Source organism: Mucilaginibacter inviolabilis (genome assembly GCF_011089895.1).
Classification (GTDB): domain Bacteria; phylum Bacteroidota; class Bacteroidia; order Sphingobacteriales; family Sphingobacteriaceae; genus Mucilaginibacter; species Mucilaginibacter inviolabilis.
In genome coordinates, this window is the sequence record NZ_JAANAT010000001.1 from 3,343,645 (window position 1) to 3,401,315 (window position 57,671).

Consider the following 57,671-nt stretch of genomic DNA (forward strand, 5'->3'; position numbering starts at 1 on the left):
ACTATATTTCCGGCTACTACCGTTTGCCCTTCTAAAATTTGATATGGATTTGAATAAATTTTATTACAGCCTATGCTGGTGGCTAAAAGCCGATATGCACCGGGGGCGATATTGCCAAACTCAAACTTACCGGCCGCATCTACCAGCCCCGACCGTACCACCGAGGAGTCGGCAGCTTTTAACAAAACGATGGTGGCAGCCTCGGCCGCCTCATTGTTTTCCATCAGAACTTTGCCCTGTATTGCCGAAAGTTTTGTTTGCGCGAAAGAAAAAAAACACACCCCGACTAAAAATGTCGAGAATAAGCCCCCAAATAAAACCTTCATTAATAAGTAGTGTAGAAATTTTCTATATTCCGGATTTGATATTGTACCGCAATATAGTAACAATATATTAAACCTTATAAATCACATATTGATAATTTTACGATACCTAAATAATAAATGTTGCCAATATTTTAATTTTTATAATTTAGTGACATCCGGCAAACATTATCTTTTTTTTAAACGAACATCTACAACCAATAAGTTAAAAACAATCAATTTTTATTTAATTTCGGCCCAACAGACCACCATACTGTTTTGATTACCATAAACATGAAGAAAGTAAGCTTTTTTATCCTGATTATTTGTTGTTTTACAACCAGCATTATAGCAGCGGCACAACCGGCGCCGGCTAATTATGCGGTTGCCTTAAGCAAGTTTAAACGGCTGTACAATGCCGGTCAGCCAGATAGCATATTTAGTATGTTTAGCTCCGAAATGAAGACAGCCTTGCCTGCCGACCAGTTCAAGAGCACCACACTCCAGTTAAAAACACAATTGGGCAATCTTACCGATGCCGATTTTATTAAATATGAAGCGCCATTGGCTTACTATAAAGCTACTTTTCAAAAAGGCACCTTTTTGTTGAACCTATCCGTAAACTCACAAACGCAGTTTACCGGTTTACTTTTAAAACCGTACCAAGCCCCTGCTGCTGAAACCGCTAAGACTGAACCAGTTTCAACTTTGCCTACCGACCCATCTGTTACAGAATCGCCGGTAACTTTAAAAACTTTTTCGGGATCTATTTCGGGCACATTGGCCATGCCTAAAAATGCTGCCGACAAAATACCGGTTGTTCTTATTATAGCCGGCTCGGGCCCAACAGACCGCGACGGTAATAGCCCTAAACTGGGCTTAACCAGCAATGCTTATAAAATGATAGCCAACGAATTGGGTAAAAACGGTTTTGCCTCCCTGCGTTATGACAAACGCCTGGTTGGCCAAAGCGTAAGTTCTACCAAAGAGAACGAGCTACGTTTTGAAGACTACGTTGATGACGCTGTAGGACTGATCAATATGCTGAATGACGATCAGCGTTTTTCAAAGATCATTATCCTGGGCCACAGCGAAGGATCATTGGTGGGCATGATGGCAGCTAACGGTCAGCCTGTTAAGGCTTTTATATCCGCTGCCGGAGCCGGAGACTCGGCCGATAAGATCATGACCGAGCAAATTAAGTCAAAAGGCGCCCTGATATCTGATGGTTTTAACCGCATGCTGGATAGCTTGAAGAAAGGCAAAACCACTGATAATATCGACCCTTCCCTTTACCCCTATGCACGGCCAAGCATTCAGAAATACCTGATGTCGTGGTTCAGGTATAACCCCATCCGTGAGATCAAAAAGATAAAAATACCTATCCTCATTGTTCAGGGTACAACCGACCTGCAGGTAACCGTGGCCGATGCCGAAAAACTAAAGAAAGCTAAATCAGACGCAGTGCTTGATATCATCCCGGGTATGAACCATATCCTGAAAGATGCCCCGGCCGATAAGGACAAAAACATAGCCACTTACAACGAACCCGAATTACCGCTAAAACCTGAATTTGTAAAAGCCCTGATCAGCTTTTTAAATAAGCAGAAATAAAACCCGTACAAAAAACTTTTTAAACCTTAATTTTTAACATTTTTCTGCTCAAAAACGGGCAAAAAATGCTCGAAAATTGACTCAAAACCATCGATTTTAACACTTTTTAACAAATTTTAAGATAGTTTTGAGTGGTTTTGAAAACTTTAAAAAGTATTAAATAATTGACATTCAAATAACTACATATAAAACAGTCGATTTTTGACCTGTTTTGTCCTTAACCAAACAGCCCGGTTCTCTGATCAAAGAGAACCGGGCTGTCGATTTATATAAATATACGAAAATTGAATCAGAAGCGGAAATGTTAAATCATAACGAACACTGAATCCTGAACTCCCAACATCGAAGTTTCTCCTTTGGGGCAGCCTCAGGGTCCCTTTCAGGAGACCCTGAGGGGACGAAAAATCTACCGGCTAAACCCCTTCCTCCCCTTCCCCAAGGAAGGAATCGCACATCCTCTGCTCCACCTTTAAAAGTTTTTCCTTCATTATTCGATATTCAACATTCTATGTTCGATATTAAAATCCTCCCTTTAGGGGGTTAGGGGGCTCACCACGCGCCCAGCAGTCTCCTGATCACAATGATCTCGGCAATATGGTAAGCCTCATGATCGGCGGCCTGTAAAACTTCGCGCAGAATGGTTTGTCCATCGCCGTGAGGTATTTTGCTGTACAGATCGCCCTTTTTAATCAGATCTATAAATTCCTCCCGGTCATGCTCTATCTGTTTTACCGATTTGTTCCAGGCTTCATCACTTTTGGGTGCCGTTTCTTTGGGCCAGTAATCATCCGGCCAGTTTGGCGACTCGTGACTGCCATCCTTGCTAAATTCCAGCATATCCCATTGGGCAATCCGGATGTGCTCTACCAGCTGCCAGATGCTGTAAGGCAGCTTATCGGGTTTGGCTCCTCTTAAATCGGCAGGTAAATCTTTCAGCGCACGTTTCAGGTCGGCGTGGGCATTGCCGCCATTCAGCAAGTGCAGCAGTTCATCTATTAGTATCTGGTGTTCTGTCATTATAATTAGTTTTTTTGGAGAGTAAGGATTTTTGGAACAAAGAGTAAGGATTTTTCTTTGCTTTCTTCAGCCTTTGTTCTTTGTTCCCAAAATCTTTACGCTCTCAATGTCTTTATTCTTTGTTCCCAAAATCCTTGCTCCTAAATAAAGTAACAAATTAATCTACGGTTTGATTTATATGCTTTAAATGTTTTAAGTTTATCGTGCATTATTAAAATCATTTTATCCCGTGATTATCAAAAATATATTCGTAAGGCTGGCCCTGGCCATTATTATTTTCCTTGTTGCCTTTACCGGCTGTAAAAAAGACATGGGCGGTGGCGGCAGCGGCGCACTGTTAGGTAAAGACGATGCGGCTTTTGCCACTTATGAAAACTCCTTCCTGGAGCATTTATGGAAGCTTGATCCTAATTGGGCTACTTCGGTAGGATATCATAAATACGATAGCTTATTGTACATACCCAGCGAGCAAACCCGGAGCAAAATGCTGGAATTTGTCAAATTCCAGATCGATTCTTTAAGTCGTTTTGAGGTGAATACGCTGAACGAGGGCAACCGTATTGATTATAAAATAATGCAAAATCAATTGGATTATACCCAATGGCAAATTGAACGCCTAAAATCATACGAGTGGGATCCGTCGTCCTATAACGTTATCAGCACTTTTGCCTATATGCTCAATGAGCATTATGCTCCATTGGCCAAACGCCTGCACAACTTTTATCAGCGCCTGGCCAGTGTGCCTGCTTATTACAAAGAAGCCGAAAAACAGGTTAAAAACCCGGTTACCGAACTTACCGCATTGGCCATTGATCAAAACCTGGGCGGATTGAGTGTAATTGAAAAAGACTTTGCCGACTCGCTCAAAAAAACCGATATCCCCAAGGCCGAAAGGAAACAGATGACCGATCGTGCGGCGCTTGCGGTACAGGCTATCAAAGGATATACCGATTGGTTAAAGGCATTGAAAAATGATCATCCACGCAGCTTCCGTCTGGGGAAAGATCTGTATGAAGATAAATTCAAGTACGAAAACGTATCGGCCAGCAACGGACAGCAAACCTTTAACGCCGCTATGCAGCGTAAAAAATACCTGCACAGCCAGATGGCTAAAATAAGCCGCGAGCTATGGCCCAAATATTTCGGCAGCAAAGCTATGCCGGGCGATACGCTCTTATTGATCAGGGCGATGATCGATACGCTGTCATCCAAGCACGTAAAACCTGATGAATTTCAGTCGGCCATTGTACAGCTGATCCCCAAGTTAAAAGATTTTGTAAAAACCAAGGACCTGCTTACGCTTGATCCAACCAAGCCGCTCATTATCCGTAAAGAACCGGGTTATATGGCGGGTGTGGCCGGCGCTTCTATGAGTGGCCCGGGCCCGTATGATAAAAATGGTAACTCTTATTTCAACGTAGGCAGCCTGGCCGGCTGGAGTCCGGAGAAAGCCGAAAGCTATTTGCGCGAGTATAATCAGTACATTATTCAGATACTTTGCATCCATGAAGCCGTTCCGGGGCATTATGTGCAGGGTGTTTATGCCAATAAAGCGCCCAGCATTATCAAATCGGTATTGGGTAATGGTGCCATGAATGAGGGTTGGGCCGTATACACCGAAGAAATGATGCTGGATAATGGCTATGGCAACAACGAGCCCGAAATGCGGTTGATGTGGTACAAATGGAACCTGCGCTCGGTTTGTAATACCATACTGGATTACAGCGTGCACAATAACGACATGACCAAAGAACAGGCTATTAAACTACTCACCGCCGAAGCCTTTCAGCAACAGGCCGAAGCCGAAGGCAAATGGAAAAGGGTAAGTGTAAGCAGTGTACAGCTAACCAGCTACTACACCGGCTACAAAGAGATCATGGATCTGCGCGAGGCCTACAAGATAAAAATGGGCGATAAATATAAACTGAAAGATTTTAATGAGAAATTCCTGAGCTACGGCAGCGCTCCGGTTAAGTTTATCAAAGAGGCCATGCTGGCCAAACCGGCTGCAAGTAAGAATTGAGGAAGGAGTCTTTTACCCCCACACATCAACTCCATGTCATTGCGAGCGTAGCGTGGCAATCTCTTCGCGTTCTCATCCATAAGAATAGCTACGAGATTGCTTCGTCGTTCCTCCTCGCAATGACATATCCGCTAAGAAATGGGAAATAATAGCCATAATATTTATGAATCAACTATTGACAAAAAAAGAGATAGCCCATGAATAATAAAAACTCATGGACTATGAACCATAAGCCATCACCCATGAACTATCAAATTCTTTTATGCTATACTAGGCGTAATGATTTTCGTAATGATGTATAATCTGGTGCTCCAGCTGGGCTAATACGTTATCTTCCAACTTTCCCTGGCAGCAAACTACATTGTGCTTGCTATCGTCCAGATCAACTTCTGCAATAACTTTACCCTGATCAACCACGCGGAATCGTCCTGCTTCATTCGGTAAAACGGCTACAATGCGTTCATCATCCTTAAAATTGATCAACACATGAAACTGGTGCTGTGGTATAAATGCTATTTGCTGTAACATAAAAACCCCCTTTCCGTTGTTAAAATATACTAATGAAATATAAAGAGCATTGATTACTATAAAGTTAACGAAATTACTTTTAAATAATTGTTATGTTTTACTGCATTTTTTGATGAAGATTTTTATAATAACTTTAGCACGCAATAAATACACTATGAAATATCTTTTTAGTCTGCTTCTCATACTCGGCATTAGTCTGTCGGTACAAGCTCAAAAAATAAAATTGGCCTTACACCTGGTTAAGGGCAATACGTACAATATGGTTACCAATACCACATCGGCCATTAAACAAACCGTTAGCGGGGTAGATAACCATATCGAGATCTCCATTAATGGCACAACCTCTTTCAAAGTATTGAATGCCGACGACTCATTATATTACATGGAGGTAAACTATAAAAGCCTGGCCTTAAAAATGCAGCTCCCCAACGGCCCCGTGAGCTATGATTCGCAAAAGAATGACCCTAACGATTTTATGTCGGGTATATTGGCCGGACTGGTGAACAAACCTTTTACAGCTACATTTACCAAAAGCGGCAGGGTAAAATCGGTAGAGAATGTAGAGAATATGATCTCGTCGGTACTGGACAGCTTCCCGCAGGTACAAGGCCCGCAGAAAGAGCAGATCAAAGCCCAGTTCCTGCAATCGTTCGGCGCCAAAGCCATCAAGGGAAGTATTGAACTGGCTACAGCTGTTTTCCCCGAAACACCGGTATCCAAAAATGATAAATGGACCATTAATACCAGTCTGGAAAGCGCCATGTCGGCCAAAGTGAGCACTGTTTACCAATTAGTCGACGTAACTCCCAGCAGCTATGTAATCCATGGCGAAGGAAAACTGGCTACCAATGCTGCCGATGATTTTAAACGAGTGGGTGATATGCCCATGAAATACAACATGACCGGTACTATGACTGCCGACATTAAGTTTGACAAGGTTACCGGTTGGATCAGCGAATCTAAAACCAAACAGGTGATCAGCGGTACGGTGAATATAAAAGATAATCCTAAAGTACCCGGTGGTGTCAGCTTCCCGATGAGTGTAGTGAATGAATCGGTAACTACGGATAAATAAAAAGTTTCTTTTTTTATAAAACGGGTGTCATGCTGAGCCTGTCGAAGCATGGTGGGCAGGGCCTCTACGCGCGATCCTTCGACAAGCTCAGGATGACAGGCCTTTTTTTGCTTTAGACAATTCGGGCAGCAAATCCCAATGTCCGTTAATTATCGCATCTTTCTTCTCCCTTCGCCATCCTTTTACTTGTTTTTCAAAAGCTATTGCTTGATTAACATCATTAAATACTTCATTAAAAACAAGCTGAACCGGTCGGCGTTTGTAAGTATAGCATCGGGGATTCTCACCCGATTGATGTTCAATTAATCGTCGTTCGATATCATTAGTTATTCCCGTGTAATAAGAACCATCACTACAGCGCAGTATATAAACATGATAATAATTCATCTCCTTCAAATATGTCATTAACTCAAATAAAGAAGTCCAAATAATCAAAAAATGGCTGTCATGCTGAGCCCGTCGAAGCATGGTGGGCAAGGCCTCTACGCACGATCCTTCGACAAGCTCAGGATGACAAGCCTTTCATCCTTTCAGGATTACCTTACTTAATTACCCACACGCCCTCCAAATACAGCTTATACCGCGTTGGCTGAAACTCGCCGTAGGCAAAAACAACAATTGTTTTATCTCTCTGGCAGAAGTATAGTTTCAGGTTATCGCTTCCATGGTATTGATGCAAAAAGCCACTATCGCGGGTAAAATTTCCGGTTTTGACGATGGATGCAAAATCATCATCGCCTATAAGCCCCTGCAGATCCTCAAAATCATGATTGATAAAATCATCAAATGCAATAGCACCTCCAAGGTTTGTTTTGGTATCCGGTTGGAAAGAGCGGGATATCACATCCTGTTCGTCCCCGTCAAAGATCAGTGATCCTATCTTCTCCTGTTTTGTGATCATGGCTTTTATTATTTAGTTTTTTTTCTCTACAATATAACCTTCTTTTTTAAGGTCGTTTATGATATAGGGTGTTTCATACTGGATACCTAAACCCGGTTTACCAAACCAGGGAATAATGGTACCCTGCCTTACATTGGGTATTGGTTTCAGTATGGTATAAACACGGTAAGGTGAATTTAGTGTTTTATCGGGTAAAGCACGCTGCGGAAAAGGCACACCTGTTTTGGATACAAAAGTGCCACGATCCTGAAACACACTGTCGGCATCAAAATAACCTCCGTAACGGTCAATGTCTATACCTGCTGGTAAAGTCACTATTTTCAGGTCGACCGCCCCGCGGTTTGGCGGCCAGCCACCGTTAAGGTTGTTGGCGGTAAAAAATTGTTCCAGTTGGGCCCATTTTTCCTCTTTCCAAAGTCTCCAGGCCGTGTCGGCCAGGGGTTTCTTGGTACTATCGGCAAAGTCCGATACCGATTTTACAAAATCAGCATAACTAACACCTCTTACCAGGCTGTTTTTTTCGTGACCCTTTGAATGATGCGGGTGGTGTTTTTGGGATACCTGTGCCTGTGCCAGGAAAGGCATCAGTAATACTGCGAGTAGCAGTAGTCTAATTTGTTTCATTTTTGTTTTGGTTTAAGTTGAATAATAATTAAATGCGCTATCTATATTGCGCAAAACGAAACTAAATATTTATTATTAAGCAACAATTGAACTTTTTATTCATTTTGTATTCTCAAAAGCCAGCGTTTATAGGAGTGCAAATCAAATTTTCGTCGCGCGGTGCCAACTCACCCCGTCTGCGCTTTGCTGGACGACCCTCTCTTCAGCTTCGCTGGAAAGAGGGTGGGGAAAATACGTTTGTCATGCTGAACGCAGTGAAGCATCTATTATTGAACTTTTCAATTGTAGAATAGATCCTTCGTTCCTCAGGATGACAAAAATTAAAAAGAAAAAAAACTCCCTCTTTCCGCCGCAGGCGAAGAGAGGGATGTCGAGCGCAGCGATGACAGGGTGAGTCGACTGCTTGCTAATTTGAATTGCACTATGGAGTTGATACTTTGTAAACTATGGAATAAAGTAATTTCTTAACTTCGCATCTATGTCACCAGCGGAAGCCAAAAACCAGATCAAGGCCTTAACAACCGAGTTAAAACAGCACAATTACAACTACTATGTGCTGGCCATGCCAACTATTGCCGATTTTGATTTTGATAAAAAATTAGAACAGCTGAACAAGCTGGAAAAAGAGTTCCCGGAATTTGCTGATCCGGATTCGCCGACGCAAAAAGTTGGCGGCGATATTACCAAGGAGTTTGTGACCTACCGCCACCGCTGGCCTATGCTATCGTTAGGTAATACCTATAACGAGCAGGAATTGCTTGATTTTGATCAGCGTATCCGCAAGGCTATCGGCGATAACTTTGAGTATGTATGCGAACTGAAGTTTGATGGCCTCTCTATGAGTTTAACTTATGAGGATGGTAAACTCCTGCGCGCCGTAACCCGCGGCGACGGCGTTCAGGGCGATGAAGTGACTGCCAACATACGCACCATTAACACCATACCCAAACGCCTGCACGAAGGCGGCGATTATCCCAGCTACTTTGACATACGCGGCGAGGTTTTTATGCACCGCAAGGCCTTTGAGCGCCTCAATAACGAACGTTTGGAGAACGGAGAGGTTGCATATGCCAACCCACGCAACTTTGCCTCAGGCACGGTTAAAATGCAGGATTCGGCTGAAGTAGCCAAACGTCCGCTGGATTGTTTTCTATATTTCCTATATACCGAAAAGCCCATATTTAAAACCCATTGGGAAAGCCTGCAGGCCGTTAAAAGCTGGGGCTTTCATACCAACGAGCATAGCCGTCTTTGTAATAATATTGACGAGGTATTTGAATTTATAACCAAATGGGATAAGGATAGGTTTGGTTTGAGTTACGATACCGACGGCATCGTAATCAAAGTAAATAACTATTCGCAGCAGCAGGAATTAGGCTTTACGGCTAAATCACCGCGCTGGGCCATAGCCTATAAATTTAAAGCAGAGCGCGTAGAAACCGAATTGCTGAGCGTAAGCTACCAGGTTGGCCGTACAGGCGCCGTTACCCCGGTAGCCAATTTAAAACCGGTACTGTTGGCCGGCACTACGGTTAAACGGGCCACGTTGCACAATGCCAACGAGATCATCCGTTTGGACCTGCATGAAGGCGATACCGTTTTTGTAGAAAAAGGCGGCGAGATCATCCCGAAGATCATCAGTGTAAACCCGGAGAAAAGGGCGCAGAACGCCGTACCTGTGGTATACCGCACCACCTGCCCTGCCTGCAATACCCCATTGGAACGCAAGGAAGGCGAAGCTGCTTTTTATTGCCCCAATGATGAAGGCTGCCCACCGCAAATTGTGGGTAAAATGCAGCATTTCATCGGCCGTAAAGCGATGGATATTGACGGCCTGGGCGATGAGACTATCGAAACCTTGTACGGGCGCGGGTTCATCAGCCACATCAGCGATATTTATAAGCTACATGAGCATGCCGATGAGTTAAAACAGATGGACCGCTTTGGCGATAAATCCATCACCAACATGCTGGATGGTATCGAGAAATCCAAGCAAATGCCTTTTGAAAAAGTGCTGTTTGGCCTGGGTATCCGCTATATTGGCGAAACCGTTGCCAAAAAACTGGCTATCCACTTTAAATCCATCGATGGACTGATGGCCGCCACCCCGGAAGAGCTGGTTACTGCCGATGAAATTGGCGAGCGTATAGCCCAAAGTCTGGTTGATTATTTCGCCGATGAAAAACACCGCGAGGAAATTGAAAAATTAAAGGCGCTCGGTCTGCAGTTTGTAGTCGAGATAAAAGAAGTAAAACTAGCCAGCGAAAAACTGGCAGGGCAAAGTTTTATTATATCTGGTGTGTTCGAAAAGTACTCGCGCGACGAGTTGAAAGATCTGATAGAGCAAAACGGTGGTAAAATACTGAGCAGCATATCGGCCAAACTCACTTATTTGGTTGCCGGCGATAACATGGGTCCCGCCAAGCTGGAGAAAGCTCAAAAACTAAATATCCCTATTATTAGTGATGAGGAGTTATTGGCGATGATTGGATAGATTTGAGATGTAAGATATGAGATTTGAGATTGCCGGTTAAGATCACCGGCATTTTCTGTTTTTAGTCAATTTCACATTATTTAACAAACCAGTGTTGTAACATTTAGTAAATAAATTTCATCTTAGTACAAACTACCTTACTACATGAAATTTACGTTACTATCTGTCTTGTTCTTTATATCGGGTATTTCTGCATTTGCCCAGCAACTTAACATCAGCGGCAAAATAACCGACGAGCAAAACAAGCCTATTCCTTTTGCATCTATTTACGTTAAAAACACATCCAAAGGAACCTCGGCCAATAGCGAGGGAGTTTATCAGCTGCAATTGAGCGCCGGTAATTATGAGCTGCAATACAAAGCGGTTGGTTATGGACAGCAAAGCCGGCAAGTAAACCTTACCGGCAACCAGGTAATCAACATCTCGCTCCAAACCGAAACCTATCAGCTTAAAACAGTAGCCATCCATGCAGGCGGTGAAGATCCTGCATATACTATTATCCGCAAAGCGATTAAAAAGCGTAAAACTTACCTCAACGAGGTAAAAGCCTACACCTGCGATATTTACATCAAAGGCCTGCAAAAGCTGCTGGCGGCGCCCAAAAAGTTTTTGGGTTTTAACGTGCAAAAAGCCGCTACAGAGGCCGGTCTCGACTCTAACCGCACGGGCATTGTTTATCTGTCAGAATCTGAATCAAAATATAGCTTTATACGGCCCGACAAAGTACATGAGGTACAGGTGTCCTCCAAAGTATCGGGTCAAAACCGGGCTTTCAGTTTTAACCGGGCATCAGATATGGCGGTTAATTTTTATGAAAACTTTGAAACCTGGGATGGCCTCAGCAATCGTCCGCTGGTATCGCCCATTGCCGATAACGCTTTATTCTATTATAACTATAAATGGATGGGCATCTCCGTGGAGAATGGCGAAACCATCAACAAGATACAGGTAACACCCAAGCGCGCACACGACCCTTGTTTTGAGGGTTATATTTATATTCTGGAGGATAGCTGGCGGTTATCGGCACTTCAACTGTTCATCACCAAAAAGGCCAATATCAATTTGGTTGATACCCTTAAAGTAAACCAGCAGTTTTACCCGGTGAACAATACTGCCTGGATGCCGGCCAGCAGTAAGTTTGAATTTACTGGTGGTTTGCTGGGCTTTAAAGTGGGTGGTTATTATATTTCGATATATAAAAATTATGATCTGAACCCCAGCTTTGAAAAAACCAATTTTGCCGAGGTTTTACGTATTGATAAAGGCACCCATAAAGATTCGACTTATTGGAACCTAGAACGCCCTATTCCACTAACCGATGAAGAAAAAACCGACTACATCAACAAGGATAAACTGGCCCGCAAGCGCGAATCGAAACCATACCTCGACTCGTTGGACAAGGCCAATAATGAGGTAAAGCCATTGGGAATATTACTCACCGGTGTTGATGTCCGCAACCGTTATAAAAAGGAAAATTTCCATTATGATGGCTTGCTGGGTTCGGCACTTTACAATACGGTAGAAGGTTTCGCCATCAACTATGGAGTGTCATACAGCAAGGTGATCGATACACTTAATCATCGTTCGCTTGCAATAGATGCCCATGTGCGTTATGGTTTTTCCAATCATTTGCTGAATGGTACAGCGGGAGCAGCTATACCTGTAGGGAAGCGGTTCACTCTGGGCATCCGTGGCGGATCCGACATTACCGACCTCAACAACCAGCAGCCGGTATCTACATTGGTTAACTCCCTGTATAGTTTGTTTGAGCGGCAAAACTACCAGAAACTATATCAAAAGCAATTTGTATCGGCCTCCTTATCTGGTCGCGTGGTGGGTGGATGGCTGGCAGGTGCAACCGTAGAGTGGGCCAACCGTAAATCACTGAGTAACACTTCTACCTATAGCTTTTTTAGTCCGCAGAACCACCAGTTCACCTCCAACAATCCTTTAAACCCGGCACAGGATAGTCCTTTGTTTCCTGAAAATCAATCATTCAAAATAGCTTTACGTACCAGTTACAATTTTAGCGACCAGTACGAAACCTACCCATCAGGCCGTAGGTACCTGCCATCAAAATATCCTACCATCGGTATAAATTATACCAAGGGCATAAAAGATATACTCGGGTCTGATGTAGATTACGACCTGCTGAGTGCCGACATATCCAAATCAGATATCGATATGGGTTTTTACGGCAAAACCTCCTTTTTTATAGGTGCGGGCAAATTTCTGAATGCCAATAAATTATATTTCCCGGATTATAAACATTTTGACGGTAACCAGTTATTAGCTTACACCCCAGGCATCAACCGCTTCTTGCTGTTAGATTATTACAACTTCAGTACCCCCGATAAATATGCCGAAGGTCACCTGGAACACAATTTTATGGGCTTTATCACCAACAAGATTCCCCTCATCCGCAAATTAAAACTACAGGAAATTGTGGATGTAAACTACCTATACACCCCCACCCTTAAAAATTACACCGAGCTGGGTTTTGGTTTGCAGTATTTAAATATCAGACTGATGTACGGTAAGTCATTCAACAGCGGCAGCAACACTAATTCGGCTATCAGGCTGGGAGTGAGTTTTTAGTATCAAGTAGCTAGTATCAAGTATCAAGACCTTATTTTAGCATTGCTAACAAAAGTACCGCTTATAGATTTGTACCCAAATCTTGATACTTGATACTAGCTACTTGATACCAAAAATTTGCTAAATCTTGATACTTGATACTAGCTACTTGATACTATCTCACTATATTAGCATCCTTTAATTTTACTCATGAATATATTTTACGGAACAGGGGTAGCCATGGTGACCCCTTTTCAGGCGGATGGTCAAGTTGACTACGAGGGTTTAAGAAACCTGATTGAACATTTGATTGATGGCGGGGTGCAATACCTGGTATCATTAGGTACAACCGGCGAAAGCGCCACATTGAATGCCGACGAGCGAAAGCAGGTTTGGGCATTTACCGCGGAGGTTGTCAAGAAGCGCGTAAATTTAGTTGCCGGCATAGGTGGCAACAATACACATGAGGTAGTTGAGCAAATCAAAGCATTTGATGTTACCGGTTATGATGCCATATTATCATCAAGTCCGCATTATAACAAACCTACCCAGGAGGGTATATATCAGCACTATAAAGCTATAGCACTGGCAGCACCACTTCCGGTAATTTTATATAACGTACCCAGCCGTACCGGCAGCACTGTAGCTGCAGAAACAACCGTGCGCCTGGCTCGCGATTTTAAAAACATCATTGGTATTAAAGAGGCTTCGGGAAATTTCGACCTGTTTAACCAACTGATGCGCGATAAGCCGGAAGAGTTTTTAGTCATATCTGGCGACGATCCGGTTACCCTACCTATGATGGCCATGGGCGCTGTAGGTGTGATATCGGTTATTGGCAATGCTGTACCCAAACCATTGTCGGCCATGATCAGCCTGTTGCTTAATAACGATTACAAAGCGGCGCAAAAGATAAACGCCAGCCTGGTTGAGTTTACCCGCTTAATGTTTGTGGAAGGCAATCCTGCCGGGGCAAAAAACGCGCTGAAACATTTAGGCGTTTGCGATGAACACCTGCGACTACCGCTGGTACCCGTAAGCAGCAAAATAGCCGATGCCATTAAACAGGAAACCAGCAAACTGTCATAAAACAAAATACGCTGAACAAAAAAGCCCGGTTATAGGATAACCGGGCTTTTTATTGGAATAAGAAAAATCCTACTAAGCTTCTTTATTTTTAGCTTCCTGAACTTCCAGACGGATAGCCTGAGCCAGGTTTTTAAGATCTTGCATACCTTTACGAACACGTGTTCCGGCAGCGCTGTTTCCTTTGTTGTAGAATTTGTCGGCGTCGGCCTCCAATGAAGCTACAAGCTCTTTTACTTCAGTGAATTTTTTCATTTAATTACTCCTTTTAAAATTATTGAGGTTTATTGTTTTAACTAAAGCTAATCTATAATGTTTTTTTTTAATTAAAAATTTTTGAAGCAAAAAAATACTGCCTTAAAAGTGGTTTTTTTCCACATTTTCAAGGCTTAATAAATATTTAAGCAGCTATATATTATATTAAAAACAAACATTAATAAAATATATTCTATAATATTTTATTAATAAAACATATTAAATACAAAATAACTTTAAATAATAATATTTTATATGATTTTAGTTAACAAAACACATATTTTAATACCATTCATATATTAAAAATTGTATTAAATGATTTTCTGCAATATATCCGGATAATGCTGGTGTGTTTTGATGATCAATTCGCCAAATAAGGTATTGGCCCAGGCAAACCATTTACGGGTAAAATCATCGGCATTATCCTTATTAAACGACTCATGCATAAAGCCCGTACCGGCATGCGTGGTTTTTAACAATCGCAAACACTCCGTGATCTCGTCTTTATGTGTAGACGTTAAACCACGCATAATAATGGCCATAGGCCATATATAACCTATACCCACGTGCGGACCTCCAATACCTTCGGCTACCTTGCCTTTAAAAAAGTATGGATTGTTTTCGCTCAGCACAAACTTACGGGTGTTTTGATATAGCAGATCAGTAACCGGCAACGAATCCAGGTAAGGCAGCGCCAATAAACTGGGCACGTTAGAATCGTCCATGAACAATTGATTGCCATAGCCATCCGCCTCAAAAGCCAATATTTTGCCATATTCCGGATGCTGGGCTACTGCATATTTTTTAAGAGCAGCGTCAACTTCGGCGGCAAGAGCACGGCAAGCGGCAGATGTTCCGCTATCATTACCAATGGTAGCGTACATTTCGGCCATTTGATTTAAACTGGTAACCGCAAAATAGTTTGATGGTATCAGGAATGGATAAATGGTAGCATCATCTGAGGGGCGGAAGATAGAGCAAATCAAACCGACAGGTTTAATAGGATTACCATAACCTCTGTTAGGTGCAGTGTCACTGGCTACTTCGGTTTTCCGTTGAAAATGATAAGGGCCTTTATCCTCTTTACGCTGCTGCTCCTTAAAGGTTTTCAGGATGATCTTACCAGCTTTTTGCCAGCTTTCATCAAAAAAGCTGCTGTCGCCGCTGATTTTCCAGTAGTTATAAGCCAATCGTACAGGATAGCAAAGGGAATCGATCTCCCATTTGCGTTCATGTAACTCTGGTTTCATATCAGTACGATCGGTATCCCATTCACTGCCGGTTGGGCCCTGATTAAAGGCATTGGCATAAGGGTCTATCTGTACGCACTTAGCCTGGCGGCTCAATACCCCCAATATCAGTTTTTGTAGGGCAGCGTCAGTCTTGATCAGAGGCAAATACGGCCAAACCTGTGCCGATGAGTCGCGCATCCACATGGCGTTTATATCACCGGTAATTACAAATGTATCTGGCTTACCATTGGCTTCTGAATAATTTACGGTAGTATCCAGGGTATTGGGATAGCAGTTTTCAAACAGCCAGGCCAGTTCCGGATCTTTAATATCTTTTTTCACCTTTTGAATGATGGCTTCGACCGCCTTACTGGTAAATTTACGATCGGCCAGTTTAGGGCGTTTACTTTCAAAAGCAGGCAAAGTACTGGCAAATAACGACGGTGTAACACCCAGGGTAATACCCGCGGCGGCTACGCCGTTCAGTTTGATAAAATGTCTTCTGGTGAGCATAAAGATTTTTTAATGGTAGCCGTAAAAATATAAAAGCCTTTGGTTATCCGAAAGACATTCGGATTTTATTTTAAAAGGTTTTAGCATCAATGGGAGGGCTGTCATCCTGAGCCTGTCGAAGGATCGCGCGTAGAGGCCTTCCCACCATGCTTCGACAGGCTCAGCATGACACCCGCCCTTTGTTACTTGAGAATAAAAGATTTTTTTTTCCGTTGCCTGTGTCCTCGCAGGCAACTTATTACTACCAAACATAAAGGCAAATCGCCTGTGTCCCCACAGGCGACGGGAAAGAGCGGCTCTCTTCCCTTTGTCATCCTGAACGCAGTGAAGGATCTGTTGTAAAAGATGCAAGGCGTATAATAGATGCTTCACTACGTTCAGCATGACAAAATTTTGTTATCAAACAACAAAGGCGCCTATCGGCGCCTTTGTTGTTTGAGGGTTAGAGAGATTACACTCCCAGATCTTTCATAATCGTATCAATTTTCGCTTCCAGCTGATGATCAGTTTCGTGGTAAGCGGCTTTGCTGGCCAGTTTACCGTTTACGCTGCAATAAAATTTAATCTTAGGTTCGGTACCTGAAGGACGGGCAGAAATGATGCTTCCATCTTCGGTGATAAACTGCAGCACATCTGATTTGGGCAATTCCAGCGCTTTAGTAGTATTACTGTTCAAATCGGTTTCCACACCTTTTTCATAATCTTTTAGGGTGATCACCTTTGAGCCGCCTAATGTAGCCGGTGGATTGTTTCTGAACTTATCCATCATCGCCACAATCTCTTCGGCACCGGTTTTACCTTTTTTGGTAATGGAGATCAACTTTTCTTTATAGAAACCATATTGTATATAAGTATCAATAAGGGCCTCAAACAGACTGGTGCCTTTATCCTTATAATAGGCGGTCATTTCGGCAATAAAGGCGCTGGATACGACGGCATCCTTATCACGTACCAACTCTCCTATCAGGTAACCGTAGCTTTCTTCGCCACCACCAATAAAAGTTTGCTTGCCTTGTAATTTGGTCATCAGCTCGCCAATATATTTAAAGCCGGTAAGCGTATTATAATAGGTAACGTTTTTGGCTTTAGCTATCGCTTCGATGAGGTTGGAAGTTACAATCGTTTTAACGATATACTCCTTGCCGGTAAGTTTTCCCTTATCCTGCCATGCGGTTAACAGGTAATTAATGAGTAAACTGCCGGTTTGGTTGCCATTCAACAGTATAAATTCGTTCTGATCATTTTTCACGGCGATACCTACACGGTCGGCATCCGGATCGGTTGCCAGTACCAGGTCGGCATCGGTTTCCTGTGCCTTTTTCAGAGCCAGGGTTAAGGCTTCTTTTTCTTCGGGGTTTGGATATACTACCGTTGGGAAGTTACCATCGGGTGTGGTTTGTTCGTCAACCAGTATCACATTCTCAAATCCAAAAAGCTCAAGGGCTTTAGGCGTTAAGGTGATACCTGTGCCATGAATTGGCGAGTATACAATTTTAAGATCCTTTTGTCTTTTGATAGCTTCTGGCGATACCGAAAGCTTTACAATTTCCGATAAGTACAGATCATCGATATCCTTACCTATGGTTTCTATATTTTCTTCAACGCGGTTAAATTTAACCTCATCAATACTTTTTATGGCCGCTACTTCGTCCATTACCGCCTTATCATGCGGTGATACTAGCTGCCCGCCGTCGTCGCCATAAGCTTTATAACCATTATATTCTTTGGGATTATGCGATGCGGTAAGCATTACCCCGCTTTTGCAACCCAGGTGACGTACCGCGAAGGATAGCTCTGGTGTTGGGCGCAGCGCTTCAAAATAATACACATGGATACCGTTTGCCGAAAAAACTTCGGCTGTGGTAGAAGCCAGGAGATCAGCATTATTACGACTATCGTGAGCGATAGCTACTTTAATTTTTTCTCCGGGATATGTCTTCTTCAGATAGTTGGCCAAACCCTGGGTAGCAGTACCAATGGTGTACTTGTTAACACGGTTTGAGCCAGGCCCCATAATACCGCGAAGACCACCCGTTCCGAATTCCAAATCCTTATAAAACGAATCTGTTAATTCTGTATATGCCTTATCATCCAGTAATTTTTGTATCTGTTGTTTAACATCAGCATCGTAGCTGCCTTGAAGCCATGTATTTACCTTTTGTAGTACGGAGGGGTCTAATTCTTGCATGTGTACCTATATTAATGGATAATTTGTTAAAATCAGTTTGATAACAAATATGGTAATAAAATGTGTGCGTGCAATTGAACAATAAAATATTTTGTGGTGGTTACACTTATACGTCATTGCGAGGTACGAAGCAATCTCTACACAAGCAGGTTAACCATAAAAGGCCGCTCTGTAAAGTATAGAGATTGCTTCGTACCTCGCAATGACGCGTTTTTTAGACAAAAAGAAAAGCCCCGGCAAACCGGGGCTTTTCTTTTTGTCTTATTGAGCTACATCGGCATAACTCGTACCAATACGTATCTTTTTAACGATATGGGTGGCCTGTGAGGAATCACCGCCATATACGCCCCATTTCGGATCGCAGTAATCGCTGTCAAAAGTGCGGCAATAGTAGCGCTGACTATTATTGGTAAATGTTTGTTTCACCCCGTTATACCACAGTTCAATATAGCCGTCGGTAGCGCTATCTGATAATTTGATACGTAAAACAAAGGATTGCCAGGTGCTCAAGGCAAGCGGAATTGACCAGGGCACACTGGCCACATGATTAATATCAAAATACTGTAGCTCCAGATTGCCGTTATTGGTGCGCAGCATTAATGGGTGATTAGCTGTAGTACTGGTAGGATATGATTTCCACTGGAATACGGCATCCGTTTTTAACGTAGCAGGCATATACAGTTTGTCTGTCCACCCGATGTAAAACTCAGAGCCAATTTGCGCCTGGTAATTTTTGGCACCATGCCCCTCAGTTCGGTGACTGCCTGCCGGTTTGGTAAACTGCCAGCAAAGAGTGCCGGTTTCGTCGGTAACGGTGGTCATCGCACCCGAGCCTTCAATGTTCACATCCTTCCACACATTACTTGAGCCAAGGGAGGCATCACCATTAAATAATAGCGACATAGTGCTCAATTTCCCATTAATTTGTGCAGCATCGCCTCCATTACTTACTGGATTGGTCTTTACATCTTTGGTACATTGCGATAGCAATAGCACGCAACCTGCCCCCAAGGCAGTTGCCATTAGTTGAATTTTTCTCATTCTTCTTTAGTTTATAGATGGTTTATAATATATTTACGCAACCGGTTGTGTAAATATATAAAATTAATTCACAAAAGAATTTTTATTGTAATTTATTGTGTGTCAGAAAGATTATTTATCGAGAGAATAAATGATAAATTAGATGCTTTTCCAGGAACAAACGTACAATGCAAGCATGAGCATAGAGGATCGTTATAAATTAAATAAAGAAATTACCTTAATTGATATAGCCAATGAATTAAATGTTTCAAAAAGCACCGTATCACGTGCCCTGCAGAATCATCATTCGATTGGTGCCGCCACCAAGAAAGCAGTACGGGAACTGGCCGAAAAATATAATTACCAACCCAACACTATTGCCTCCAGCTTATTTAAAAAATCAACTAAAACTATAGGCGTGATTGTGCCTATCCTATCCCATTACTTTTTTTCGACAGTAATAGCGGGGATAGAAGAAGTGGCTTATAAAGCAGGCTATAAGGTAATCATTTGTCAGTCGCAGGAATTATATGAACGAGAGGTAATCGTATCCAAAACGTTATTATCGGCCAAGGTGGATGGGTTGATCGTATCTGTTTCAAAAGAAACTGTTGATATGGATCATTTCCAGTCGTTTTTGAATAAAAACATCCCTTTAGTTTTTTTTGACAGGTTACCTGACGGCATCCAAAGCAACAGTGTATCTGTAGATGATTATGAAGGTGCTTTTAAAATAGTAGAACATCTGATTGAGCAAGGATGCAAGAATATCGCCCACTTTACCGGACCTTTAAACATTATGCTGGCGCAAAACAGACTACAGGGATATAAGGATGCCTTGCAAAAACATCATATCCCAGTGAACGAGGAGTTGATTTACGAATGCGGTTTTGAAAGGGCCCAGGGAATAAGCACTACAGAAAAACTGCTGAATGATCAGGTTTCTGTCGATGCCATATTCGCGGTTTGCGATCCGGTAGCCATTGGCGTGATGCTTACCTTAAAACAAAAGGGCATTAAGATACCACATGACATTGCGGTTGTTGGCTTTAATGACGATCCAACGGCTACCGTTATCGATCCTCCCTTAACAACGGTTGCTCAGCCGGCGTTTGAGATTGGCGTAGCAGCAGTTAATATTTTTTTAAAACAAGTTATTGAGCCAGGTGGAAAATATACCAAAGAGGTATTAAAAACGAATTTGACTATCAGGCAATCCAGCGTTTTGAAAAAAGCAAATCAATAACTCGATCTCCACAGAGTCCAATTTCAGCCCAATATAGTTTCTCTGTACAGCAAAGAGATTGCTTCGTTCCTCGCAATGACACACTTTATAGTAACACAAAAGGCCACAATTTCCTGTGGCCTTTTGTGCTTTATGTTTCAAGAAAGAACCTAAGCTATCTCCAGCTTATTTTCTTTATAGTAACCAGATCTTAGTTTTTCGGCCATTTCGCTGTAGGCATCAAGGGTACGTTGAACATCCTCTAATGAATGCGCAGCGGTTGGTATAATGCGTAATACGATCAAGCCTTTAGGAATAACCGGATAGATCACAATAGAGCAGAAGATACCATAGTTTTCGCGCAGATCGCGGGTAAGGCTGGTAGCTTCAAACAGATCGCCCTTTAAAAATACGGGAGTTACCATAGTATTGCTGGAGCCCAGGTCAAAACCACGCTCTTTTAAACCTTTTTGTAAGGTAGAGGCAATCAGCCATAGCTTTTCACGTAGTTCAGGCTGAGATTTCAGCATTTCAAAACGTTTCTTCAAACCCATTACCATAGGCATAGGCAACGCTTTGGCAAATGTTTGCGAACGCATATTATAACGCAGAAAATGGATGATCTGCTCATCGGCAGCTACAAAAGCGCCTATACCAGCCATTGATTTAGCGAATGTGGCGAAGTAAACATCAACGCCATCAACACAATCCTGCGCTTCGTGTGTTCCGGCTCCTGTGCTGCCCATGGTACCAAAACCATGCGCGTCATCAACCAATATGCGGAAATCGTATTTCTTTTTAAGTTCTATTATTTCTTTCAGCTTGCCCTGCACTCCAGACATGCCAAAAACCCCCTCGGTGATCAATAAGATACCACCGCCGGTTTGTTCGGCTAAACGGGTAGCACGTTCCAATTGCTTTTCGCAGCTTTCTACATCGTTATGCTGATAAACAAAACGCTTGCCCATATGCAGACGCACACCATCAATGATACAGGCATGTGACTCGGCGTCATAAACAATAACGTCGTTCCGGTCAACCAGCGCATCTATAATAGATACCATACCCTGGTAACCATAGTTCAATAAAAAAGCAGCTTGTTTACCTACAAATGAGGCCAGGTTGTTTTCCAGTTCTTCATGATGAATGGAGTTACCAGACATCATGCGAGCTCCCATTGGGTAAGCCATACCATAATCGGCAGCGGCTTTCGCATCAGCTTCCCGTACTTCGGGGTGATTGGCCAAGCCCAGATAATTGTTCAGGCTCCAGATCAAATGTTCTTTGCCGTTGAATTGCATATGCGGGCCAATCTCTCCTTCCAGTTTAGGGAATGAAAAATAACCGTGCGACCATTTTTGGTGCTGACCGATAGGGCCGCCAGAGTTTTTTGTTATTTTGTCAAATAGATCCAAAATAGTATGCTTTTGAAGATAGTATTTTAAAACACAAATATAGCCGTTTATCCTGCTTGCAGCAATAGCTATAACTTTTTAGAATAGGTTATAACTAAGTAGCAAGTATCAAGTAGTTAGTATCAAGCCTTTGCCTCAAAAATGTTACATCTATTTTTAAAAACCAAAAGCCATTATAAGGGAGTTGTTTCTTATAATGGCTTTTCAATTATCTTGCTACTTGATACTAACTACTTGATACTAATCAGCGTTATCATGCAGGAAAGAGTTGTTTTTGCGGATCTCGGTATTGCCTTCGTTATCCGGCATCAGGCTGAACCTGGAGATCTGGCTTTCGTCAGACTGCGGGGTTTCCTGAAGCGCTATTTCCTTACGTTTGTAGGCAGGTACATTTTCCAGTTCCTGTATATTACCACTGCGTAGTTTCATGCTCAGATCTTTCAACCTCATGATGCGCTCGCGCGATTTTTTCAGCTGCTCCTCGATAGATTCATTTGTTTTATGATCATCGGCACCAACAACTGGTTCGGGTTCCGGAGTCGGAGCTGGTGGTTCAGGTCTCCTTTCTTCCCTTACCGGTGTGTATGACTCTGGTTCACTCATTTTAAAAGTGAAGCCTGCGGTATCTGGTTCATGATCATCCTCTGCTTCTTCCTCATCCAGGTTATAACGCATTACCACCTCTTCTTTTTCTTCAGAACGGCCGGCAGCAAACATATCAAACAAACCGGTTTGTTTTGGCTCATCCTTTGGCTTAATATAAGGCTCGGCAGTAGCAGTGGCTTTAACCGGGTTGATAAACTCATTTACCGGTTTTACCAAAGGTTTTACCTCAGGCTCCAGCATAGAGATGATCTTTTTATTGCTGTTCTCTTTTTCGCGTTCATCCTTGGTTTGGAAACCGGTAGCGATAATGGTAACCGATAATTGGTCGCCCAGGTTATCGTCCACGCAATTACCCCAGATCAGGTCAGCAGCCAAGCCAGCTTCTTCCTGGATGTAATCAGTAATAATGCTTACCTCATCCATGGTTACTTCATGTATACCAGAGCTGATGTTAAGCAATATATAACGTGCACCTTCAATTTCATTATCTTTTAACAATGGTGATGCCAGTGCGCCTTCAACCGCTTTTAAAGCACGGTTCTCGCCTTCGGCAGAGCAGCTGCCCATGATAGATACACCGCTATCTTTCATTACGGTGCGCACATCCTTAAAGTCAACGTTGATATAACCCGGTAAGGTTATGATCTCGGCGATACCTTTAGCGGCAGTTGTTAATATATTATCGGCCTGCGCAAAAGCAGAGCTCATGGTTAAGTTGCCGAATATCTGGCGTAGCCTGTCGTTTGATATCACCAGGAACGAATCGACATATTTTTTCAATTCTTCCAAACCGGCATCAGCCTGCATTTTACGGCGTTTACCTTCAAATGAAAACGGCGTAGTGATGATACCTACCGTTAATATATCCATTTCACGGGCCGCTTTGGCAATGATAGGGCTTGCGCCTGTACCTGTACCACCGCCCATACCTGCTGTAATAAACAACATTTTGGTATTTACTCCCAGCATCTGCTTAATATCGTCGATATTCTCAATAGCTGAGTTTTTGCCCACCTCGGGTATTGAACCGGCACCCATTCCTTCAGTAAGACTAGCGCCCAACTGTACCTTGTTAGGTATAGGACTTAACTCCAGCGCCTGGGCATCAGTGTTGCAAATTATAAAGTCAACACCGGTAATTCCCTGCCTGTACATATGGTTCACCGCGTTACCGCCGCCACCGCCAACACCAATTACTTTGATGATTGACGATTTTTCTTTTAACATCTCAAACTGCATAATCTTCGTTTTCAGCTATATGTGATTCAACCAATATTTAGATTTTACCATCGTAATAATAATACTTTTTCCACAAAGGTTTTCCACAATTGTCTATAATGTGGAAAAGTTGCTTTATGTGTAAAACTTTGTTCTTAGTATCGAGTAGCTAGTATCAAGTATCAAGATTTTAAAACCGTAAAAAGTAAAATTGTCGTGATACTTGATACTAGCTACTTGATACCAATGTGCTACTTGATACTAAAAATTACTTCAAAAAATCCTCGTCGTTTATATCATCTTTTATAAACGTGATACTTTTTTTCAATAGCCTGTCAAACAAGCCACCTTCTTTTTTGGGCTCGTATTTTGGCTTTTCTGTTCTTGTATCTGCTACAGGCGCCGCGGTCATGTACTCTGTTTTCTGGATACCTTTTATCAGCAAGCCAATGCCTGTGGCAAAAGTCGGGCTCTGCAGCTCCTCATAAATATTTTTCGGCAGCACTTCGTTTTTGGCCAGGTGCTCGGTAGGGTAACCTACACGGCAATCTAACCCAGTAACAAACTCCACCAACTGACGCAGGTGTTTTAACTGTGCACCGCCACCGGTTATTACAATACCGGCTATCAGTTTTTTCTCGTAACCTGATGATTTGATTTCGTAGTATACATGTTCTACAATTTCTTCCATGCGGGCCTGTATCACGTAGGCCAGGTTTTTTACCGAGATCTCTTTTGGCTCGCGGCCGCGTAAACCGGGTACACAAACAATTTCGTTCTCTTTATTTTCATCAGCCAGGGCCGATCCAAACCTTACTTTTAACTGCTCGGCGATGTTACGCATTACCGAACAACCCTCGCGGATATCCTCAGTTACGCTGTTACCACCAAATGGGATAACCGCCGTATGACGGATGATACCTTCGTGGAATATAGCCACATCGGTAGTACCACCACCAATATCTACCAGTACCACACCCGCTTCTTTTTCCTCTTCGCTCAGTACCGATTCTGAAGAAGCCAATGGCTCCAGGATCAGGTCCTGGCTATCCAGGGTAGCCTTGTTAACACATTTTACGATATTTTTGATAGCCGTAACCTGACCGGATATGATGTGGAAGTTAGCTTCCAGACGTACACCAGCCATACCAATCGGGTCTTTGATACCCGGCTCGTTATCTACCGTAAATTCTTGCGGCAACACATGGATGATCTCCTCGCCCGGAGGCATCACCAGGTTGTACATATCTTCGATCAGTTTATCAATATCCTTACGACCAATTTCTGATTGCAGGTCACGACGGGTTATCAAGCCACGGTGCTGCAGGCTTTTGATATGCTGGCCCGCTATACCTACAAACACAACTTTAATATCTACATTGGATTGCGCCCCGGCTACATCAACCGCCAGCGAGATCCCTTGTACTGTTTTATCAATATTTGATACCATACCACGGGTAACACCCGCAGATTCGGCCTTGCCAATTCCTAATACCTCAATCTTCCCGTTCTTGCTCCTGCGCCCAACAATGGCGCATATTTTAGTCGTTCCGATATCCAATCCTACTACAATTGGCGAACTTTTGTCTTGAGTTGAGCTTTTGTCCATAATCCTAATTTATTTGAGATGTATCCTTTTCCATTTTTGCAGAATCGGGCTTCAGGTTTTTGGCCTTACTTGCCTTAATCGAATCTGCCTTCATATTTTCATTTTTAATACCAACCACCTGGCCGGAGTATTTGATGTTGATAATACTGTATTTATCCCAGCCTACTTTGGGCAATACCTGTTTATAAAACGCCATCAGGTTATCAAATTTTACCTGGAGCGAATCAGCATTACCAATCAGTATTCTTTGGCTCCCCACACGTGGGATCAGTTCAATTTCATGGTCTTTATTCACGTACAGCTGTGCTATCTGCGCATCCCATAAAGAGTCCTTGCGGATAAAATCGGCAGTCAGGAACAAGTCCTTGGCCAATTTGGTATGCAATGAATCCACATGATTGGTAAACAGCTCGTCAATAAAACCATTCGCTACCAATACCCTTGCGGTAAAGTTTGGCGACAGAGGAATCTTTAAACCATGCTGATCAACATAAAAATCCATATCATAATGGTTCATGATACGAAGTATGGGCTGACGCTGACTTACTTCTACCCGTAAAACACCATCCATTTCTGTATAAACCTTGGCAAATTCAATAAATGGATTAGCTCTCAGTTTATTTTCCAGGTCCTGTATATTAATCCCCTCCAGTTTGCGCCCTATCAGCGTATGACTGCTGGTTTGCAAAATCTGGTCGACCTCCTGCTTATCAATAAAATACTGACTGCCGGGTATGTTTACTTTTACAGCGGTGCAAATAACACCTGCCTTTTTTATTTCAATAAAACTCATGAGCGCGATGAGGCCCCCCAGGCAAACCACCCAGGCAGATATAATCAACACACGCTTCCAAATGAGTTTCTTATTCATTACTCAATATTTCTTTTAAAGAGTGAACCAATGTATCAATATCACCTGCACCCACTGTAAGCAGTAGTTCGGGCTTTTCATGAGCTACCGCATCCAGTGCTTCCTGTTTGCTCAGTTTCCGCTTATTTTGCAGCACCATTCTGTTCAACAACATTTCTGAGTTAACGCCCTCTATAGGCAATTCACGTGCCGGATAAATATCCAGCATAATCAACTCGTCAACCATATCCAGCACTTCGGCAAAGCCTTCGGCAAAATCACGTGTGCGGGTATATAAATGGGGCTGAAAAATGGTAGTCAGCTTTTTATTAGGGTACAGCTTTTTTACTGAGGATATGCATGCCCTTAATTCCTCAGGGTGATGCGCATAATCATCAATATAAATATGTTGTTGTGTTTTTACAATATACTCAAACCGGCGTTTAACACCCTTGAATGAACCTAGTGCGCTTTTTATAGCATCGGTATTGATATCCAATCGCAAAACAGCTTCAATTGCTGCAACCGCGTTCTCTACATTGTGCGTGCCGGCTATACCCATTCTGATGTTAGAAATAGTAACATCGGCATTGACAAAATCGAAATAAAAATCACCGTTTTCAATGCGTACGTTGGCGGCATGCGCATCCGCGGCAGCATCATTAAGCGCGTAAGTATAACCGGTGTCTAAAGGCAAGCCTTTTTTATGAACTAGCGTACCGCCACTTTTTATTTGTGAAGCGAACAACTGGAACGACTCGGTTAAATGAGCGTGATCGCCATAAATATCCAGGTGATCGGCATCCATCGAAGTAATGATGGCCACATCCGGGAACAAGGTAAGGAACGAACGATCGTATTCATCGGCCTCTACCACCATCACATTGCTTTTACCATACAGTACATTGCTTTGATAATTGGACGATATACCTCCTAAAAATGCAGAACAGTCATTACCCGAATCTTTCAGAATATGTGCCACCATGGTTGAGGTGGTTGTTTTACCATGCGTACCCGCAACTGCTATAGTAAAGGAACTCTTACTGATCAAACCCAAAACCTGCGACCGCTTAAACAGCTCAAAGCCCTTATTTTTAAAATAGTTTAAGATAACCGAATCCTTGGGAACAGCAGGTGTATAAATAACCAGGGTATCATCGCAGAGCTGCTGAAAACTTAATGGAATCCAATCGGCGCGGTCATCAAAAATGATCTGTATACCTTCGTTGTGCAAATCGTTGGTCAGATCTGTCGAGGTTTTATCATAACCGCAAACAACACAACCTAAATGATGGAAATAACGAGCCAGGCCGCTCATCCCGATGCCGCCTATACCTATGAGGTAAACTCTTTTAATGTTATGCAGGTCCATTGTTTTAATTTTAAAAAAGGCCCTCCTCTTTTGGGGAGAAGGAGGACCATAATTTTAATTGTTGTTGTTTATTGTTATTTTTAATAGCTCACGGGCAATAACCTCATCAGCATCAGGCATAGCCATCTTGCCTATATTAGTACCCAATTTCTTTTGTAAATTCCTATCGTTTAATAATTCAATTGCTTTATCAACCAGTTTTTCTTCGGCATCCCTGTCAGCCAGAAAAATAGCTGCGTCTTCTTCAACCAGTGCCAGTGCGTTTTTAGTCTGATGGTCTTCGGCCACATTTGGCGAAGGCACCAGGATCACTGGTTTTTTAACCATACATAACTCTGCAATAGTACCCGCCCCTGCGCGTGATATAATAATATCGGCAGCGGCATAAGCCAGATCCATACGGGTTAAAAACTCCCTGATTTTCACATCCGGGTGATGATCTTCACCTAATTTTTCAATGATCTGTTTATAATAATACTTGCCGGTTTGCCATATCACCTGTACATCGGCAGCAATCAATTTATCTAAACCGGCAGCTGTACTATTATTTAGTGTACGTGCACCAAGGCTTCCCCCGGTTATTAATACTGTTTTTTTAAATGCCGAAAGCTTAAATAGCTCCAGCGCCTGCATATGCTTACCAGCCACATTCACCGAATCGCGGCGAATAGGGTTACCCGTTTTAATAATTTTTTCGGCAGGGAAAAACTTATCCATTCCATCAAAAGCCACGCATATTTTTTTTGCGTTTTTTCCCAGCCACTTATTGGTGATACCCGCATAGGAATTTTGTTCCTGTATGAGGTAAGGTATATTCTTGAGCGAGGCTGCGTACAACAAGGGACCCGAGGCATAGCCCCCAACTCCAACCGCTGCATCCGGTTTAAAATCTTTAATAATCTTAAGCGCCCGGCGCACGCTGTTCATCAGCTTAATAGGAAACATCACGTTTTTCCAAACTGATTTGCGCTGTATGCCCTGAATATCCAAACCAATGATCCTATAGCCGGCAGCCGGAACTTTCTCCATCTCCATGCGCCCGTTAGCGCCAACAAACAATATCTCGATAGCCGGATCAATATTTTTTAAAGCATTGGCAATAGCAATAGCCGGGAAGATATGTCCTCCTGTTCCGCCACCACTTATTATTATTCTCTTTGCCATTTTTTTATAAACTCTAAAAACTAAATTCTAAACTCTAACCTATCAAAATCAATAATTCACTAATTAACCTCAGGCCGTCCTGATCTCCCCTACCACTACTTTTTTGGGTTCTTCAATATCGCGGCTTACCGATAATATGATACCAAACGCCACGCTGGTAAATAATATCGATGTACCACCCATGCTCACAAATGGTAGCGGTACACCTGTTACCGGACCTAAACCAACTGCCACGGCCATATTGGCAAATGCCTGTATGGTTAAGCTGAAACTTAAACCACAAGCCAGCAATGCCCCAAACGCTTTGGGAGCCTTCGTCACTATTTTTATACATCGGTATAGTAAAAACAGGTAAATGCCAATTAAGGCAAACCCGCCTACAAGTCCATACTCCTCAATAATAATGGCGTATATTTCGTCGGAGTAGGACTCTGGCAGATAATTTCTTTCGGTACTGTTACCCGGACCTTTGCCAAATATGCCGCCGCTGGCGATGGCTATCTTGGCATGGTCTGACTGGAACGACTTATCGGGTTTAGCCTGTTCGGGATGCAAAAACGTGCTTACACGCGTAGCATACATGTGCCTGCGTGGACCTAAGAACAAAACCCCCATTAATAATATAAATCCAGCCCCGCAAACCACTGCTATTTGCTTGATACTGATACGACCGATGATCAGCAGCAAAATACTTACCCCAAACAACATCAGCGCAGTCGACAAGTTGGCCAATGCGATGAGTATAAATACCAGACAAACAGAACCCATAATAGGCAAAAAGGATTCTTTAACATCCTTAATATTTTCCTGCTTGCGCGATAGCGTACGTGCCAGATAGGTGATCAAAGCCAACTTAGCCAAATCGGATGTCTGGAAACTTAAACCGATTACCGGAATATTGATCCAGCGGCTGGCGTTATTGATATGGCTGCCAAATACCAATGTGTATAACAACAATGGTATGGTCACGATCATCATGATCTTGGAGATACCCGCATAATACCGATAATCGAGCTTGTGGGATATATACATCAGCGCAATACCGCCCACCACCATAGCCAGGTGTTTCATCAGAATCGACTCGACCCCAACGCCACGCTTATAAGCCAGCGTACCGGTTGAACTGTATACCGCCAACAGGGATATAACAGAAAGTAATATGACTATAAGCCATATCCAGCGGTCGCCTTTTGTATTACTGAGTATCCTGTGCATAAGCCCCCTCTAAATCTCCCCCTAAAGGGTGAGACTTTTTATTTAATATTCATTAATTCAATTTTTCTATCATCTAAACCTCTCATTCCCCCTTTAGGGGGTTAGGGGGCTTACAACTCCCTCACCGCGGCTTTAAACTGATTACCGCGATCTTCATAATTTTTAAACAGATCAAAACTGGCGCAGGCTGGTGATAGCAATACCGTATCGCCTTTTTCGGCCAGGTGAAACGCCACTTGCGCGGCTTCTTGGGCAGAGCCTGTATTCACGATCACTTCCACATCATCTTCAAATGCATCATGGATGCGTTTATTATCCTTGCCTAAACACACAATGGCTTTTACCTTTTGCTTTACCAGTTGTTTGAGCATACTATAGTCGTTCCCCTTGTCAACACCACCCAGGATCAATACCACATCAGTAGTCATGCTTTCGAGCGCGTACCAGGTTGAGTTTACGTTGGTAGCTTTGGAGTCATTAATAAAACTAATGCCCGATATTTTGCCAACCGACTCCAGCCTGTGCTCGATGTTTTTAAAGTTGCCCATGCTCTCTCTCATCGTTTCGTTGCGCAGCTCCAACACCTTTGATACAATACCTGATGCCATGGAGTTGTAAATGTTGTGTTTGCCCTGCAGGGCTAATTCTTTAATTGACATTTGAAAATGTTCTTGTTGTGTGTTGATGACAATATTGTCGTTTTCGAGATATGCTCCCGGTTTAATCTTAGTTTCAATTGAAAAGGGTAACTGCTGTGCTTCAAACGTACGCCCGGTCATCCCTTTAATGGTTTCCGGATCATCGGCGCAATAAATAAAATAATCGGCGGCCGTTTGATTCTGTGTAATGCGGAATTTTGATGCCGCGTAGTTTTCCAGCTTGTAATCGTACCTGTCTAAATGATCAGGCGTAATATTGAGCAAAACAGCAATGTCCACCTTAAACCGGTACATATCATCCAGCATAAAGCTGCTTAGCTCCAACACGTAATATTCAAATTTTTCGGTAGCTACCTGGTAAGCAAAGCTTTTACCAATGTTACCGGCCAAACCCACATTTAATCCCGCGTTTTTAAGGATGTGGCAGGTTAAGCTGGTTGTAGTGGTTTTTCCGTTTGAGCCCGTGATGCCGACGATCTTTGCATCGCAATACCTGCCCGCAAACTCTATTTCCGAAACAACAGGGATTCCTTTTTCACGCAGCTTTTTAACAATAGGAGCTTTCTCCGGTATACCAGGACTTTTGATCACTTCAACCGCATTTAATATTTCTGCCTCAGTGTGTCGATTTTCCTCAAAGCGGATATTCCAATCCTGTAATTGCTTTTTGTAGTTATCAGCAATAGCTCCAAAATCCGACACAAAAACATCATAACCCTGCTGTTGGGCAAGATAAGCCGCACCAACACCGCTTTCGCCGGCACCAAGAATGGTCAGCCTTTGAGTGATGCGTGGTGAGTTTTGAGTTATGTTTTCTGACTGATTCATTATTCTATTGCACTATATTATTTGTCTTATATCTTGATTCTTATCTCTTGGTTCTTTTATCTCAGCTTCAATGTTATGATCGTTATAATGGCTAGTATGATACCGATGATCCAGAAACGAGTTACGATCTTGGCTTCATGGAACCCTTTTTTCTGGTAATGATGGTGCAGCGGCGCCATTAAAAATATACGACGGCCTTCGCCCGACCGTTTCTTGGTGTATTTGAACCAGCCTACCTGCATAATCACTGATATATTTTCAATCAGGAATACACCGCATAATACCGGTAACAATAACTCCTTCCGTATCACAATAGCAAAAACAGCTATGATACCGCCAATGGCCAAGCTACCTGTATCGCCCATGAATACCTGGGCCGGATACGAGTTGTACCATAAAAAGCCTACACAAGCACCAACAAAAGCTCCGGCAAATATTACCAGCTCGCCAGAGTTGGGTAAAAACATAATGTTCAGGTAATCGGCCATCGCTATGTTACCAGATACGTAAGCCAGTATAGCCAGCGTAATACCAATAATAGCCGATGTGCCAGTAGCTAGCCCGTCGATACCATCGGTAATATTGGCTCCGTTTGATATAAAGGTGATAATCAGTATGACAAAAAACAGGAACACAACCAGGCCGTACTGTTCATAACCAGTCCCCAGGAACTTTAATACTTTGGCATAGTCAAACTCATTGTTCTTATAAAAAGGCATGGTAGTTTTTGTCGACCGTACATCCTGGGTATAAACCGGTACATCTCTTTTCATGTGAAACTCAACCGGAGCATCAACCTTTACAGGTAACTTCACTTCCTGCCTGATTACGATATCGGTATTGAAGTACATTGTCCAGCCGATGATGAGTGAAAGCCCCACCTGACCGATGATCTTAAATCTGCCCGCCAGTCCTTCTTTATTTTTCCTGAAAACTTTGATATAATCGTCCAGAAAACCAATCGCTCCCAACCACACCGTGGTGATCAGCATAAGGATAATGTACACATTTCCCAATTTGGCGAACAGCAATGTAGGAATCAGGATACCTAGTAAAATGATGATACCACCCATAGTAGGCGTACCTGATTTTTGCATTTGTCCTTCCAGGCCCAAGTTCCGCACTGTTTCGCCCACTTGTTTAAAACGTAAATAATCAATAAGCCTACGACCATATACAGTGGTAATAAGCAATGATGTTATTACAGCCATTGCCGTACGGAAAGTGATATACTGAAATACCCCTGCTCCCGGAATACTGTAGTTTTTACTTAGATATGTAAATAAATAATATAACATCCCTTTTTCAATGTGCAGATGTGCAGATTTCAAATGTGCAAATGATTGATGTGCAGATTTTAGATGTGCAGACTTGCGGTTTTATGTTTTGATTACTTTTACTCGTTTATTTATATAAATTGATTTATGTTTTGTCTGAACCGGTTTGTGGGATTAAATGATTTTTATCAATTCCTTAATTCTGCAAATTCTGGTTCAGATAGCTAATTCATTTCCTTAAATTGTTCTTCCAACTCCTCCATATCATCAAAATGATTTTTCACTCCGTTTATTTCCTGGTATTTCTCGTGCCCTTTGCCTGCTACCAGTATAATATCACCTGGATTGGCCAGCATACACGCTGCTTTAATTGCCTCACGACGATCAACGATACTTACCGTATGCCTTTTGAAAGCCGGATCAACTCCTTCCTCCATATCTTTGATGATCTGACCCGGATCTTCCGATCGCGGATTATCAGCAGTTAATATTACTTTATCACTCCACTCACTTGCTACACGTGCCATGACAGGGCGTTTAGTCTTATCTCTGTCGCCACCGCAACCAATTACCGTGATCACTTTTTCGTTACCCTTACGGATATCATGAATGGTACTCAGTACGTTTTGCACGGCATCCGGCGTGTGGGCGTAATCAACTATACCAATCACCTTATTGGGTGCTACAATATATTCAAAGCGACCTTCAGCACCGGTTAGTTTACTCAAACTGGTGAGTACTTTTGACTTATCCTGATCAAGCAACATAGCAGTGGAATAAACCGCCAGCAGGTTGTAAGCGTTAAAAGTACCTACCATTTTAAACCAAACCTCCTCGTTATCAATATGCAGCAATAAGCCCTCAAATTGATTTTCCAGGATACGGGCCTTATAATCGGCCATTGATTTTAGTCCGTAGGTTTTTTTATGAGCCTGAGTGTTCTGCAACATCACATTACCATTTTTATCATCGCTATTGGTCAATGCGAAAGCAGCTTTTGGCAGGCCATCAAAAAATGCTTTTTTAGCTTTCAGATAACTATCAAAAGTTTTATGATAATCTAAATGATCATGTGTAAGGTTTGTAAATATTCCACCGGCAAACACCAGGTTAGCAATACGGTGCTGAGCTATAGCATGCGAGCTAACCTCCATAAAGCAGTAATCACATCCATGTTCTACCATCTCTGCCAATAAGCTATTCAACTCTATAGGATCAGGGGTGGTATGGGTTGACGGGATCACTGTGCCATTCACCTGGTTTTCGACAGTTGATAATAAGCCGCATTTATAACCCAGATCACGAAACAGTTGATATAACAAAGTGGCTACTGTGGTTTTACCATTGGTACCGGTAACACCCACCAGCTTCAGCTGCTCAGATGGCCTACCATAAAAATTGGCTGCAACAATGCTCAATGCTTTACCAGAATCGGCCACCATCAAAAAGTCTACCTCGGCTACTGTACGCGCCGGCAGATCTTCACAAATAACAGCTATGGCCCCGCTTTTAATGGCCTGATCAATATAATCATGACCATCAACCAGCGTGCCTTTTACGGCAACAAACAATGAACCAGGCTGAACTTTGCGTGAATCAAAAGTTACAGACGTAATTTCAACATCAGCGCTTCCCTGTAATTCAGTAAAAGCCAGTCCATCTAATATATCACTTAAATACATCATTGTAATTCAATTGTTATTCGTGATCCTTTTGGTATGAGGCTGCCGCCGGTAACCGATTGTGTGGTTACCACGCCGCTGCCGCGTACCGTTACTTTATAACCTGCGTTACCCAACACATACAGGGCATCACTAAGGCCCATCCCGGTTACAGCCGGTACAGTGCCGTTCTTATATCTTACTTCTTCAAAGGGGATACCGTTGCTGGTATCAACGCCGCCTGCGCTGGCATTTGCCGAAGCGTACAGCGGTTTTACACCCAACTTGGTGTAAACCTTTTTTAATGCTTTTAAATTACCCTGCTTTACTTTTGGCATGCTGGTATTGCCCACCAAATGTGTAGCCGGGCTTTGGTTTATCTCCATATCATTGGCATAAACCCTATCGGCTATTTCTCTGAACACCGGGCCTGCAACCAGGGCCGCCAGGTAATTACCTTTTGTTGGGTTATTAATCACTACGATCATGGAGTATTTAGGATGATCGGCAGGGAAATAACCGCAAAACGAAGCCTGGTATGTTTTATGAGCAGTATAACCTTTTCGTCCATCGGCTATCTGCGCCGTACCGGTTTTACCCGCTACACTGTAAAGCTTGTTTTTAATTACGTTCTTACCTGTACCATTAAGAACCACTCCTTCCAGCATACCTTTTAACTTGCCAATTGTAACATCTGAACATACCTGCTCATTAATAACCCGTGCCTGAAACTGCTCAATAGGATTACCCATGCGGCGTATTTCACGTACAAAAATGGGAGCTATAAGCTTACCATTGTTGGGTACCGAATTATAAAAAGCCAGCATTTGCAGAGGTGTCAAATTCATTTCATACCCATAAGCCATTTCAGGCAGACTGTAATTTTTATTCCAGCTGCGGTTCGACGGATTTTTGATCACTGGCTGCCCCTCACCCCGGATTTGCAATTTCAGCTTTTCATTTAAATGATAACTATACAGTTTATTGATATATTCCCATGGATTACCGCTATAATACTTCGTAACCAACTTAGCTGCCGCTACATTTGATGATTCTTCGAACGCGCGTTTAACACTCATTTCATAGTTATCATGCTCGGTATCGGTAATGGTTGGCCCTTTCGGGAATTTGTATTTACCGCCTTCGGCATTTACTATAGAGCTGGTATCTATCTTATGCTGATCGAGCAAAGTCATGTACGATGCCAGCTTAAAGGTTGAACCCGGGTCGATCGCATTACTGATAGCATAGTTCATCCTTTCCTCATAGCTACCATCCTTGGTACGGGTAAAATTGGCTATAGCCCGCACCTCGCCAGTAGCTACTTCCATTAGCACCACACAACCATGATCGGCCTCACTTTTAACCAACTGTTTCATCAGCGCCTCCTGGGCCACATCTTGAAAATTCACATTGATGGTAGAGATAATATCGGCGCCATCTTTAGCGGCTATCTCTTCATCATCATCAACAGGCATCCAGGTACCACCGGGAATACGTTGCATTAACCTGCGTCCGTTCTCGCCATTGATATAAGACGAATAGGCCCCTTCCAGGCCTACAGCATTTTTAACGTTCTCATTTTTATAACCGATAGTACGGGCAGCGAGTGAGTGAAATGGTCGTATACGTTTGTTTTGCTGCAGCACAATCAAACAGTTTTTGGTCTTCCTTTTTTTGAAAATCGGGAACTCTTTGATCTTCTTTAATTCCTGATAACTTACCCTGCGTCTTAACAACTGATAACGCGAGCCTTCTTTACGGGCGTCACGAAATATCCGGGAATATTCACGGGCAGATCTGTCGCCATACATTTTTGACAGGTTCATAGCCAGCTGATCAATGTTATCATTAAACACGCTGTCCTCGGCAATACCACCAGCCATCATATCCATGTGCAACTCATACTCCGGAACAGAAGTAGCTAAAAGGCTGCCATCTACAGAAAATATATTACCACGAGCAGCCTCAACAGTTTGATATTGCGCCGAAAGACTGGCCGCCATATCTTTCCATTTTTTACCCTGAATAAATTGTACCCGACATAACTGCACTACTACAGCAAAAGCAAACAGCAATATCAGCCCGAAAGCGATATATACCCGCAGCAGAATGTTGGTTCTAATTCCCATCCTGATCCTCCTTTACTGTTATTTTTTGCGGCGGCTCCACAGACTGCCTTACCCCCAGGGTATCGGCACGTTTAGCAACCTCGGTTAACGTACTTTTAAAGGCCATATCGGCTTTGGCGGTTTTATAATCCCAGCCACGCTCCTTTACCTCTTTTGTAATATCATCTATGTCACGTATCGTTTTTTCGGCCAGGTGCATATTACCAATGTATATCATACCCAAAAAAGCGATGTACATAATAAATGGCAAAGCACCTGTGGCTTTTTCTTTGGTGATAAAACCTTTGGCAAAAAATTGGGTAAAAAGATTGTCCTGGATTTCGCGCGCGGGCTTTTCCTCCACGATGATATCCTGCTCCAATTCTTCTTCGTCCTGAATTTCTGTACGCAAACGATTTGTCATTTTTTTACAGCTATCCTTAGTTTAGCGCTCCGTGCCCTGTTATTATTTTTTATTTCCTCATCTGATGCCGTTATAGCCCCACGACTTACTGCATCCAATGGTTTATTATTATTACCATAGAAATCTTTCTCTACCTCGCCGCTGAATTTGCCTTTGGCGATGAAGTTTTTCACCAACCTGTCTTCCAGTGAATGATAGGACATCACCACCAATCGACCACCTACCGCTAATACTTCTGCCGACTGTATCAAAAACTCCTTCAGCGCTTCCAACTCCTGGTTAACCTCAATGCGCAACGCCTGGAACACTTGTGCCAGGTATTTATTTTCTTTACCCCGGGGAATACGGTTACTGATCGCGTTTTTCAGATCGGCAATGGTTACTATCGGCGCATTTAAACGGGCCGTCGCGATGGTTTCCGCCAACGATTTCGCGTTCTGTATCTCGCCGTAAATGCCAAAAATGCGATGCAGCTCAGCTACCGTATAGTTATTAACCACATCCTTTGCGGTAAGCTCTCCCAATTGATTCATGCGCATATCCAGCTCGGCATCAAACCTGATCGAAAAACCACGTTCGGCCTGATCAAACTGGTACGATGAAACACCCAGATCGGCCAGTATACCATCAACAGGAATAGCGCCATGCAAACGACAAAAGTTTTTGAGATAGCGAAAGTTTTGATCAACAAATACAAAACGCTCATCTTTAATCAAATTCTGTTGCGCATCGGCATCCTGATCAAAAGCCAGCAGAGTACCTTCGGGCCCCATATGCTTTAATATTTCACGCGAGTGACCGCCACCACCAAAGGTCACATCCACATAAGTACCGTCCTTTTTAATGTTCAGCCCCTCAATGCATTCATTGAGCATTACCGGTACATGATACTCACTCATCACCCCTCCTTGCTTTATTACCCATAACCCGTTGCGCCAATGCGCTAAAGTTTTGCGGCTCATTGGAGAACGCAGCCTTATGCGCCTCGGCATCCCACACCTCAATTTTATTTAACTGGCAAGCCAGCACTACATCATTTTTTATACCTGCATAATCCAGCAAAAACTTCGGCAATAACACCCTGCCGGCAGCATCAAGCGAAAGCTCGGTAGCACCACGGGTGAAATATCTGATAAACTCTATGTTATCTTCCTCGTATTCGTTAAGTTTGCTCAGTTCGTCAAGCCTTTTATCCCATTCTGTTTTTGTATAAATAACCAGGTAATTTTTGAATCCGCGATTGATCACCAGACCTTCAGTTTCAGCTTCAGGAAGCTTTTTTTTAAGGCCAGCAGGTATCATCATCCTTGATTTAGGATCCAGCTTACATTCAAATTCACCGGTTAAATAGGACATTTTGAGACTATGGCATAATTCAATGAGTAAAAGTAAGGTACTTTTACCACTTTCTACCACTTTCTACCACCAAAAAGTTTTCAACATTTTTGGAGGGTATTTTGCTATACATATAAAAACAAAAAAAACGACGAGTAACGGATCGGAGCCGATTGAGTTGGTTCAAACAAATTATGTAGTGTGTACAAAACAAAATGTGACAATTAGAAATAATATCGCATCTAAGCAACTTTCGCATCAGGCGAAGCTGATAGGCCACAAAGCGAGGCGAGGCATTGTGCTATTTAAAGAATACACCAAATTAATGGGCGAAAAATCCGGCTAAGACTCATTTAACCCAGCTGCTACAAAGTCATTTTACAAAAAATAGCTTTGTAGCAGCTTATCAAATATCTTTTTCAGAGGGTGACTCAGTGCCTTTCAGGTTATCGGGATTATTTTTTAAATAACGAATTGCCATTTTCCCAAAGTTTTTCAGCTTACTGGCCAACCTCCGAAAGCTCTGATTTTCCTTTATAATTGACATTATTAAGTCTTCACTCTTAACCCCCCTGTGGATGCAGAACTCAACTTGTTCTTCTATGCTTGGACTATCGATTTCAATCCACAATTCAATTCGACTATAAAACTCCGGCATTCCTTGAATATTTCCTTTTACCATTTTTTCAACGTTAAGTTTAAAATAACCTGGCGCTGCAAAAACAACACCCAACTTTTCACTTGTTTCATTTCTCAAGTCATGAAAATGCATCAAACTATTATTACTCAACCGACCAGCTTCATCGATTATCAGCAAGGCATTTGATTGGAAAGAATTAAAATAGTACGCTATACTTTTAATAATATTATAAACATTACTTTCACTATAACGATTCTCAATGCCTAAAACTTCCAAAACATGGTTAAATAAACTTTTCGGTGTCATACTTTTCAAAACACGGACATAATAAACATTACTACGTTTCTCACTAAAAAACTTTAGCGGATTGGTTTTTCCATTACCTGTATCACCAATTATCCCAACCATACCTGAATAAGTTAAAGCGTCTTCACAAACATTCATAATAGTTAAAAAGCTTGTTGTTTCTAAATGTAACTCTTGTTTGATTTTAACAATCTCATCAAGATCAAAATCATTTGGATTAAATTGATACTTCATTTTAGTCCAAACGTTTAATTGATCCTTTCACCTTAAACATGTCTTTAAAAGAGACTACAATTTTTTCTTCGGTATTAGTTACATCTATTTTCTTTAAAGACAGTTTTTTGATCCGGGAGATATCCCTTTTTCCAATTTTGCCTTTTACAGAAGTTTTATTGTTATCTGCCTCCAACAAATATTTCTCCTCTGCTAAATGAATATTCTCTTTAGTATCAATTTTATGATCAACAGCATTGATTGGGATATTATTAAACGAGTTCTTATAATCTTCAACTTTCGAAGTAAGCTCTCTTAATAACAGTTTGTTTCTTTGAGTGTACTTGAAAATATCTATTCTATCATCTTCACTCTGATTAACTTCTGCATTAACTAATCTTGAATGTAAGCCAACTCTTAATAGTAAGTTTAGACCTGAATCATCATAAATCAATACCTCGCTATTATCAATAACATTATATCTTACTATAATATCCTTCTTCCTATATTTAGTTAGAAAGTCTGAATCGTAGATTATATATTCATACGTTACCCCATTTTTATTTATAGCGACACTATTTTTCAATATTGTTCGTGGTGTAGACTCCATCATCACTATTGGAAGGGTAACATCATTAAGATGTACGACATGTTTCGGTAGGCTGTTACCAAATAATAAATTGGGGGTTGAGTTTTTAAACTCGTAAGTTGAATTATAATTAATAACCGCTTCAGTAAAAACCTGAATCAATTCTTCTTTTGTACGGATATTTTTTTTCTTACGTGCACTGGCTAATAAATCACTGTTTGGTTTTCCGTTTTTTCTTCTACTTCTTATTCCATCACCTAAATACCCAGGGAATTCTTTTAAGTACATTTCATTAAATAAAAAGAACCAGCTCTCAATACTTCCCTTTGCTTGCGGGTTATAAGGTCTGTGTTTTTTAAAACGGATGCCTAAACTTTGTAAATCACCTACAAACCTTGTAAACATCTTATTTTGCCCCGATTGAAAATTGTCAGTTAAAATTTCTGCAGGTAGTATTTTATGATTTTTGACACTTACTCTAATAGCTTCAATATAATTACCAAAGGTTTCCGATGGAGACAAAGAATATCCAACTACTTTTTTTGAGTAAACATCAATGGCAACCACCATGTAAAGCACCCCAATTTTTTTACCATCATCATCCTTATACAGAAAATTTAGACGGGTACCATCAATTTGATATTGATCACCGGCAAATCCCGGTTGCTCCCTGAGTGCATGGGTCATCATATTTTTAATTCCATCAGAGCCCTCTCTAGTCAAATCGGCTATACCAAATTCCGGGCTGTTCAAAATATATCTTCTAACAGTTGATTTTGATATCCTTTGTTCCTCTCCACTGGCAATTCTGCGTGTATTTAAGTCTCGCAATAACTTACTAAAGCTAAATTTATCTCCTTTTTGAAACTCCCTCATAATGATATCCAAATCTTTTTTGGATACCTTTTTCGCATTAGCATTACTAACATTTTTATGGATGAATGCTTCTATTCCTATATTTAGAAACAATCTGTATTTATTAGAAAATACACGAAGGGAATTTGTCCGAAATAAAAATTCTTCATCGGCTACCATGTTATACAATAAAAACATATTAACCATACTAAGCACTTTAAATTCCTTAAAATGAGAAAATACGGCATATGTCCTGCACGCTTTAAGAACAGGGAAGTCATTTATTTTTTGTATTTTCCTAAAAAACAAAAGAGAATACCTATTTGAAAGATTTGCTTCAATAATTATTTGCTCCTTTACCATATTCATTACATTCTCTTGAAATCCTGCCGTTCCCCCCTTAAGTTTGTATAATGCATGTAGTTCATTTTTGGTAGGAAAATTTGGATGATCCGTTATTTCCTGAGGAAAATCGGTAAATCTCAACCAGAATAAATTTGGTATTCTTAAAAGGTCGCACGCCATTACAGTATCAATGATTCTATCGGTCAGTTTTTTGGGAATATTAAAGTACAAGGACACATCATCAATCATTAGATAGAAAGTGTCCGCGCATAGTATTAATCCCGGTTTTTCACAAATAACTTTTTTCATCTTTTTTTAAATTATTGGTTAAACTTTTGAAGAAAAAACACAGCTCTTAACTGTCAGAAAAAAGCGCCGATATACATTAATATATATTGCGATATACTTTAATGTTTATTGCGCAATTATCTATATTTCAGTAAATTGCAATTTGAAAGATAAAGATTCTAAGTAAATTTTCAAAATATGAAAGATCAGGAAAGTCTAGAAGAGAAATTTGGAGATCGACTAAAAAGACTGCGTTTAAAAAAGGGACTGACTCAAATGCAATTGGGTGAATTATTAAGGGTATCAAATGTGCAAATAACAAGATATGAGAAGGGTATTGCTAAACCATCAATGGAAGTAATTAAAACGCTAAGCAAAGCCTTAGATGTGCGTTATGAGGATTTGGCAGGAAATGTATTTATGAGTTCATTTAATCTCAATGAGATTGATGAAATAGTGGAACGTCTAAAACAGCTTCCCGAACAAGACATTAAGCCCCTGGTCGAAGTCATGAGCAATTATGTCAAACATAGAGAAGTGAGGTTGATAACATCAGATTAAAGGGGCAGAGCAGTTGGCCACGGCATTGACTTAAGATCTTTTGGGAAGCGTCGATCTATTAAAAATAAAGAAAAGGTAAAATATGGGCCAATATAAAAATCAAGAAAACAAAAAGACCACTCAACGTGAATGGTTTTATTTTTTTAAGACTGCTAGGATAAGCCCAACAATAACTGCTATCTGCCCAATCCAAAAGAGAAACATCCATTTGATCACGTGGACCTTTACGTCGGATAGCTTTGTACTGAGCTTAGTTAGATCTTCTTTTGTAGCCAGATGTTCGATTTTTCTTTCCACTATTTCCTTAATTGCTTTGTCTTTAGCGGATTCAGCCCTGGCAATTACTTTTGAGATTCCGGCTCGCTAAAAGTCTTTTTAAAGGTTTCGTAAATATTAATATTTCAGCTGTCAAAATACTTTTATAAAGTTATTGAATATTTGATTAATTATCGCCCATGGCCGAAGTTATGTTAAACATAAATAAGGTGAACAGATTAATATTTCACGGTCAATATTAACGGCAGCTATGTTAAACTATTTAAAACTGATTATACTTTGTTACATTTACAACTTATAAATTAAGCGGCTAAATGCTGCAAAAATATTGAATGCTTTGCGTTCGCATAGAATCTCGTGTTAGAAAACTGGTAATTTTTAAGACAAACGAGAGAATAAGCGCAACGCTCACGCTTTGGCGTGGGCTTGCTTATTTCGTTTGTCAGGTATACCAGTACCTCTAACACGGATAAGTATTGACCTGCGCCATATTTATTTTCTGCAGGTTGATTCTTTTTTGGTAAACAGATCAATTTGAAATGAGCTTAAATACTTCCTTTCAGAAATCAGATAAAATAGAGTTTGGACATTTAATAATAGACGAACGCTTCTACATTCTTCATCTATTAAGTGACTCCCATTTTTATTTACATTGTGACTTCTATTCTTACCCGGATGATATTGATCGAGAAAGATATCATCATAAAATCAATATGTTAAATGTTAAGGATGACCATAATTTTCAATTGATTCTTTTAAACTCTGATCTTGAGTTACATTTTCTCTGGCTTTTGGTGTTGAAAGCCGAAGTTTGGTTTAAAATGCATGGCATATCTAATTTCCGGACTTACTTTCCCATTAGTATATATTAACTATGATTAATCAAGTATTAGATCATGCGGGAAAAGAAATCGCAATAGAAGCGTTTCACCCAGGTGAATTTTTATTGGAGGAAATCAAAGAACGTGCCCTTATAAAAAAGGATGTAGCAGTGGCATTAGGGATACGCCCACATCACTTAAGCGCAATCTTTGCTGGTAAACGAAATATATCCGCTAAAACAGCTTTAAAGATTGAACAGCTTTTGAATATAAGCGCCGCTTACTGGCGAGGAATGCAAATGGAATATAATCGCAGATAAACAAGATGAGCCGATTAATGGTCTTAATCGGCTCATCTTGTTTTTAAAATTGTATTGTCCAAAGCAAATGATGTCTTTTTATTTAATATGATTTAGAAGCAATTAGTTGTGTTCTGACATGCTTGAGGTGCTTTTCGATGTTTTTGCTGTCTAAAACAAATTGTGTCACTTATGCTCTGATTTTACGTTTTGTCTAAAACAAATAGTAAGCTTTTATTTACCTAAAGCGGCGGAACATCTCTCGGATATCGTGGATAACAGCCTCGGGGTTTTCATAATAACCATAATGCCCACCCTTATCATGTGCATTTAGATATGCAAGATTATATAGCTTGGCTTTCGGCCCCTGCTTAAAAGCATTAACACGCTGCTTCGTGGTTACACCGATGGGGTTCTCTCCGCCAAGAAAGGTGATGGCTGTGGGGGCCTCGATGATTGGAGAACGCTGGTGAGAAGCCTGCCACGGATATTTTACGGCGTCGGCATAGTAACGAAGTGAAGAACCAACTGTCCCTGTTGCCCAATAAAGCATAGCGTTGGTAATCATATCTGCTTTTGAAAATGGAGAGGTGTGCGGAGCATTATTCCGATCTCCCCAAGCAACCCATCGTTCAAGCAGCCAGGCTAACAAACCTACTGGGGAATCCTGAAGGCCATAGGCCAGTGTTTGAGGGTCAAGTATATGCACGGCATAGTGGCTTACAAATATTTTCATCCGATCCAGACTTTGCTGGCGAATTTCAGGGGGCATGTTGTCGGCGGTTTTATGTCCAGCAGTTACATCCCATGGCTTTTCTATGTTAAACTGGTTAAGTTCCATCGTGTGCATCAGATGGATTCCATAGAGACTGTCTGCATATTTATGACCTAATTGAGAGGTGATCAAAGCACCCCAGTCGCCTCCGCTTGCAGCATATTTTTCATAGCCGAGTACAGTTGTCATCAACTCCTGCCATAAATCAGCCGTTGTCCAGAAATTTTGACCACCTACTGAGGGGAAAGAAAAACCATAACCGGGAATGGAAGGGATAACTAAGTCAAAGTTATCTTCCGACGAAGCGCCAAACGTTTCAGGTCGCACCAAGGGTTCAATTATTTTGTGCATATCCCAAAAAGTCCAAGGCCAGCCATGTGTTAGGATTAATGGTATAGGATTTTTTCCGCCGCTTTTTATGTGAAGAAAATGTACAGGTACCCCTTGGAGTTCGATTTTATATTGTTGGTATGAATTAATGTTTTTTTCTGCCAGTCGCCAACTATAGTCGGTTCTCCAATAATCTACCAATTCTTTGAGGTAATTGATGTTTACCCCATACCTCCAATCCGCATTATCCTGCTCGTCTGGCCAAATGATATTATCAAGACGGGTTTGCAAATCATTCAACTGTTGTTCAGTAATATGAATTTTAAAAGATTGTAAGTTCATTTTGATTTGTGATAAATAATAATCAAGATAATTTGTAATAGCCACATTGAAACTGATGGCTGGTAAGGAACGGGTTAATCACTTTGCCAGAAAGATCCATTGTATTATTTGGTTACACCATCTACAAACACTAACAAGGAAACGATTTTGTCTTCTGCTATCGTAAATATATCCTGTCCGGTAATGGTGTCAGGTTTAGATTTGGGCCCAAACTGCCAGGATAGAATAGCCGCATTATGGTGTGTTTCAATCGGCTTAACTAAAGTGAATTCGAATCCGGGATTCTGTTTGAGCAAGCCGCCAATAAAATTGCTGACTTCGGCCCGACCATTTAGAATTACTCCCGGATCAATTATGCGGATATTATAAGCATAAACTTTTTCAGCTAAAGCTAAACGCTTGGTGTTATCTGTTTCCGTCCAGATCTGCAGATGTTTGTTCACCAGTTCAATGGTTTTTGCAGATGGAACCGGATCAACACCGGGTTTTTCCCGGTTATCTTTGGGCGACCAAAGGACAACCGGGGGATTTTCTTTTTCATAAGCCTTACCATCACGATAATTAACTAATTCGATCTGTAATCCCCACGGAGTTACGAAATACACCCAGGTTTCACCAGTGTTAGGGCCGCCTTCAGCAACCGTAATCGGCTCATTCAATACGGTAATACCTTTTGATTTGAGATAAGCCACACTGGCATTAATGTCATCAGTGTAAAAACCTAAATGGTACCAGCCAACATCATCGCCTAAAGGCCTTTCCATATTGCGTTCGGGCGATTTATACTGAAATAATTCGAGACTGCTACCGTTGCCGGCCCTTAACATGATCACTTTTTCCACTTCAGCATTCAGCCTGATGTGATAACGTTTTTTCCAGGCCTCATCCAACGGCAGTTTACCCAGCTCCGTAACGTGATGAAAGCCCATCACTTCTGTGAAAAATTGCAATGCCTGTTCCATATCTGGTACATTCATGCCCACATGATCCATCCCTACAGCTATCGTTGGTTTTGCTTGATTCGTATTCATGATAATTTAATTAATGAAGTTTTCTTTAAACGTTTATTGGTTTTTCACCCGGTTATTTTTGGGTGACCATAATTTGTACCTGGGATGCGCTTTTTCGTATTCCATACCCCTTGGATAAGTTACCAGTTCGATTTGCAGGCCCCAGGGAGTTTTAAAGTATACGCCGGTTAATCCGCCGTTTGGCCCGGTTTTGTGTTCGATCGGAGCGCCAATAAATTCTACACCCTTAGCTTTTAGATAGGCTACACTTTTATCCATGTTGTCGGTATAAACAGCAATATGATACCAGCCGATGTCATCGTTCATTGGTCTTTTCATATCTCTTTCGGGTGAGTTGTATTCGAATAACTCGATGTTGCTGCCAGTACCGGTTGTCAGCATAGCAATATGCATGACCTCAGCAGATTGGCGAATGTTGAATGCTTTTTTAGCATCTGCATTAAGGGGCAATTTGCCTTCCTCGTAAACTTTGTGAAAACCAAGCACATCGATAAAAAACTTTACCGCTTCATCCAGGTTTGGAACGTTAAAACCCACGTGATCCATCCCCACAAGACCTGGTGTTTGTGCTGATGCCGGCTTTATACCGGTTAAGGAAAGAGAAATAATGGCCACTATAGCCGCTATTGTTTTTAATGATTTATTTTTCATGTTGAATTGATTGAAAATTATCTGTTTAATGATGTGAATGAACTTAATTGTTTTCACGGATGGCTTTCATGCCTTTTGTCCAGCGAAGCAATTCGTTCAGCATTGTTTTTGTTGAACCTGTTAGTTTTTCGTCGCCGGCAAATACGCCATCATCGTTGATATATTGACTGTAGACCGGGATGTTCACCAGTTCTGCAACGGGCATATTGTTAAAGTAAACCAGATCTTGTTTCAGGCTGGCCACGGCTCTTACACCGCCAAACGGTGTCAATGAATAGCTTACGATTCCCGATGGTTTATATTTCCATTCGGCCAAAAGATATTCCAGTGCATTTTTGAGCGGGGCGGGATAGCTATTGTCGTATTCGGCAGTAACGAAGATAAAAGCATCCGCCTCCTCAATTTTAGCGCTCCATTTCCTGGTGTGCTCATGTTCGTATTTTTTCATCGATGGGTGATTAGCTTCATTCATTAGCGGTAAGCCAATTTCGCCGAGATCTAATATTTCTACTTCAAAGTTACCCTGAGCTTTAGCCTGTTCGGCGATCCATTGTGCAATGACAGGCCCTTTACGACCAGGGCGTACTGTTGATGATATGATTTTAACTTTATACATTATATGTTTATTTAGTTTTAGTATTTGACCCTGATATTTTTAAGTCTTAGTCTTATTTAAAAGCCTTTTCAATCTGATGAGAATCTTCCAGCATCAGTAACCTAGTGATAAGACCGTTTACAATGGTGAACCGCATAACAAATGGCTCTTTGAATTTTTTGCCGGTTGCTTTTACTGTCCTGCCAGCTTTGCCGAAAACGGCAGCTTCAGTCCCGTCGATAAACGTATGATCCATTTCGAAATCATCTTCGGCTAACTTATGTGCATCCGTTAATTGATGTAGTGCGGTTATTACTTCCTGTTTGCCGCTTTTTTTACCAGTCCAGGGCATGTAAGGCGATTCTGCGATGTAGAAGTCGATATCATCAGCAATATATTGAGCGATAGCCTTTACATCATTTTGTGATGTACCCTGGAAGAAACCGTTCAGCACTTCCTGAGTTTGTTGACTTTCTTTTGATAGTTCCATGTTATTATGTTTATGTGTGTTAATTTTCTGTTTATATATCGAAGCCGTATTTAACAGCCCATTTTCTTTTGATCTTGGTTTTCGCGGAAATAAATTCTTCGTCTGTCCCTTGTGCGACAGCATCCAGCGGATAGCGAAGCGGGCGAGAGCCTTTTTGCATGTCTACCAGGTTTTTAATGCCGTCAGCAATAGTTTGCGGGTTCATTTGAAACTCTTCCATCTTACCAAACAGCGCATTACCTAAAGCAGCCATTCTTCTATCAAAATCTTTGTATTCGCCGGCAATCTCTGGTTTGTCTGCATTAAAACCGCCTTTATCGGCCATGCCGGTAGGGTAGACGCCACAGGGAATAGACACATTCTCGATACCAAAATCCCGCAACTCCGAATCGATGCCCTCCACCAGGGTTTCCATAGCAAACTTGGAGGACATATAAGGAATCATGTAAGGCAAGGAAAAGCCGCTTGCTCCGGTTGACAGGTTAATGATCAGGCCGCATTTTGCAGCACGCATAGAGGGCAATACCGCGAAATAGGTGCGTAGAACACCATAAAAATTGGTTTCAAACATCCGCCTGAATACATCCAGGGTATGCGCCTCCGCTATACCGAACCCCGTAACGGCTGCATTGTTTACCAATACATCTATTTTGCCGTAGCGTTTAAGTACATAAGCAAAGGCATCGTCAACCGACTGATCGCTATTGACATCCATTTCAACAACTTCAATGTTGTCAACTTTTGATAGTTCTATGGCGGTCTTAAGGTTCTTGCCTTTTGTATCCCGCATGGCTGCTATAACACAATGACCGTCTGCTGCCAGAGTGATTGCTGTTAACTTACCAAAACCAGAACTGGTGCCTGTGATTAAAATTACTTTTGACATGACTGATAAACTTTAACACAAAGTTCAGCCACATCAATCGGGGAAAAAATGATATTTGATTCAAAAACTCTTGATAGATATCAAGAAAATTCTTGTCAGGATTACTTAGTAGATACCTGTTTTCTTACCCTGCTTAGTGTTTCAGGGGTAATGCCTAAATAGGAGGCCAGCATGTGCCTGGGTGCACGATTGGCCAAATTGGGAAAAGATTTTAAAAATTGATTGTATTTTTCTTCTGCAGTTGCTTGAAAAGTGGCGTTGATACGTTCATGCGTTGCGTTTAAACTTCGCTGCAATATCTGGTTAACCATATCTCTAAACGCAGGGATCTTTTCACAGATCATTTCGTAATTTGACTTACTGATCAGCAGCACGACAGAGTCTTCCACAGCTTCGATATAGTATTTCGACGGAGTACCATCCATTAAACTCTGCCGGTCGGCTGTCCACCAATTTTCAATGGCAAAATAAACGGTATGTTCAGCGCCTTTATCATCAAGGCTGTATTTCCGTAAAAAACCATCACATACAAATGCATTAAAGGTGCATACATCGCCTTCGGTCAGCAAAAACTGGTGTTTACGCAGTTTTTTGATAATGCTAACCGATTCTATAAGTTGATAGTCACTTTCAGAAATAAGGGTTTTACTTTCAAGGTATTTACGGAAACGATCGAACATATTGGTAAAGTTACAAAAGACCTGTCAATAAAAGTCAGGAGGTTGTAAACGAACAATATCGCATTTACGAATCATTGTTTTTCTTATAACAGGAAATATGTATTACGCCCTATTCGATTTCATTTCAAAAGTGTAACGATTTGTTTTAGACAAAATGATGTCATTGGCTTTAGATAATATACCATACATCCACTTCTCAGAATCTCCAAATGTATTTTCTATTTCCCAAAAAACCTCCGTTTTTACGAGACACCTTATCAAAAATTTCTCCTTTTAAATTTTCAGTTTTATCATATATAAAATCCGAGAGGATATATTCTCAAAAAAACGTACCATAAAACATTCTCATTTTATTTATCTTTGATTGAGTTAATGATACTTTATTAGAAATTATGATCATCGGATACGCCAGGGTGAGTACCCAAGAACAAAATTTGGATTTACAAATAGACGATCTTTTGAAAGCTGGTTGTAATAAAATCTTCAAGGAACACATTTCTGGTAAAAATACCCAGAGGCCTGAGCTTCAGAAAATGATCAGTGTACTACGCCCTGGTGATAAAGTAGTGGTATGGAAGCTTGACCGCTTAGGAAGATCGCTTCGAGATCTAATTGATTTAGTAGGTGAGTTTCAAAAACTGGATGTAAACTTCATAAGTCTAAATGACAGCATCGACACCAGTACTCCTACCGGACGCTTTACCTTTAACCTATTTGCATCCATCGCAGAATTTGAAAGAGATATTATTAGGCAAAGAACAAAGGCTGGCCTAGCAGCTGCCAGGGCGAGAGGAAAAATTGGTGGCAGGCCCAAAGGTTTGTCAAAAGAGAAATTAGCGAAAGCCAAGACAGCAACACTCTTATATAATTCTGGAGAAAAAACTGTAGATGAAATTTTGATGGAATTGAATATTGGCCGGGCTACTTTTTATAGATATTTAAAACAAGTCAACAATACTGCTCAATTAATTAACAAATAGGTTTTATGGCAGGAATAAAGAGTGATAACCCAATATATGACCCGCTGGGAATAGAAATATTTGCTATCGACGAAACCTTCGAGAGCGTTTTCAATGGATTAAAAGGTGTTTATTTCCGTTTGTATTACAAAGAATCTAAACGTCCCAGAGGTTTAAGAAATCTCCAAAAAGAAAAGACTTTTTATAAAAGATTTGGGGAAATAGGAAAGTTGAAAAGATCGTATCGATATAATGATTGGGAGGCAAAAAGGGAAGCGGTAGATATTTATGCCATTGAATTAAGACAAATGGTTAATATCGAACTGTCAGAATATAATACATTCGAAAATAGTAATCCTTAAAAAATATAACACCATCCCGATCAAATCCTTTCAAGGGAAAGACATTTGCGAACACCAACCACAGTTTTCTATGAAGTGCTAATCAATTGAGGGAAATGGCTTTAACATAAATTTTTGATAAATCGTTCCAGTACGGCTCTTAACTTTTAAAACTTTCCCACCACTCCGCAACTCTTCGATGTTGGTTACTTCAGGATACGGAATTTCGGTATGCATCCCAGGAATAGGTAAACGTTGGTTGTGCAATATCATCGTCAAATCGCTATTTACAGTGAATTCCAACGGCTTATCATATTCTTTTACAAGGCTTAAACTATCTATTGTTTCAGAGGGCAATTCGCCAAATGACATTTCCATACTTTCTCCTTTTTCGAATTGCTGACCGCGGATGACTTGAAGTATCCAGTTCAAGTCGTCTACGGACTCTTGATCGATCGGATAAAAATCAGTGAATCGTACCCCGAATGCCCGCTCGACTTCTTTAAGCCCTTTAAAATACTCCAAGTAAGTTTCAGCATTGCTGACCCTTTCTTTGTCATATGTTGGACATTGTTTACTGATCTTCGTTTCTTTAGTCAAATAAATGGTGGCTTCTTTTTGTAAAAAAAAATACTTTAAGAATTCATGAACCTCCAATTCTTCGTTGACATTACGGTAAATGGCATCATGTTCCATAGACCACCTAGCGTCAGGTTCTTGATCATCTGGATTTACAATTGTTATTTGAAAGTTAAGAGTATGGAGCTTTGTTTTAAACGTTACTGATTTTTTGCCTCCATAAATTTGAGCCGTGAGATTACGCATTTCGAAGCCTTCCGTTGAAAAGACAAGATCAAAAGGGATAATTTTTGGCATCTTTTTAAAGGAGACTTGGGCAAGGTCACCCTCGCCAAAGAGCTTAAGTCCTTCTATGTTTAATGTGAAGGTTGCTAATTCCTTTTTATTAAACTCTAATTGGTCAAATTGGCCATCTTCAAAGAATTTCTGAAAGCGCTGATCGATGTCACCATCAGGATCGAATTTAAATCTCATATTTCCATGCATGGGTTCGCCATTCTTACCGCTAATCGAATGCACCTGATAGCTATCTCCTTTGTCTTGCAAAGAAACTGATAATTGGTGATTCGAGGTAAATTTGCGAAACGTTTCCGGGCTGAGCCATTTTTTGCGCATATCTTCAAAAATGTGTTCTCGAATGTCTTCCGTCAAGGCGCAAAGAAAGGATTCTCCCGTGTGTTTGATGTAGTGAATACCCCTTTTTTGCAAAAAATCTATTTTCTCGTCTGAGGCACCAGGACTGACGAAATATGCTCGCTTTCGATTTTCGCCCAAGTGATTATATACATGTTCAAAAATCGCCCATACATTTGGGTCTTCATATCCATAACCTAGAAAAAGTATTGTTTTGGTAGCTATCGCCTTTATTATAGTCGCCCAGAAAGGTGACGAATAATCCTTGTGATAAAAGCGGGCGTAATCTTCCCGTGTAAGGATAATGGATGATTTATCGGCGAGATCGCCATGAATCTTCAGAATATTTACTCCATTTTGACGCCAATTGGCCAAATCAGTATCCTTATAAATCAACGTAGCCGTATCACCAAAAGCGTTTTCAAAGAGAGCATCGTAATTCGTTGTAATTATGGTTCGGAAATGAGGGATCGATGCCAACAAATCGTGATCCGAGGTAGAAATGGCAGGAGCGGCAAAAACGTCGTCGAGCACGGAGTTGATCATTTCTCGGGAACCTCGCTTTATACGAACAATCTCTTCTGAGAGATAATCTAGCGGCGCATTGACTGAAACCTTCAACTTCTCATCCTCAGACAGCCGACCTGTTAATATTTCTGCAAGTTTTCCGCCCAAAGGGTAGCCTGCATATCTGGAGAATCCGGCACCGGCAAAGATGACAACATCTTCCTGCCGAATCGCCTCAAATAATTTCTGCTGTTCCATAATTCAAAGATAAAGGAAAATAGGTCCAGGTTTTGCCTTATCTGGTTATCTGACGAAAGCAGTCACCAGGGTAAAGTTTTACGACATTGATTGTGTAAAAAACTAACTGTAGTGCTAACGACGTCCTAAATTATATTTCTACGATGGCTCTGATTTAAAGGACGTCATCAAGGCTTCCCCGAGCGACTTCAAATGTCGTTCCGACTCGTCATTATAAGCCAACTTAAGGATTGCTAGAAGATCATGTAACAACATTAAAAGTTGATCTAAAGTATGCTGATACAACGATTTCAGCGAAAAAGGCAATTTTTGGAAATTTACATAATGTTTGAACTTTTCTTCAAACATTATGATTTAGTTATATTTATTAAAAATTTATATGGATATAAATATTACTTTGTTAGAAGCTTATTGCCTGAAAAACGGCTTGGCTATTACTACATCAATTGACATTGAAGATACAGAACCCTATTTAAAATTTATTAAAGGAACAGATGCACACGGCAGCCGAGCAGAATACTTACAGTTCTGCGATATTAAGAATATTTTGATGGTTAACAATATGATCAATGATGGTGGGTTGGTGCTAAAAGAAAGGGACGCGTCCCAAGAGTCTTTACGTCAGAGACCTATAGATGAACAAGATAAGGATAAAAATATAGAGCGACTCATTTACAATACGATTTCAAAATATATTATTCAAATGCTTAATGTTGGTACAGGCCAGATTTACTTTCCAGAAATAGTACCTCTGGAAAATCATAAGACATTATATTTTCGGTTAGACTAGGTATATGGAAAAATTGACTTTGAATATTGATTTTAAATCTTGTGAATTGCTTGATATGGTGCTGAATGCTTTTGGGGACGGCGAGCATCTGGATAGGTCTGCTATTCTTGAAATATTCGATAGCAACGAAAACGAGGCTGTAAAGCAAATAAACATTTTAGCGCAATTACGATTCATAAGAAAAATAGCTGAAGTTGAAGACAGCAGGCTTGGTCTAATATTCTATAAGGAGCAAAATACAGATCTATTTTTGGCCCAAGGAGGATTTACCGCACAATACCTTAAAACTGCTGAAGAAAAAAAAGTTTCGGACAAACGCCAGGGTTTGGCGGATGAAAATGCCAGATTAGAAAATGAAGCACTTAAACATCAAGTTACCATTCGTGATCAGGAAAACAGAATACGCAGTTTAGATGAAAAACTAAAGCGCTTCGAAATACTTAAAAATTATGAATGGTTAATCCGGCTAGCGTTTAGTGCGGTTGCCGCTTTTCTTACATGGTGGTTAACAAAGAATATCTAATATGGCTCCTCAAAACAATTACCAATAACAAGATGCAAAAGCAATAAAATGCCGCCTCTCGTTCCAAGAAATAACTAATCTTTAATTTAGCGACCGCTCCAATTTGCCAAAGGATGTTCCGGTGAGTTCAGGTAAGCGTTGCATCAATTCCGGCGTTTTCTTCAGATCCTCTGGCTTAGGTTTCTTATTGCTCTTGAAAAATACTAACTTTCTCTTTTTAAGTCCTAAGCCATGAAAAAAACGACTAAGCTAACTCAGCAGGATTGGAAGGATGCTTTGAATAGTATCAAGACAAATATCGTGAGGGAGAAGGAGAAAAAAAAGGCTCATCAAAAGGAACTGGAAAATGAGCTGAGACCTTACTTTAATCAGGCCGCATATCGATTGGGGATTAGCCACCAGCAACTGGCCACTGAGATAAAAATATTTCAGCCAGGACTGACAGATGTACGAACCGACCGTCGCTTAAAGGCATCAACTTATGCAAAGCTTATAAAAAAGCATAACCCGGCCTACTACCAGCTTTTTGAGAGCAAGTTAAAAAGCGCAGTGAAAGCAGAGAAAGAGTATTTTCAGAAAAAAAAGGAAAGCACATTAAAACTAATAACTGCAGATATAAAGGAAACCTGTGTTCCTATTAAAGCTAAACGGAAACCTACAAAGCATGAAAAGCGCGCCAACAAACGCGAACAGCAAAAAGAAAAGTTAGTGCATCCGCTTCCGCGCGAAGTATCAGTGAGAATGGCTCCTTTACCGATTTCGCAGTGGATTACAGTCGAATGGCAAGATGTGCTTTTTGAAGATTTCCTTATTAAGGTAAAATATAACGGAAATCTTTCTCATGGATATCCTGTGTCAGAGTCGCGTAAGTCATTTCGTTTTTTAAGAAATTATATTAAAAGCCTCCGACTAACTGCACTTTCCATCCTACTTGTCGGCAATGAAATTCGGCAGATAAAAAATGCAGAAAGTGTGAGAGAAATGGCGACTTTACTTCGGATCAAGGAACAGTTGATTGAAGATTTTCAGAGAGGAAAACCAACGACGGCGGTTGATATGATTGAAAAAATTAAGTCGGTTTCCAAGCATTTGCTCACGCAAATAGCACTTGCAGGTACGGGCGAAGTCATGTGTATCGAATACTTAGCCAGCCAATTAGCCGGTGGATTCAAGCCGATACCAGCTTTTGAGATAATACCCTCAGGCAATTCTTTGAGTACAGAGGATACCTTTATTTTTGTGCTGGAGCGACAATCAAAACTATTTCTTGTGTGGGAAAGTACAGTACATGGTCGGGCGACCTACGTTTTTAAGACTGATACTGATAGCTATTTAGACGTTGTTCAAGCCATTTACGATTACATTGGTAGCCCCCGTAAAGCCAAACGGATGTCACTAAGGAAACGTGATGCCGATACGTCAAACTTAGGCTATGACGGTTACGTCACTCACAGTACCTTTAATCATTGGCAGCAGAAATTAGAGATATCATTCAGCCAACATTCAGAAAATCATTAATAAGCACAGCTTGAAGTGCTATTTTTTTATATGAGGTAAAATTGCTATAATTGTATAACACATCGCAAAGGCGCATCCGCGCTCAATCGTTTCCAGCAAAATCGTTAACCATTTAACTCAATAATAAGATGAGTTTAAAAGTAATTTACGTTTCGGAAGCGCCAGGTATGGTAGTTTCTTTCTATGGAAGAGCCCAAGAAGGGTTCTTCGAAGGCCAACCCCTAGTTATTCAAGCCTTGACCGGCGGTTATTGTTTCAAACTTGTTGAACGGGTTTACCACCAGGGTAATGGATGGAGCAGAATATTTCTGCTTTAAGCAGAAATTTTTAGCTTCAAAATATAAAAAGTCGCCTGCTTTATCGCAGGCGACTTTTTGTGTCTTCAATTAATTGTATCCGGCTTAAGTATGGCTTTTTATACTAAAAACCACGTTTTTAGTATAAAAAGTAAATTTTAGAAATAAATTAAAAATTATCAAAGAGGAGCACCATATCTATACGCAAAATCTGTAAAACTTAAGAAGGTTTCAAACCGCTTTTTCGAAGTAAAGCTTTCATTTCAGCGTGGATATTACGCTTGTTTTACTTTTGGATCTCAAATACCGAATCAAAATAGATGCCCTTGTTTGATATGCATTCCATAACATAAAGAATAAACTAGTAAAATCTGTCCTCCTCTGTAAGTTAGTGTATACATCCCAGATAAATTGTACCAAAGGTACCCTGAGCCGAATCAGCGAGATCCGCAGAACAGTATTCAGAAATAAAAAGTCCGGCTTTGCCAACGGTCATCACAGCATCAATAAACTGATCCCCAGTCGGCGGCTTATTATTCCCTTCATTAAAAATATAATATCTTAATGTTCCAAACATTTCAAAACTAAGTTCCATTTCTCCCTCGGGATCGTAACCTGAATTTTCACCTGCTTTTACCATTTTATTGATCAACCCCATGGCTGATTTGAGCTGAATAGAAGCCATGTGCGCAACCAGGTCAGCCACTTGTATTCCTCTGATTTGCTTTGAATCCTGTTCGGCGAAAAATTTGGTATCCTTGATTTTTAGTTCATCGAATAACTTATTAGCCACATTTTCCGAAGGGAATAAACCTTGATCCATAAAGATAGAAAGAGGTAATTCAATTTGTGAATTTGCCTTGATAAATTGATTTATTGCCAATAAGCATTCCTGCCCTGCTTTATCCCTTTTATCTCGGGGAAGTATAACAACCCCATAATGACAATTTTGCTGGAAGATTTCTTTTAGCTTTGATCTAAACTCTACTAGTTCCGGTTGCTTTGAATAGTTTGCAGAGCTTTTATATTCAAATTCATTTGGATCAAGTTTGCAAGCCTTCATCAGTTCAGTAACTACATGATCCAAATCTGACGGAGCATAAACGCAGGCACACAGGGTGAATCCGGCATCATCGTGTACACTGCCATCAATGTAAAAATTTCCCATAATAGATACCTTTTTTGATTGGGAATGAATTGATTCCTGATATCAAATCTAACAAAATTGCTCCGCTTCGCGACATATCCAATCTTGTTAATCCCCATGAATAAAATGTGCCAGCGAGACATTACTATTGCGGCAATTTTTAAGATAGCAGATAAGTTAGATAAACATAAATCGTATCTTACCTATGTTATTCGGCATATGCAATTAGTATTAACACCACATTATAAAGACCTTTTTCCTGGTGAGGATGACTCGTTGGAAACCTTGTTGTCCGGTATCCCAACCCTAGTCATCTTGCAGTTGATTGCCATGATGGATGCAGAGCTATTCCTAAGTGACGAAGAAATGCCTACTCAACTCAAGCTATTAAATTTGGTCTTGGCAAGGCAGGCGCCTGAACGCCGATTGCTAATTCTTCATAATGCATTAGGCGGACGATCAGATAAAGAAGTACATTGTCAATTTTTCACACGTCACTATAACCTAACCTTTATGCATCATGTGCTTACTCACGGTGAAAATGGTGAAATTGCGGAACTGACACCGCAGCAAGAATTGAACATTTTTAAAGCCTATTTTCTTGCATCGCAGCTATTCGGGCAAGCGCCACTTAGAGATCAAGGGGAATCACCGGCGTTTGATGCAGACTATTTCGCCAAAATGATGTGGCCTGGCCTAGCCGACGGCTATGAGATCAATTTCTCCAGG

53 protein-coding genes (2 of these 53 only partly in view) are annotated in these 57,671 nt (G+C 41.1%); 16 read left to right on the forward strand and 37 right to left on the reverse strand.

Features of this window, described 5'->3' with window-relative positions:
* Positions 1-326: the 5' end (the start) of an outer membrane beta-barrel family protein gene (locus G7092_RS13710; protein ID WP_166090204.1), read on the reverse strand. 2,125 nt of this gene lie to the left of the window's left edge; the window shows 326 of its 2,451 coding nt (coding positions 1-326); the start codon lies at positions 324-326; the stop codon falls past the left edge of the window.
* Between the two features lie 270 nt (positions 327-596).
* On the opposite strand from G7092_RS13710, the gene G7092_RS13715 reads away from it, so the two are divergent.
* Complete coding sequence (locus tag G7092_RS13715; protein WP_166090206.1) at positions 597-1,916, forward strand: serine aminopeptidase domain-containing protein; 1,320 nt, start codon at positions 597-599, stop codon at positions 1,914-1,916.
* Between the two features lie 549 nt (positions 1,917-2,465).
* On the opposite strand, the gene G7092_RS13720 is transcribed toward G7092_RS13715, so the two are convergent.
* Entirely contained in the window at positions 2,466-2,933 is a 468-nt protein-coding gene (locus tag G7092_RS13720; protein ID WP_166090209.1) for a DinB family protein, read from the reverse strand.
* 229 nt (positions 2,934-3,162) lie between these two features.
* On the opposite strand from G7092_RS13720, the gene G7092_RS13725 reads away from it, so the two are divergent.
* Positions 3,163-4,956, forward strand: coding sequence for a DUF885 domain-containing protein (locus G7092_RS13725; RefSeq protein WP_317169995.1), 1,794 nt, complete (start codon positions 3,163-3,165; stop codon positions 4,954-4,956).
* A gap of 270 nt (positions 4,957-5,226) precedes the next feature.
* Here G7092_RS13725 and G7092_RS13730 read toward each other — a convergent pair whose 3' ends face one another.
* On the reverse strand, positions 5,227-5,484 hold the full coding sequence (locus G7092_RS13730; protein ID WP_166090211.1) for a hypothetical protein: 258 nt from the start codon (positions 5,482-5,484) through the stop codon (positions 5,227-5,229).
* Between the two features lie 154 nt (positions 5,485-5,638).
* Between G7092_RS13730 and G7092_RS13735 the strand changes: the two genes are divergently transcribed.
* The gene (locus G7092_RS13735) at positions 5,639-6,559 is read left to right on the forward strand and encodes a DUF6263 family protein (RefSeq protein ID WP_166090214.1); all 921 of its coding nucleotides are present in this window, start codon (positions 5,639-5,641) and stop codon (positions 6,557-6,559) included.
* An 87-nt stretch (positions 6,560-6,646) separates the two neighbouring features.
* Here the strand turns inward: G7092_RS13735 and G7092_RS13740 are convergent, their stop codons facing one another.
* From G7092_RS13740 to G7092_RS13750, 3 genes are all read right to left on the reverse strand, one after another.
* Positions 6,647-6,964, reverse strand: coding sequence for a GIY-YIG nuclease family protein (locus G7092_RS13740; RefSeq protein ID WP_235953822.1), 318 nt, complete (start codon positions 6,962-6,964; stop codon positions 6,647-6,649).
* A gap of 136 nt (positions 6,965-7,100) precedes the next feature.
* Positions 7,101-7,460: a hypothetical protein gene (locus G7092_RS13745; protein ID WP_166090216.1), complete on the reverse strand. Its 360-nt coding sequence runs from the start codon at positions 7,458-7,460 to the stop codon at positions 7,101-7,103.
* Between the two features lie 12 nt (positions 7,461-7,472).
* Positions 7,473-8,084, reverse strand: coding sequence for a TNT domain-containing protein (locus tag G7092_RS13750; protein ID WP_166090218.1), 612 nt, complete (start codon positions 8,082-8,084; stop codon positions 7,473-7,475).
* Positions 8,085-8,562: 478 nt separating this feature from the next.
* On the opposite strand from G7092_RS13750, the gene ligA reads away from it, so the two are divergent.
* The 3 genes from ligA to dapA all read left to right on the forward strand — a co-directional run bounded on the left by ligA (position 8,563) and on the right by dapA (position 14,244).
* On the forward strand, positions 8,563-10,578 hold the full coding sequence (gene ligA / locus G7092_RS13755) for an NAD-dependent DNA ligase LigA (protein WP_166090220.1): 2,016 nt from the start codon (positions 8,563-8,565) through the stop codon (positions 10,576-10,578).
* 144 nt (positions 10,579-10,722) lie between these two features.
* Positions 10,723-13,176, forward strand: a complete 2,454-nt coding sequence (locus G7092_RS13760; RefSeq protein ID WP_166090223.1) for a DUF5686 and carboxypeptidase regulatory-like domain-containing protein — start codon at positions 10,723-10,725, stop codon at positions 13,174-13,176.
* A 189-nt stretch (positions 13,177-13,365) separates the two neighbouring features.
* Positions 13,366-14,244 carry a 4-hydroxy-tetrahydrodipicolinate synthase gene (dapA, locus tag G7092_RS13765; RefSeq protein ID WP_166090225.1) on the forward strand — a complete coding sequence of 293 codons (879 nt, stop codon included), beginning with the start codon at positions 13,366-13,368 and terminating at the stop codon, positions 14,242-14,244.
* A 72-nt stretch (positions 14,245-14,316) separates the two neighbouring features.
* On the opposite strand, the gene G7092_RS13770 is transcribed toward dapA, so the two are convergent.
* From G7092_RS13770 to G7092_RS13790, 5 genes are all read right to left on the reverse strand, one after another.
* On the reverse strand, positions 14,317-14,496 hold the full coding sequence (locus G7092_RS13770; protein ID WP_022830046.1) for a BF3379 family histone-like protein: 180 nt from the start codon (positions 14,494-14,496) through the stop codon (positions 14,317-14,319).
* A gap of 311 nt (positions 14,497-14,807) precedes the next feature.
* Positions 14,808-16,241, reverse strand: a complete 1,434-nt coding sequence (locus tag G7092_RS13775; protein ID WP_166090227.1) for a glycoside hydrolase family 125 protein — start codon at positions 16,239-16,241, stop codon at positions 14,808-14,810.
* A 9-nt stretch (positions 16,242-16,250) separates the two neighbouring features.
* Entirely contained in the window at positions 16,251-16,625 is a 375-nt protein-coding gene (locus tag G7092_RS13780) for a hypothetical protein (protein WP_166090229.1), read from the reverse strand.
* 67 nt (positions 16,626-16,692) lie between these two features.
* On the reverse strand, positions 16,693-18,429 hold the full coding sequence (locus tag G7092_RS13785) for a phospho-sugar mutase (protein ID WP_166090231.1): 1,737 nt from the start codon (positions 18,427-18,429) through the stop codon (positions 16,693-16,695).
* Between the two features lie 261 nt (positions 18,430-18,690).
* Positions 18,691-19,470: a heparin lyase I family protein gene (locus G7092_RS13790; protein WP_166090233.1), complete on the reverse strand. Its 780-nt coding sequence runs from the start codon at positions 19,468-19,470 to the stop codon at positions 18,691-18,693.
* Positions 19,471-19,645: 175 nt separating this feature from the next.
* Between G7092_RS13790 and G7092_RS13795 the strand changes: the two genes are divergently transcribed.
* On the forward strand, positions 19,646-20,695 hold the full coding sequence (locus tag G7092_RS13795) for a LacI family DNA-binding transcriptional regulator (RefSeq protein ID WP_166090236.1): 1,050 nt from the start codon (positions 19,646-19,648) through the stop codon (positions 20,693-20,695).
* Positions 20,696-20,844: 149 nt separating this feature from the next.
* On the opposite strand, the gene G7092_RS13800 is transcribed toward G7092_RS13795, so the two are convergent.
* The 14 genes from G7092_RS13800 to mraZ form a co-directional block, all read right to left on the reverse strand.
* Positions 20,845-22,089 carry an aminotransferase class I/II-fold pyridoxal phosphate-dependent enzyme gene (locus tag G7092_RS13800; protein WP_166090239.1) on the reverse strand — a complete coding sequence of 415 codons (1,245 nt, stop codon included), beginning with the start codon at positions 22,087-22,089 and terminating at the stop codon, positions 20,845-20,847.
* A gap of 240 nt (positions 22,090-22,329) precedes the next feature.
* A complete protein-coding gene (gene ftsZ, locus G7092_RS13805; protein WP_166090241.1) occupies positions 22,330-23,934 on the reverse strand; it encodes a cell division protein FtsZ in 1,605 nt (534 codons plus the stop codon).
* A gap of 247 nt (positions 23,935-24,181) precedes the next feature.
* Complete coding sequence (gene ftsA, locus G7092_RS13810) at positions 24,182-25,522, reverse strand: cell division protein FtsA (RefSeq protein ID WP_166090243.1); 1,341 nt, start codon at positions 25,520-25,522, stop codon at positions 24,182-24,184.
* Positions 25,523-25,526: 4 nt separating this feature from the next.
* Entirely contained in the window at positions 25,527-26,393 is an 867-nt protein-coding gene (locus tag G7092_RS13815) for a cell division protein FtsQ/DivIB (protein ID WP_166090246.1), read from the reverse strand.
* Positions 26,386-27,744, reverse strand: a complete 1,359-nt coding sequence (gene murC / locus G7092_RS13820) for a UDP-N-acetylmuramate--L-alanine ligase (protein ID WP_166090249.1) — start codon at positions 27,742-27,744, stop codon at positions 26,386-26,388. Before murC ends, G7092_RS13815 begins: the two co-directional genes overlap by 8 nt.
* Before the next feature lie 54 nt (positions 27,745-27,798).
* Positions 27,799-28,908 (reverse strand): undecaprenyldiphospho-muramoylpentapeptide beta-N-acetylglucosaminyltransferase, encoded by a 1,110-nt coding sequence (gene murG / locus G7092_RS13825; RefSeq protein WP_166090251.1) that lies wholly within the window; start codon positions 28,906-28,908, stop codon positions 27,799-27,801.
* 69 nt (positions 28,909-28,977) lie between these two features.
* A complete protein-coding gene (locus tag G7092_RS13830; RefSeq protein WP_166090253.1) occupies positions 28,978-30,123 on the reverse strand; it encodes an FtsW/RodA/SpoVE family cell cycle protein in 1,146 nt (381 codons plus the stop codon).
* A 110-nt stretch (positions 30,124-30,233) separates the two neighbouring features.
* A complete protein-coding gene (gene murD, locus G7092_RS13835; protein WP_166090255.1) occupies positions 30,234-31,610 on the reverse strand; it encodes a UDP-N-acetylmuramoyl-L-alanine--D-glutamate ligase in 1,377 nt (458 codons plus the stop codon).
* Positions 31,611-31,666: 56 nt separating this feature from the next.
* Complete coding sequence (mraY, locus tag G7092_RS13840) at positions 31,667-32,908, reverse strand: phospho-N-acetylmuramoyl-pentapeptide-transferase (RefSeq protein WP_166091011.1); 1,242 nt, start codon at positions 32,906-32,908, stop codon at positions 31,667-31,669.
* Between the two features lie 203 nt (positions 32,909-33,111).
* Positions 33,112-34,572 (reverse strand): UDP-N-acetylmuramoyl-L-alanyl-D-glutamate--2,6-diaminopimelate ligase, encoded by a 1,461-nt coding sequence (locus G7092_RS13845; RefSeq protein ID WP_166090257.1) that lies wholly within the window; start codon positions 34,570-34,572, stop codon positions 33,112-33,114.
* Positions 34,569-36,680: a PASTA domain-containing penicillin-binding protein gene (locus G7092_RS13850; protein ID WP_166090259.1), complete on the reverse strand. Its 2,112-nt coding sequence runs from the start codon at positions 36,678-36,680 to the stop codon at positions 34,569-34,571. The genes G7092_RS13845 and G7092_RS13850 overlap by 4 nt, the downstream gene beginning before the upstream one ends.
* Positions 36,670-37,083 (reverse strand): FtsL-like putative cell division protein, encoded by a 414-nt coding sequence (locus G7092_RS13855; RefSeq protein WP_166090261.1) that lies wholly within the window; start codon positions 37,081-37,083, stop codon positions 36,670-36,672. The genes G7092_RS13850 and G7092_RS13855 overlap by 11 nt, the downstream gene beginning before the upstream one ends.
* Positions 37,080-37,982, reverse strand: a complete 903-nt coding sequence (gene rsmH, locus G7092_RS13860) for a 16S rRNA (cytosine(1402)-N(4))-methyltransferase RsmH (RefSeq protein WP_166090263.1) — start codon at positions 37,980-37,982, stop codon at positions 37,080-37,082. Before rsmH ends, G7092_RS13855 begins: the two co-directional genes overlap by 4 nt.
* Positions 37,975-38,439 carry a division/cell wall cluster transcriptional repressor MraZ gene (mraZ, locus tag G7092_RS13865; RefSeq protein WP_166090265.1) on the reverse strand — a complete coding sequence of 155 codons (465 nt, stop codon included), beginning with the start codon at positions 38,437-38,439 and terminating at the stop codon, positions 37,975-37,977. The genes rsmH and mraZ overlap by 8 nt, the downstream gene beginning before the upstream one ends.
* A gap of 22 nt (positions 38,440-38,461) precedes the next feature.
* Between mraZ and G7092_RS13870 the strand changes: the two genes are divergently transcribed.
* Positions 38,462-38,764 carry a hypothetical protein gene (locus G7092_RS13870; RefSeq protein ID WP_166090267.1) on the forward strand — a complete coding sequence of 101 codons (303 nt, stop codon included), beginning with the start codon at positions 38,462-38,464 and terminating at the stop codon, positions 38,762-38,764.
* A 60-nt stretch (positions 38,765-38,824) separates the two neighbouring features.
* Here the strand turns inward: G7092_RS13870 and G7092_RS13875 are convergent, their stop codons facing one another.
* Positions 38,825-39,598 (reverse strand): AAA family ATPase, encoded by a 774-nt coding sequence (locus tag G7092_RS13875; RefSeq protein ID WP_166090269.1) that lies wholly within the window; start codon positions 39,596-39,598, stop codon positions 38,825-38,827.
* Between the two features lies 1 nt (position 39,599).
* Positions 39,600-41,675, reverse strand: a complete 2,076-nt coding sequence (locus G7092_RS13880) for a Mu transposase C-terminal domain-containing protein (protein WP_166090272.1) — start codon at positions 41,673-41,675, stop codon at positions 39,600-39,602.
* Between the two features lie 177 nt (positions 41,676-41,852).
* On the opposite strand from G7092_RS13880, the gene G7092_RS13885 reads away from it, so the two are divergent.
* Both G7092_RS13885 and G7092_RS13890 read left to right on the forward strand, forming a co-directional pair.
* On the forward strand, positions 41,853-42,215 hold the full coding sequence (locus G7092_RS13885) for a helix-turn-helix domain-containing protein (protein ID WP_166090274.1): 363 nt from the start codon (positions 41,853-41,855) through the stop codon (positions 42,213-42,215).
* Positions 42,216-43,365: 1,150 nt separating this feature from the next.
* Positions 43,366-43,632 carry a HigA family addiction module antitoxin gene (locus tag G7092_RS13890; RefSeq protein WP_166090276.1) on the forward strand — a complete coding sequence of 89 codons (267 nt, stop codon included), beginning with the start codon at positions 43,366-43,368 and terminating at the stop codon, positions 43,630-43,632.
* Between the two features lie 217 nt (positions 43,633-43,849).
* Here the strand turns inward: G7092_RS13890 and G7092_RS13895 are convergent, their stop codons facing one another.
* The 7 genes from G7092_RS13895 to G7092_RS13925 all read right to left on the reverse strand — a co-directional run bounded on the left by G7092_RS13895 (position 43,850) and on the right by G7092_RS13925 (position 49,391).
* Positions 43,850-45,058, reverse strand: a complete 1,209-nt coding sequence (locus G7092_RS13895; protein ID WP_166090278.1) for an epoxide hydrolase family protein — start codon at positions 45,056-45,058, stop codon at positions 43,850-43,852.
* Between the two features lie 104 nt (positions 45,059-45,162).
* A complete protein-coding gene (locus tag G7092_RS13900; RefSeq protein WP_166090279.1) occupies positions 45,163-46,089 on the reverse strand; it encodes a VOC family protein in 927 nt (308 codons plus the stop codon).
* Positions 46,090-46,122: 33 nt separating this feature from the next.
* Complete coding sequence (locus tag G7092_RS13905) at positions 46,123-46,740, reverse strand: VOC family protein (protein ID WP_166090281.1); 618 nt, start codon at positions 46,738-46,740, stop codon at positions 46,123-46,125.
* Positions 46,741-46,783: 43 nt separating this feature from the next.
* The gene (locus G7092_RS13910; protein ID WP_166090283.1) at positions 46,784-47,356 is read right to left on the reverse strand and encodes an NADPH-dependent FMN reductase; all 573 of its coding nucleotides are present in this window, start codon (positions 47,354-47,356) and stop codon (positions 46,784-46,786) included.
* Positions 47,357-47,408: 52 nt separating this feature from the next.
* A complete protein-coding gene (locus G7092_RS13915; RefSeq protein WP_166090284.1) occupies positions 47,409-47,825 on the reverse strand; it encodes a nuclear transport factor 2 family protein in 417 nt (138 codons plus the stop codon).
* 31 nt (positions 47,826-47,856) lie between these two features.
* On the reverse strand, positions 47,857-48,711 hold the full coding sequence (locus G7092_RS13920) for an SDR family oxidoreductase (RefSeq protein WP_166090286.1): 855 nt from the start codon (positions 48,709-48,711) through the stop codon (positions 47,857-47,859).
* A 101-nt stretch (positions 48,712-48,812) separates the two neighbouring features.
* Positions 48,813-49,391 (reverse strand): Crp/Fnr family transcriptional regulator, encoded by a 579-nt coding sequence (locus G7092_RS13925; RefSeq protein WP_166090288.1) that lies wholly within the window; start codon positions 49,389-49,391, stop codon positions 48,813-48,815.
* Positions 49,392-49,783: 392 nt separating this feature from the next.
* Between G7092_RS13925 and G7092_RS13930 the strand changes: the two genes are divergently transcribed.
* Together G7092_RS13930 and G7092_RS13935 are read left to right on the forward strand one after the other, a co-directional pair.
* The gene (locus G7092_RS13930) at positions 49,784-50,371 is read left to right on the forward strand and encodes a recombinase family protein (protein ID WP_166090290.1); all 588 of its coding nucleotides are present in this window, start codon (positions 49,784-49,786) and stop codon (positions 50,369-50,371) included.
* A 5-nt stretch (positions 50,372-50,376) separates the two neighbouring features.
* On the forward strand, positions 50,377-50,712 hold the full coding sequence (locus G7092_RS13935; protein WP_166090292.1) for a hypothetical protein: 336 nt from the start codon (positions 50,377-50,379) through the stop codon (positions 50,710-50,712).
* A 78-nt stretch (positions 50,713-50,790) separates the two neighbouring features.
* Here G7092_RS13935 and G7092_RS13940 read toward each other — a convergent pair whose 3' ends face one another.
* Complete coding sequence (locus G7092_RS13940) at positions 50,791-52,668, reverse strand: SIR2 family NAD-dependent protein deacylase (RefSeq protein ID WP_166090294.1); 1,878 nt, start codon at positions 52,666-52,668, stop codon at positions 50,791-50,793.
* Between the two features lie 379 nt (positions 52,669-53,047).
* Between G7092_RS13940 and G7092_RS13945 the strand changes: the two genes are divergently transcribed.
* The 3 genes from G7092_RS13945 to G7092_RS13955 all read left to right on the forward strand — a co-directional run bounded on the left by G7092_RS13945 (position 53,048) and on the right by G7092_RS13955 (position 55,499).
* Positions 53,048-53,458: a hypothetical protein gene (locus tag G7092_RS13945; RefSeq protein ID WP_166090296.1), complete on the forward strand. Its 411-nt coding sequence runs from the start codon at positions 53,048-53,050 to the stop codon at positions 53,456-53,458.
* A gap of 4 nt (positions 53,459-53,462) precedes the next feature.
* Complete coding sequence (locus G7092_RS13950; protein ID WP_166090298.1) at positions 53,463-53,981, forward strand: hypothetical protein; 519 nt, start codon at positions 53,463-53,465, stop codon at positions 53,979-53,981.
* A gap of 231 nt (positions 53,982-54,212) precedes the next feature.
* On the forward strand, positions 54,213-55,499 hold the full coding sequence (locus tag G7092_RS13955) for a hypothetical protein (protein ID WP_166090299.1): 1,287 nt from the start codon (positions 54,213-54,215) through the stop codon (positions 55,497-55,499).
* Between the two features lie 221 nt (positions 55,500-55,720).
* Here the strand turns inward: G7092_RS13955 and G7092_RS13960 are convergent, their stop codons facing one another.
* Positions 55,721-55,885 carry a hypothetical protein gene (locus G7092_RS13960; protein ID WP_166090301.1) on the reverse strand — a complete coding sequence of 55 codons (165 nt, stop codon included), beginning with the start codon at positions 55,883-55,885 and terminating at the stop codon, positions 55,721-55,723.
* A gap of 298 nt (positions 55,886-56,183) precedes the next feature.
* Positions 56,184-56,963 (reverse strand): DUF3800 domain-containing protein, encoded by a 780-nt coding sequence (locus G7092_RS13965; RefSeq protein WP_166090303.1) that lies wholly within the window; start codon positions 56,961-56,963, stop codon positions 56,184-56,186.
* Positions 56,964-57,059: 96 nt separating this feature from the next.
* Between G7092_RS13965 and G7092_RS13970 the strand changes: the two genes are divergently transcribed.
* Positions 57,060-57,671 carry the beginning of a hypothetical protein gene (locus tag G7092_RS13970; protein WP_166090305.1) on the forward strand. Its footprint extends 1,227 nt past the window's final position, so 612 of the gene's 1,839 nt are visible here — the first part of the coding sequence; it begins with the start codon at positions 57,060-57,062; the stop codon falls past the right edge of the window.

Coding starts and splice junctions, on each gene's coding strand:
- G7092_RS13715 (WP_166090206.1), top strand. CDS start 597: ATGAAGAAAGTAAGCTTTTTTATCCTGATTATTTGTTGTTTTACAACC.
- G7092_RS13720 (WP_166090209.1), bottom strand. CDS start 2,933: ATGACAGAACACCAGATACTAATAGATGAACTGCTGCACTTGCTGAAT.
- G7092_RS13730 (WP_166090211.1), bottom strand. CDS start 5,484: ATGTTACAGCAAATAGCATTTATACCACAGCACCAGTTTCATGTGTTG.
- G7092_RS13735 (WP_166090214.1), top strand. CDS start 5,639: ATGAAATATCTTTTTAGTCTGCTTCTCATACTCGGCATTAGTCTGTCG.
- G7092_RS13740 (WP_235953822.1), bottom strand. CDS start 6,964: ATGACATATTTGAAGGAGATGAATTATTATCATGTTTATATACTGCGC.
- G7092_RS13745 (WP_166090216.1), bottom strand. CDS start 7,460: ATGATCACAAAACAGGAGAAGATAGGATCACTGATCTTTGACGGGGAC.
- G7092_RS13750 (WP_166090218.1), bottom strand. CDS start 8,084: ATGAAACAAATTAGACTACTGCTACTCGCAGTATTACTGATGCCTTTC.
- ligA (WP_166090220.1), top strand. CDS start 8,563: ATGTCACCAGCGGAAGCCAAAAACCAGATCAAGGCCTTAACAACCGAG.
- G7092_RS13760 (WP_166090223.1), top strand. CDS start 10,723: ATGAAATTTACGTTACTATCTGTCTTGTTCTTTATATCGGGTATTTCT.
- dapA (WP_166090225.1), top strand. CDS start 13,366: ATGAATATATTTTACGGAACAGGGGTAGCCATGGTGACCCCTTTTCAG.
- G7092_RS13770 (WP_022830046.1), bottom strand. CDS start 14,496: ATGAAAAAATTCACTGAAGTAAAAGAGCTTGTAGCTTCATTGGAGGCC.
- G7092_RS13775 (WP_166090227.1), bottom strand. CDS start 16,241: ATGCTCACCAGAAGACATTTTATCAAACTGAACGGCGTAGCCGCCGCG.
- G7092_RS13780 (WP_166090229.1), bottom strand. CDS start 16,625: ATGCTGAACGTAGTGAAGCATCTATTATACGCCTTGCATCTTTTACAA.
- G7092_RS13785 (WP_166090231.1), bottom strand. CDS start 18,429: ATGCAAGAATTAGACCCCTCCGTACTACAAAAGGTAAATACATGGCTT.
- G7092_RS13790 (WP_166090233.1), bottom strand. CDS start 19,470: ATGAGAAAAATTCAACTAATGGCAACTGCCTTGGGGGCAGGTTGCGTG.
- G7092_RS13795 (WP_166090236.1), top strand. CDS start 19,646: ATGAGCATAGAGGATCGTTATAAATTAAATAAAGAAATTACCTTAATT.
- ftsZ (WP_166090241.1), bottom strand. CDS start 23,934: ATGCAGTTTGAGATGTTAAAAGAAAAATCGTCAATCATCAAAGTAATT.
- ftsA (WP_166090243.1), bottom strand. CDS start 25,522: ATGGACAAAAGCTCAACTCAAGACAAAAGTTCGCCAATTGTAGTAGGA.
- G7092_RS13815 (WP_166090246.1), bottom strand. CDS start 26,393: ATGAATAAGAAACTCATTTGGAAGCGTGTGTTGATTATATCTGCCTGG.
- murC (WP_166090249.1), bottom strand. CDS start 27,744: ATGGACCTGCATAACATTAAAAGAGTTTACCTCATAGGTATAGGCGGC.
- murG (WP_166090251.1), bottom strand. CDS start 28,908: ATGGCAAAGAGAATAATAATAAGTGGTGGCGGAACAGGAGGACATATC.
- G7092_RS13830 (WP_166090253.1), bottom strand. CDS start 30,123: ATGCACAGGATACTCAGTAATACAAAAGGCGACCGCTGGATATGGCTT.
- murD (WP_166090255.1), bottom strand. CDS start 31,610: ATGAATCAGTCAGAAAACATAACTCAAAACTCACCACGCATCACTCAA.
- mraY (WP_166091011.1), bottom strand. CDS start 32,908: ATGTTATATTATTTATTTACATATCTAAGTAAAAACTACAGTATTCCG.
- G7092_RS13845 (WP_166090257.1), bottom strand. CDS start 34,572: ATGATGTATTTAAGTGATATATTAGATGGACTGGCTTTTACTGAATTA.
- G7092_RS13850 (WP_166090259.1), bottom strand. CDS start 36,680: ATGGGAATTAGAACCAACATTCTGCTGCGGGTATATATCGCTTTCGGG.
- G7092_RS13855 (WP_166090261.1), bottom strand. CDS start 37,083: ATGACAAATCGTTTGCGTACAGAAATTCAGGACGAAGAAGAATTGGAG.
- rsmH (WP_166090263.1), bottom strand. CDS start 37,982: ATGAGTGAGTATCATGTACCGGTAATGCTCAATGAATGCATTGAGGGG.
- mraZ (WP_166090265.1), bottom strand. CDS start 38,439: ATGTCCTATTTAACCGGTGAATTTGAATGTAAGCTGGATCCTAAATCA.
- G7092_RS13870 (WP_166090267.1), top strand. CDS start 38,462: ATGAGTAAAAGTAAGGTACTTTTACCACTTTCTACCACTTTCTACCAC.
- G7092_RS13875 (WP_166090269.1), bottom strand. CDS start 39,598: ATGAAGTATCAATTTAATCCAAATGATTTTGATCTTGATGAGATTGTT.
- G7092_RS13880 (WP_166090272.1), bottom strand. CDS start 41,675: ATGAAAAAAGTTATTTGTGAAAAACCGGGATTAATACTATGCGCGGAC.
- G7092_RS13885 (WP_166090274.1), top strand. CDS start 41,853: ATGAAAGATCAGGAAAGTCTAGAAGAGAAATTTGGAGATCGACTAAAA.
- G7092_RS13890 (WP_166090276.1), top strand. CDS start 43,366: ATGATTAATCAAGTATTAGATCATGCGGGAAAAGAAATCGCAATAGAA.
- G7092_RS13895 (WP_166090278.1), bottom strand. CDS start 45,058: ATGAACTTACAATCTTTTAAAATTCATATTACTGAACAACAGTTGAAT.
- G7092_RS13900 (WP_166090279.1), bottom strand. CDS start 46,089: ATGAATACGAATCAAGCAAAACCAACGATAGCTGTAGGGATGGATCAT.
- G7092_RS13905 (WP_166090281.1), bottom strand. CDS start 46,740: ATGAAAAATAAATCATTAAAAACAATAGCGGCTATAGTGGCCATTATT.
- G7092_RS13910 (WP_166090283.1), bottom strand. CDS start 47,356: ATGTATAAAGTTAAAATCATATCATCAACAGTACGCCCTGGTCGTAAA.
- G7092_RS13915 (WP_166090284.1), bottom strand. CDS start 47,825: ATGGAACTATCAAAAGAAAGTCAACAAACTCAGGAAGTGCTGAACGGT.
- G7092_RS13920 (WP_166090286.1), bottom strand. CDS start 48,711: ATGTCAAAAGTAATTTTAATCACAGGCACCAGTTCTGGTTTTGGTAAG.
- G7092_RS13925 (WP_166090288.1), bottom strand. CDS start 49,391: ATGTTCGATCGTTTCCGTAAATACCTTGAAAGTAAAACCCTTATTTCT.
- G7092_RS13930 (WP_166090290.1), top strand. CDS start 49,784: ATGATCATCGGATACGCCAGGGTGAGTACCCAAGAACAAAATTTGGAT.
- G7092_RS13935 (WP_166090292.1), top strand. CDS start 50,377: ATGGCAGGAATAAAGAGTGATAACCCAATATATGACCCGCTGGGAATA.
- G7092_RS13940 (WP_166090294.1), bottom strand. CDS start 52,668: ATGGAACAGCAGAAATTATTTGAGGCGATTCGGCAGGAAGATGTTGTC.
- G7092_RS13945 (WP_166090296.1), top strand. CDS start 53,048: ATGGATATAAATATTACTTTGTTAGAAGCTTATTGCCTGAAAAACGGC.
- G7092_RS13950 (WP_166090298.1), top strand. CDS start 53,463: ATGGAAAAATTGACTTTGAATATTGATTTTAAATCTTGTGAATTGCTT.
- G7092_RS13955 (WP_166090299.1), top strand. CDS start 54,213: ATGAAAAAAACGACTAAGCTAACTCAGCAGGATTGGAAGGATGCTTTG.
- G7092_RS13965 (WP_166090303.1), bottom strand. CDS start 56,963: ATGGGAAATTTTTACATTGATGGCAGTGTACACGATGATGCCGGATTC.